We start from the raw sequence: 57,671 nt of genomic DNA, 5'->3' as shown, positions 1-57,671 counted from the left end.
GATGTTTATGTGGACAATTGAATTGCTACACATCAAATCTATTTACAGTTATTTAATGAATCGAGTGGTTTCTTTTTTCTCAAAATATGCTAATATATTGTTAGTAAAATAAATTAAAACCATTAATTGTTTCTACGCATGACAGATAAGCTAGTAAAAGGAGAAAAGGTTATGACAGCAAAAACAACGAGCAACTATTCTGATGATTGGGAAGTAGTAACGCATCTTTCATTCATTTATCGGTGGATTGTCAGTAATTTGAGTGACTTTGTCAGTGGCGAAAGTTTAAATTACAAAGTATCTTTTGACCAATTTTTAATTATGTACGAAATTTCAACCAACGAAAACTTAACGGGTAGTAAATTAGCTAAGACGATGAGCGTAAGTCGTTCAGCAATTTCACGCCAATGTCGGCTACTAAAAGAAAACGGCTATGTGGTTGAAGAACATCTACAATCAGATCAACGGGTTAAATTTTTGAGTTTAACCAAGCAAGGGCAAGATGTTTTAAACCGCTTAGTAAGCCGTTATGTGAAAAAATATCGTGAAATCGAAACACAAATGGGCCGTGATAAAGTGGACGGTTTGATTCAATTCATTGATCAATTTTATTTAGATATCATTGAACCAAGTGAATATCAGGATAACATGATGGGCCGTTCATTCCTCAATAAAGTAAAGAAAATGAACGCGGAAAGCGCTGAATAGATTTTATGAAATGGGAAGAACCGCTTGGGGCGGTTCTTTTTTTATGGCTGAAGTGGACGCCACAAGGCATAATCTAAAATAGCACTTAATAAATGCTATTTTGGATTAATAATCAGTTGTTGACCGCAACCAAAGCCACTCTGCGATAATCGGACTTGTTTCTTTTTATGAAATTGCTTACAATTGAGCCATGAACGGATTATGAAAAAATGGGAGTCGATATCATGGAAAAAATTCTGGCTATTAATGCAGGAAGTTCAACACTGAAGTGGCAATTATTCGAAATGCCGTCTGAACGCGTAATCGCTAAGGGGATGATTGATCGTTTAGGCTTATCTGATTCTGTATTCACAGTGAAGTATGGCAATCAGGAAAAGTTTAAACAAGTCCAAGATATTACGACCCACGAACAAGCAGCGACATTATTATTAACACGGCTCAAGGCGTTAAATATCGTAACCCATCTCGATGAGATCACGGGGGTTGGCCACCGGGTAGTTGCCGGTGGAGAGGTCTTCAAGGACTCTACCGTAATTAATCCCGTTGGTCTTGATGAGATTAATCGGTTAGCTGAATATGCACCATTGCATAATCCAACCCAAGCCTATTACATTAAAATTTTCACGACGTTATTGCCAGGCGTCCCGGAAGTGGCAGTTTTTGACACATCATTTTACAGTACGTTACCGGCGGAAAATTATCTATATAGTATTCCGCAAAAGTATTATGAAAAGTATGGGGCCCGTAAATACGGTGCGCATGGGACTAGTCATCGGTTTGTTGCTCAGCGCGCTTCTGAAATTTTAGATGAGCCACTTGAAACACAAAAAATGATTACGTTACATCTGGGCAGTGGTGCGTCAATCACCGCAATTCAAGATGGGCAGGCCATTGATACGTCGATGGGCTTCACACCACTGGCGGGGATTACGATGGGAACACGAAGCGGTGACATTGATGTCTCATTAGTAGCCTTTCTAGCTGAAAAATTAGGTAAAACAATGCCCGAGATGATTACCATTTTAAACCACAAATCTGGCTTATTAGGGATTTCTGAACTATCACCGGATATGCGTGATTTAGAAGAAACCGCTGAAGTGCGGCCGCAATCTCAATTGGCGCTTGATATCTTTGTCAATCGAGTTGTGAAGTATGTCGGTTCTTACGTGGCCTTAATGAATGGGGTAGACACGCTAGTCTTTACTGCCGGCAGTGGTGAGAATGGTAGTGAACTACGGGCTGCAATCTGTGAGCAACTCACTTGTTTTGGGGTTGCATTGGATGAAGATAAAAATAATGTCCGCAGCCAAGAACGAATTATCAGTAGTGATCAATCACGGGTTAAGGTCCTGATCGTTCCAACTAATGAGGAGCTGATGATTGCTAGAGATGTTATGCGGTTAAAATAAAACTGTTATGTACCATGCCACCCAAAGCATTATTAGAATATGAAGGTAATCTGCGGCATTATGTTGAAATGCGCCGCTTTCAGATGTAGCGGCTAACCCTAAACAGGTTTGCGGCCAAATGAAAAAATAAATTTAAGAAAGATTAATTGGGCCAAATGCGCGCCAGATTAATCTTTTTTTGTTTATCTTGATAAAGCGGTTACAAAAAATGGTTGAATTCTCAAAGAAGCTCCTTTATAATAAGCAACATGATGGTTAGTAAAACGTTTTACTAACTTAAAATGAAGGACGGAGGATTGCATATGAATGCTGTCAATATTTTAATCGGCTTAATGCCAATGATTGGTTGGGGCCTATTCCCAGTGATTGTTGGTAAAATTGGTGGAAAACCAGCGAGTCAAATTATTGGGACGACACTGGGGACGTTAATTCTGGCCATTATTGTGGCTGTTTTCCGCGGGACACCGATTCCAGAAACTAAAACATTTATCTTTTGCTTGATTTCAGGTGCTTGTTGGGCTTTAGCGCAGATTATCACTTTTCACGTTTTTGAAACGATGGGTGTTTCTAGAACAATGCCAATCACAACTGGTTTTCAACTGGTTGGGGCATCGTTGTGGGGCGTCTTCATCTTAGGTAACTGGGCAAGTACGCAATCGAAGTTGATTGGCTTCACAGCAATTATTCTAATTATCCTTGGGGTTTATTTAACAGCTTGGAGTGAAGATCGTTCAAGTGCTAGCAAGAATGGCGCAGTGCGGGGCATCTTGTTATTATTGGTTGGTGAACTAGGCTATCTAGGATATTCCGCCTTTCCACAAGCAGTACACGCGGATGGCTTTCAGGGCTTTTTACCACAAGCACTAGGAATGGCAATTGTGGGGCTGATTTTTGGATTAACGCAAACTAGCAAAACTTATCAACCATTCAAAGCGGCGACTTCTTATAAGAACATCTTTAGTGGGTTCTTCTTCGCATTTGCAGCATTGACGTATTTAATTTCAGCACAACCTTCTGTCAACGGCTTAGCAACCGGGTTTGTTTTATCACAAACGAGTGTCATTTTTGCCACAATCGGCGGTATTTACGTGTTGAAAGAAAAAAAGACCAAAAAAGAAATGGTTGCTGTATTAATTGGTTTAGTACTCGTATTAGTGGCTGGCTCTGTGACAGCCTTTATCAAATAAAAAGTGGGGCGGATTTATTATGCGAAAAACACAAGTTATTAATGCACAAATTTCAAATGTGATTTCAAACATGGGCCATTTTGATACAATGAGTATTGGCGATGCTGGGATGCCGGTTCCCGCCGGAACACCCAAAATCGATGTGGCCATTGAAAACGGTGTACCAAGCTTCATCCAAGTATTAAAAAATGTCTTAACAGAATTGGAAGTTCAAAAAGTTTACTTAGCCAACGAAATTAAAACAGCTAATCCAGCACAACTTGAAGAAATCAAAAAAGTGATTGGGAAGACCCCCATTGAATTCATCGATCATGCACAAATGAAACAAGACTTGGGGCACGCTAAAGCATTTGTTCGGACAGGTGAAATGACACCTTATTCCAACATTATTTTAGAAAGTGGCGTTGTATTTTAATCATTAGGGGGACTTTCAAATGAAAAAAGTAATTGTATTAGGTTCAACAAATGTCGACACAATTTTAAACGTTCAGCGTTTTCCACAGCCTGGCGAAACGTTAGCAATGGATGGCCGGGCAGTTGCCGGTGGCGGTAAAGGGGCAAACCAAGCGATTGCCGCTGTTCGCTCAGGTGCTCAAACGGCTTTCATTAGTAAGGTTGGTAAAGAGGGCGCAGCTGATTTTATGCTCGATACATTCAAAAAAGACGGGATGAATATTGATCACGTTCGTTGTTCTGAAACTGCCGGCACTGGCCAAGCTTACATTATGGTGGATGCTAGTGGACAAAATAGTATTTTAATCTACGGTGGGGCTAATCAAGATGTGACAGTTGATGATATTCATGAAGCTGAAGAAGCTATCAAAGATGCTGACCGAATTGTCGCGCAATTTGAAGTGCCGATTCCGGCAATTATCGAAGCCTTCAAGGTTGCGCGTGCAAACGGGGTGCAGACAATTTTGAACCCAGCGCCAGCGATTAAGAATATTCCAGCTGAATTATTAGCAGTGACGGACATGATTGTCCCTAATGAAACGGAAGCCGAAATCATCACAGGAATTAAAGTGACCGACGAAGCGTCAATGCAAGCGAATGCAAAAGCCATGTTTAGGATGGGGATTAAAGTCGTGATCATCACGGTTGGGGCCAAAGGTTCATTCTACGCTACCCCAACAACTACCGGTTTTGTTCCGGCATTTAAAGTGCAAGCCGTCGATACCACAGCCGCGGGAGACACATTTATCGGTGCGTTAAGTACGCAATTGGAATTGGATTATAGTAATATTGAAGCAGCGATGACTTATGCCAATAAGGCTTCTTCCATTGCAGTCCAAACTAAAGGGGCTCAAAATTCGATTCCTTATGAAAAAGATATTCAGCTATAATCATATGAACAGCGTCCATGGCTAGTTGGCTGTGGGCGTTTTTATTAATTTGGTTCAAGGGAGTGCCACAATGGTTCGAAAAGTAACGATTAAAGATGTTGCCGCGCTGGCGCAAACATCGGTCACAACCGTTTCGTTAATTCTTAATAATAAAGGTGACCGCTTTAGCGCAGCGACAATTGCGCGGGTCAAAGCTGCGCGGGAAAGACTCCAGTACGAGCCCGATTATTTCGCGCAAAACATGATTAATAAAGAAACGAAGACAATTGCGGTATTGGTACCGGATATCAATAACCCTTTTTTTAGTCAATTTATTCAAGGCGTCGAAGAAATTGCCTATCAATTCGACTTCATTCCACTAATTTATAGTGCAGGGGTGCATAATCAGAAAGTTGATCATTATTTAAAGGAATTGGTTCGTCGAAATGTTGATGGGTTTATTTTGGCTGTCCCTCATTTACAAAAAACAACGCTGGATAGTTATCTGCAAAAACGACAAATCCCGTTTATCTTGTTGGATCAGTCAGATAAGCAACATGTAGGCGATGAAATTACGGTTGCCGATACACAAGGCGGGGAATTGGCCGCCCGATATCTAATCGAACAAGGGCATCATAAAGTTGGCATTGTCTTACCCCAACAACGTGCTTGGAATATCGAACAGCGGTCCATCGGGTATCAAGCTGCAATGCTAAGGGCTCAGTTACCAGTGGCTGATGATTGGCAAATAACGACCCCCTTAACAAAATTAGGCGGTTACCAAGTTGCCCAACAAGTGATTGATAGTGGGGTCACTGCCGTCTTTGCAGTCAATGATGAGCTGGCTATCGGATTAATTCGGGGATTATGTGAATTGCGGGTGCGCGTGCCGGAAGATATTTCAGTGATTGGCTATGATAATATCGATTGGTGCGAATATATCACGCCCAAATTGACGACCATTAAGCAACCGATCTTCGAACTGGGGCAAGAAGCAACACGGCTATTATTGAACCGCATTGCCGATCCCACCATTGCACCGCAACAAAAAGTTCTTTCAATTGAATTAGTTGAACGAGAAAGCGTCCAAGTGATACATCACTAATAACAGATGATTGTAGTAGCCTTTGGTAAAGAGGACGGTTGTGGCGACTTTGATAGTTTTCATGGTCATTGTCTCTTGGCGGCGCTTTTTTTATTATAAGCAACGCAACCGGCTAATTAAGGCTCAAAAAAGAAGGTTCATTTTTTTCTGAAAAGATTAGACTGTAAATTACGGAACAAACAGTGTAAAATGAACAGAGTAAAAATAAAAAAAGTGAGGTTACTTACACATGGCTAAATTAGTTTTTATTCGTCACGGACAAAGTGAATGGAACTTATCAAACCAATTCACTGGTTGGGTTGATGTTAACTTAAGCGAAGAAGGCGTCCGCCAAGCTCAAAACGCTGGTGCTTTATTGAAAAAAGAAGGCATCCAATTTGACCAAGCTTACACATCAGTATTGACACGGGCTATCAAGACATTACACTATGCACTTGAAGGCTCAGACCAATTATGGGTTCCTGAAACAAAATCATGGCGCTTAAACGAACGTCACTATGGTGCATTACAAGGCCAAAACAAAGCTGAAGCAGCTGAAAAATGGGGCGACGAACAAGTTCACATCTGGCGTCGTTCATACGATACATTACCACCATTATTGGATGCTAATGATGAAGGTTCAGCTGCCAACGATCGTCGTTATGCCCACTTAGATCCTAAAGCAATTCCTGGTGGCGAAAACTTGAAGGTTACTTTGGAACGGGTTATTCCATTCTGGGAAGACGAAATCGCACCAAAATTAATCGACGGTAAAAACGTCATTATTGCAGCTCATGGTAACTCACTACGCGCCTTAACAAAATACATTGAAAACATCTCTGATGAAGACATCATGGACGTTGAAATGGCAACTGGCGAACCAGTTGTTTATGAATTAGATAAAGAATTGAACGTAGTAAGCAAGAAAAAATTAAACTAATATAGTGCGGATGGTTGCGGTTAGCAACTGAGCATGATTCAAAAGAGTGTGTTTAAAGCACGTTTTCACTTACTCAAATAGGCTATTCCCGCAAGGAATAGCCTATTTTTTTTGTATTAAAATGACACGTTAGGGTGCTGCTGGAAACATCACCGGAGTAAAAGCCAGTTAGGTAGCGATTATTCGGAATATCGATAAAATATACATATAATAATTAATTTCGTTCTAAAGCTTTTTGTTTGTTAATTCATACGGATGATTATTCAGGCCAGTTTGCGCTAATTTCATCAATGAGTGGTAATAGCTGACGCTTTTGGCTTTTCAAATAATTGACATAAATTGGCATTTTAGCTTGCGGATCATTAATGGGGACCGTGATGCGGTCTAATTGCTGGGGTGATAGCTGCTTAAAAAAAGCATCTTTTTGAGAGAGATTGGAAGTGAAAAACGGAAGGCTTGAATGTTTGATAATCTCAATGAAGGCGGCGCGGTCGTCTTGATACATAAATTGTGCATGGGGGATATCGGTTTTAATCATATCGCTCCAAGGACCAATTGCACGCATCACGACAAAACTCATACCGGCTAAATCTTGAAAGCTAACGGTTGGTTGGCTAGCAAATAGCGTGAATTGATCGAGATTAACCTGTAGCTGTTCATGACCGAGATATCGTGATTCGATGGTTGTATCAAGGATTTCTTGATCTGAAAAGATTAATGTAGCCTCGGCGGTAGTTAGCGCATTACTAATTTGCTCAATTGCAATAAATTCTTTTGCGATTTGCACGTCATCACGGTCAGGGACGAGGGTTAGCGGACCTGGAACAGTTGTGCCAATCATCGTAAAATGCTGACTTCTATCGAAGTTTTGAATTTTTGTTAACATCGTTTGACTCGCCGTCAGAAGTTGTTCAGCTTCGCGAGCAGCGAGCTCACCGGTTGGGGTCAATTTGATTCGATTGGCCTGACGTTCGAAAAGCTGGACGCCGAAATCTTCCTCCAACTTTTGCATACCGCGGGTGACAGATGGCTGGGTGATGTTCAAAGCAGCCGCGGTTTTCGTGAGCGTCCCTGTTTGGGCGAAAGTCGTCAATTGTTCTAATAAATAGTAATCTAACATGCACTTTACCTTCTTAGTATACGTTTCATGTATGGTAGCATGTTTTTTAAGTAATTTTCAAGTTAACCACTGCGCACTATACTAAAATCATCAATTAGAAAAAGAGGTTATCAACGATGGATATGGTGCAATTAAATAATGGCGTCCAAATGCCACAATTAGGTTTTGGTGTTTTTCAAATGACGGATTTAGCGGAATGTGAACAAGCAGTGGTTGATGCGATTGCATCGGGGTACCGGTTGATTGATACAGCGGCAGCTTACCATAATGAAGCGGCGGTTGGTCGGGCAATTAAACGCAGCGGGGTGGCACGCGAAGAGCTATTTATTACCTCGAAACTCTGGGTATCAGATGCCAGCTATGAGCGGGCTAAAAAAGGGATTGATCAATCACTCCAAAACTTAGGGGTTGATTATTTAGACCTTTACTTACTCCACCAACCTTTTGGCGATGTGATTGGGGCATGGCGGGCTTTAGAAGAAGCATACAAAGCTGGTAAGATTCGTGCAATCGGCGTTTCTAATTTTTATGCCGATCAACTTAAAAATTTAATCTTATCAACCGATGTCAAACCAGTGATTAATCAAATTGAAGTTAACCCTTGGTATCAAGAGCATTCAGAAGTCGCTTTTGCACAAGCTGAAGATGTGCAAGTTGAAGCTTGGGCACCATTTGCGGAAGGGAAACACAACATTTTTACTGATGAACGAATTGCTGCAATTGGCAGTCGTTATGGCAAATCAAACGGGCAAGTCATCTTACGATGGTTGCTTCAACGCGGTATTGTGGTGATTCCAAAATCCGTTCATCAGAACCGAATAGCTGAAAATATCGATGTCTTTGATTTTGAATTAACCACAGCTGAAATGGCAACGATGAATGATTTAGACAAAGGTGAAAGTCAATTCTTTGATCATCGTGATCCAGCAGCAATTGAACAAATTTTTGGGACGAGCTTAGCCGCTCTAAAGGAGAACAAATAATGACTAACGTATTAATTATCGGGGCCGGTGGTCAAATTCCAGCGATTTTAATTCCCCGTTTACAAGCAGAACCAACTTTAAAACTCACCCTTTTTGGGAGGGCCGCCGCTAATTTACCTTATGACAATGTGACAAAGGTCTCTGGCGATGCGGGTCAACTTGACGACTTAATTAATGTGATGCAAAACCAAGATGTTATTTATATGAATTTTGATAATTTAGCGATTACCAAACTCGTCATTAAAGCGATGCACGAAACGGGTGTTAAACGAATTATCCAAGCGGGGGTTTTAGGGGTCTACGGCGAAGTCGCAAAACCTTTTGCCACTTGGAATAGTCAAATGACGGGTGGTTCAGTGGCACAACATCGCGGCAATGAAGCCCTTGAAGCTAGTAATCTCGACTACACTTATATGCGAATGACTTGGTTGTATAACGCTAACCGCACTGATTATGTAGCCAGTCCCAAGGGCGAACCATTCTTAGGTGCCCAGATTAGTCGTTACGCTATCGCTCAATTTGTTGTTGATAATTTGACCGGTAAACGCAATGATGTCCGCGCAAGTATTGGGTTATGGGAACCCGGCTCAGAAAATAAAGCCAAACCAGATTTTTATTAGTCAGGAGGGTGCCAATTGAAAACATTAATCGTTTATTATTCACGTACTGGGAACACACAGGCAGTTGCGGAATTGATTCAGACCCAAGTCGGTGGTGATTTAGTGGCACTTGAAACGCAGGAAAAACGGCCCACGAATTATCGCGCTGAAGTTGATCAAAATGAACGCGAACAAAATCAAAGTATTTTACCAACATTGAAAACTGAGATTTTAGATTTTAATCAATACGATCGCATTTTTATTGGGGCGCCAACATGGAATATGGCGCTTCCTCAAGCAGTGCTGACGTTTCTAACAACGTATGATTTCACTGGCAAAACTATTGTACCGTTCAACACGCACGGTGGTTATGGCGCCGGTCAAATCGTTGCCCAGATTCAGTCCGCAGTCGGCGATGCGGTAGTCTTGCCAATTCTATCGGTTGCTGGTGGAAAAGAGAGCAGTGGTCAATTGCTCGCAATTGAAGGTCCAACTAAAGCAGCCGTCGCTAAAGAAGTGACGAATTGGTTACAAAAAATTGGTTAATTAGTTTAAGACTGTCTCGGTTTAATGGGGCGGTCTTTTATTATGGCCAAAAAGAGGTTATGTGAGAGATGCGAAAAGAAAATAAAGGCATTATTTTAGCGATTATCCTGATTAGTTATTTTATGATTTTATTGGATAATTCGATTATTTTTACAGGGACAGTTAAGATTGCAGCCGAACTTAATTTGAATCAGACTGCACTATCGTGGGTATCGAATGCTTATTCACTAACGTTTGGTGGATTATTATTATTAGGTGGGAGTATTGGTGACATTATTGGTCGTAAACGGATTTTTTCGATTGGACTTGTCATTTTTGCCATCGGTTCATTATTGGTTGGCTTGGCTGGCAGTATGATGGTAATTGTTTTAGCGCGTGCATTTCAGGGAATTGGTTCAGCCATTTTGGCGCCAACATCCTTAGCGTTATTGATGGATAATTTTTCTGGTAAAGAACGGACGCGGGCAATCGTTGCATATGGTGCAACGTCTGGGGTTGGTGCCAGCATTGGACTAGTGATTGGGGGACTTTTTGCCAGTTTAATGTCATGGCGCAACGGCTTTTTCATCAATGTACCAATCGCCATTATCATGTTGGCTCTAACAACAAAATTTATTCCGACTAATCAAACTAGACAGTTAAAAAAATTAGATATCGTAGGTTCAATTGTTTCGATTATTGGGATGACGGCACTTGTCTATAGTTTAGTGGGAGATCAAGGTCGCCTAGTGGCATTGATTGTAGCTGTTGTCGCGATTGTAGGGTTTATCTGGCACGAAGCACGGATTAAACAACCAATGATGCCGTTGCGCTTGTTTATGGATCGCGAGCGATTGGGTGGTTATATTGCCCGCTTCTTTTATTTGGGCGCGATGATGAGCATGTGGTTTTTAACACCACAAATCATGCAAACCCAACTGCACTTTACACCGCTTCAAGCGGGGTTAGGATTTTTCCCACTAACCATTATTAGTTTTATTGTGGCTGTCCAAGTCGCAAAATTAGCCGATCGGTTTGGTAATACACAACTGTTGATTGGCGGGATTACGCTCACAGCAATCGGGATGTTTGCAATTAGCTTTTTCTCAGCACAGGTTGGTTATACGGTTGGGATTGCCTTACCAATGATATTAATGGGAATCGGGCAAGGCTTAACGCTGAGTCCTTTGACAGTCGCTGGTGTAGCAAATACATTACCTGAAGATTCAGGTGCTGCCTCAGGGGTCGTCAACATGGTGCATCAAATTGGTGGTTCTATTGGGATGGCATTGGTGGTCGCTGTTTCGGCAACTGTTAAGACTGCACCTGCGAGTTATCACTTGGCAATGTTAACGGCGACGGCACTATTAATTGGGGCGCTGATTGCCGTTATTGGCTTGATCGGCCCCACTTTGAAAAAGATTGCTTAGCGCGATCAATGTCTTTGGTATCTTTAAAATAGTGGATTGTTTAGTTTAGCAAAAGTAATTGCATTTAAATATTAAAACAGGCCTCGCATACCGGTAATCAACCAGTATGCGAGGCCTGTTTGTATGGGTTACATAGCATCGCTTTGTGCCAGTTGGTATCCCAGCAACATCAATATCAGTTGTAAAACTGAAAAGGCGGTAACAAAAATCCAGAAATCCGTTTGATTCAAGATGCCGAGGACACTCGCGATTGTTGTATGCAATTGGTAGAAAATATCCCATGAATTGATCCGTAAGAAGCGACCGAGATAAATCGCAGTTGAAGAACAGACGCTTAAAATACTGAAAGTCAACATCTGATTAATTAAGCGCTGATGATTGGGAATTAACAAGGGATAAAGAATGAACAGACTCGTTAAGCCCAGTCCGACCCCGATAAATACGCCCCCTGCTAGAATTGCGTATTCTACAAACTGATAGGCAGTGTTCAGACCAACACCTATTGATGATAGATGACTGAAGTCGGTCATCATATAAAGGGCGTTAGGGAAAAAGAGTAGCCAAAGAATGGCAATTGAATACCGCCAACGGCTGTGCTTGAAGTAGCGACTCAATAGGCTGAGATCAAAGGGAATCAGGGCAAGAATTAAATTCCAAATTAGAAATGAGAAGCGACTTTGATAAAGTAAAATCAATACAAAGAAGACGCCAATAATAGCATGAATCGCTAGTATTTTTTTAGACAAATAAAAGCCTCCTTTTTCCTAAATACTAATAGTATAACGTGAAATGTGGCGATCAAAGGTTAAGCTTTGATTAAGAGCATAGTGGGATAAGCCACCAATATTGTTGAATGTAACTATTCAATACGACTAGCAAAAAATTGCGAATATGGATGATGTCCTTTTAGTGAAATAGTAAACAATTAGTCTTATTTTCAATGTGGTTAATACCTAAAACTTAGTAGCACTTTTCTTGATTGAGTGCTAAAAAGTGCTATAATATAGTTATAAGCAAGATGATTAGGTCGTTGATAAAACAAGGGGTTAATCATTTAATGTTTAATAAATGGAGGTGCAGTTGTATGGCAAATATGTACGGAAATGATCCTTTTTTTAATAATGATATGGATGATATCTTTAATCAAGTTTTCAGAAGAATGGGTAATTCAGAATCAGCGCGATATGTGATTAATGGACGAGAATTATCACCGGATGAGTTTGCTCAGTATCGGGCAACTGGTAAATTACCTAATCGCGAAAAAGAAATTGAAATTAAACAAAATGGTGAACATGCCCTCAAAAAAGGTGGCATTCTTGAAAAATTAGGTCGGAACTTAACACAGGAGGCACGGGATGGTTTATTAGACCCAGTGATTGGCCGGCATAATGAAATCCAAGAAACGGCTGAAATATTAAGTCGTCGGACTAAAAATAATCCAATTCTAGTCGGTGACGCTGGTGTTGGGAAGACGGCCGTTGTTGAAGGATTGGCACAAGAAATTGTGGCGGGGAAAGTGCCCGAAGCAATTAAGGATAAAGAAATCTATTCAATTGATTTATCGTCACTAGAAGCTGGTACCCAATACCGGGGGTCATTTGAAGAGAATATTAAAAACTTAATTAAAGAAGTAAAAGCTGCTGGTAACGTTATCCTCTTCTTTGATGAAATTCATCAAATTTTAGGAATTGGTTCAACTGGTGGTGAAGATGGTGGTAAAGGTTTAGCTGATATTATCAAACCTGCTTTATCACGTGGTGAGTTGACGGTCATCGGCGCAACAACGCAAGATGAATATCGGAACACGATTTTGAAAAACGCCGCATTGGCAAGACGGTTTAACGATGTGCTCGTTAATGAACCTAATGCAGCCGATACAGTTAAAATCTTACAAGGGATTAAAGAATTGTATGAAAAGCACCATCACATTGAACTACCAGATGATGTTTTGAAGGCTGCCGTTGACTATTCTATTCAATATATTCCACAAAGAACGTTGCCAGATAAGGCTATTGATCTATTAGATATGACGGCAGCTCATTTAGCAGCAAAACGGCCAGAAACTGATAGCTCTAAATTGGCCGACCAGCTCAAGCAGTTAGAGGCTGATAAGGCGGAAGCAGTCGAATCAGAAAATTATCAAGCTGCCGAAGATTTAAAAATTAAAATTGAGAAAATTAAAGCGCAATTGCAAGCTGATGATCAACATGCAACAGCAGCAGTGGCCACTGTTGATGATATTGCACAATCTGTTGAAAGATTGACTGGGATTCCGGTTGCGCAAATGGGAAGCAATGATATTCAACGCTTGAAGAATTTAGGCCAACGGTTAAAAGGCAAGGTAATTGGCCAAGATGAAGCGGTTGAAATGGTCGCACGGGCTATTCGTCGAAATCGGGCAGGCTTTTCTGAAGGGAACCAACCTATCGGGAGTTTCCTATTTGTTGGACCAACCGGGGTTGGGAAAACAGAATTAGCAAAACAATTAGCTTTAGATATGTTTGGTAATAAAGAAGCGATTATTCGCTTAGATATGAGTGAATATGCTGACCGCACAGCTGTTTCTAAATTGATTGGGACCACAGCGGGCTATGTTGGGTATGACGATAATGCCAATACCTTAACGGAACGCGTTCGCCGTAATCCATATTCAATTGTCTTGTTCGATGAAATTGAAAAAGCTGACCCACAAGTTTTAACATTGTTATTACAAGTGATGGACGATGGGCGCTTAACTGACGGTCAAGGAAACGTTATCGATTTTAAGAACACGGTGATTATCGCGACATCGAATGCTGGTTTTGGTAACGAAAAATTAACCATGGACGAGCAAGAAGATGCTAAACTATTAGATAAGTTAGCCCCTTATTTCAGACCAGAATTCTTAAATCGGTTTAACGGGATTGTTGAATTTACACACTTAACAAAAACAGACTTGGCCCAAATTGTTGATTTAATGTTGAGTAATGTTGAACAAACGTTAGCTAAAAAAGAAATTACCTTAGTTGTTTCAAAAGAAGCTAAGGATTGGCTAATGGAAGAAGGTTATGATGAAGCGATGGGTGCGCGTCCATTGAGACGGGTTATTGAACAACAAATTAGAGATAAAGTAACTGATTTTTATCTTGATCATACAGATGTTAAAGCTTTAAAGGCCGATTTAGTCGATGATCAGATTGTTATTCAAGCGGTCGGTTCTGAAAATTAAGCATAGCTTATTGGCGTTGGTATTTTTAAAGTGGCATGTGATTTGACTTGAATATCATCCTCAAGTTTTCTTTCTAGGTTGTAGGCGTTCAGTGATTAACTGAACACTTGCAATCTTTTTTTATTTTACGAACACTGACTGATCAGTAGTGTACTTAAGGTTGCGCTAGATTTTCAGTGAAGAACTGGGCCAATTCTGAAAATGGAATGAGTGCGATGCGGTCATATAAATCGACATGTCCAGCCGCTTTCACGATTAATAACTGTTTTGATTCATGAGCACTGGCGAAGGCGGTTTCACTGAAATGCCGTGACCAAGCCTTTTCACCAACGACAAAGAGCATGGCACGTTCTGTGATCGTTTCGAGATCGCGTAATGGATAGAAGTTCAGTAGTTTAGTAAGGGTGGTCTGAGTGGGGTGGAGCGTCGAGTTGGCTGCGCCACGTCTGGTTCGATAGAAATCGTAGAATTCGCGCTCAATATCAGTTGCGTTGGGCGCTAGTTTTTCTGGAACGAAAGGGACATAAGCAGTTTCTTGACCTGCAATTTCTAATGTCCGTGATTGTGAAGCGGCTTCGATTAATGCATTGGCGCCTAAAGTATCCCGTTGCTGGCGAACAATGGCCCCCATATCCGTTAAGTTAATCGTTGCAAGTGCTTTAATGCGGGCGTCTATTTTTAGTGCGTCGAGCGCAAACCCGCCTGCTGACCCAATTGCAATTAAGCCGATGCGATCATTAGCCACACAGTCGAGGGTCGTTAGATAGTCAGTTGCTGCTGAGAAATTCTCGGCATACAAGGTGGGGGCAATCGCGTTGCGGAGCGCGCCATTACTACCACCCCAAGCTGATTGGTCGAATGAAACGGTTACAAATCCTTGCTCGGCAAGTTTAGTGGCATACAGATTAGCTGCCTGTTCTTTAACGGCGCCGATGGGAGCCCCGATAATTAGTGCTGGAAAAATAGTTTCTGATTGACCTTTTGGAAGAAAGACGTTAGCGCTGATCTGCATTGCATAAATATTTTTGAAAGTGACGGCATGTTGTTGGACGGCTGAACTTTGAAACCAGTTATTAGCGTCGTGGTGGACATCACCAGTCGGTAGATTCGGATTACGACGGCGAGCATTAACTTTACCGGCTGAATATGACGGTTGTCTAGATTGCATGCTATTTCTCCTATAAAAAAGATTTCTTATCTTTATTATAAAATATAGAAATAGGAAATACTACTTTATACTATTAATTTGCGAACGATTTATTTAATGCTGAATAGGGATAGTTATGATGGTCGATAATATGTAGTAATCAGTATGTTAAGGAACAAAATTAGATAAACACGATCCCATTCAGTGCTACCAACGGAGGGGACGCTTTTAGTTGACCCACTTGGCGAGAAGTGTTAAATTGATGCTATTCAATAAAAACATTGAGTACTTGGAGGGGATGAGCGTGGATGAACGCATTACAGAATATCGAGATGCGGTTTATGAGCAAGTGGTTAAGGTCGGGAAATCGTTAGGCAATGTGACTCGGCTACAACTGCTGAACATTCTTGTACAAGGCCCCAAAACGGTGGAAGTCTTAGCCAGTACAGTTGGCTTGAGTGTCGCCACCGTTTCACGTAATCTGCAAATTTTAAAACAAACAAATCTCGTGGCGATCGAACGTGAGAAAAATTTTATCACTTATCGGTTGAACTCAGAACGCGTCAAACAATTAGTAACCCTCTTGGTTGATGTTTGTGAAGAAACCTTACCAGAGATGATAGCCTTACAAAAAACACTTGCCCAAGAAACGGGGGTGTCAGAAGCGCTGACGATTGATGCACTTCAAACAAAATTAGCGGCAGACGAGGTGTGCTTGGTTGATTTGCGCCCTGCAGATGAGTTTGCGAGCCAGCACTTACCGGGAGCCCGTAATGTACCGTATAATCAGTTGGACCAACGACTGGCTGAATTACCAAAAGATAAAGAAGTGGTAGTTTATTGTCGTGGCCGGTTATGCGCCTATGCGAATGTTGCCAGTCAGCAATTACGAGCTGCCGGGTTTAAAGTAGCAACTTTTAATCAATCCGTATGGGAATGGTTGCAGTCCGTGTCAAAAGGGGAATAAGGCGAGGCGCTTTTTTTGACGGTGTGGCTTAATGGTGGTATATTGATACCATTCAATGAAATCGTTGAATTATTTTCTTAGAAAGAAAGGTGATCGCAATGACAACACAAATTTTAACTGAAGCAAACTTTAAAGATGAAGTCCAAGAAGGCGTCACATTAGTCGATTTCTGGGCAACATGGTGTCCACCATGTCGCATGCAAGGCCCAATCGTCGAAGAATTAGCTGACGATTATGCTGGTAAAGCTAAAATTGCAAAGGTTGACGTTGACCACAATCAAAACTTAGCGTCGGAATTTGGCATCCAATCAATCCCAACCTTGTTAATCATGAAAGATGGCCAATTAGTTGACCAAATGGTTGGTTTACAACGCAAAGAAGTTTTAGCAAAGCAATTAGATTCAGCATTAGCATAAGGAAACATTAATGATCGGCAAGGTTCGTGGCACTGCAACTATCATTTAAAATAAATATAGAAGCATTTTAATGAGGTCATGAATTCGTGGTATTGCTGCTCGATATAATAAACCGTTTCTGACTTTAATGAGAAACGATGATGGCATTATCTAACGGTGTCCCTAATCAGGGGCTCCTGCGGGTAATGCTTTTTTTGTGGCAATCATTCAAAATAATAGGCACAAACATTGGCGATTTTTGACAACCGCAGTGTTTGAATAATGGCATAGAATGCTGTATGGCAGATGTTTATATAAGTTTGATTTAATCGCTGTAATACTTTTAATATTTCAGTCCATCATTAAAAAAGTCATTTTCCAATCAATGATCTGTACCGTTTACTATTTGAAAACTAGGTTTTTAACAATAATGATTAAACAGGAGATTACGAGGAATACATTTATTAAACAAATGAGATACGCAAGTAGCCTATTACTGTCCATAAAAAAGAATGGGATTATAATCCAAGAAAACGCATATAACCAAATCGAAACAGCAATCTTAATTTGGTTTAAAATGTTAGTCAATGTAGGTGAAAAGCCGAGTTTTAACGGCAACATATAAATAAAATATCCAAATAAATTAATTAAAAATACAGTCTCAAGGATTAAAGATTGGTTTGCTCCGTGCAAATAACTATCGGGTGTGCCAGTAAATGAAAAATGATTAGGAATGGTCCTTTTCAGTGAGTTACGCAAAATTAGTACAATTAAAAATTGGATAGTTACATTTGCAGCATTGAACTTAAAAACCTTACGATTCATCAGATTACACCTTTCAATCTTTCCGTCCAGTTGAGGTCTTATATTTAAAATTCTTTGTCAATATATTATACAACCGCTTACATTAAACTGTAACAAAAAAGACAAAGCCGGTAAACTTTGCCTTCACTCCGAGCGCAGACTACTGAAGTAGTCTGCGCTTTATTTTTCATCAGTAATTCTTTTTAGTATCCAGATCAATAAGCTTATTTAAGAAAAGATGCCATATTAAAAGGCTTATAGCTGGTTATTATTATAAATAGGAGGTCACAACTCAAGAGTTGCGACCTTCGAATTTCATATTAATTTTACCCCATAAATTAAAAGAATGCAAGTTTATTTTTCGCAATTTTTAGCATATATATATCTTTCCAAAAGCTGTTCTAAAAGGACTTGGAGCATCTTTGTAAAAATATTTCATTTTTACAAAGAAAATTTTGCTTTTATTATTGGATGATAAATTCAACAGGTCGCAACTCTTGAGTTGTGACTGAAAATTAAATTTTGGGATTCTTTAGGAGGAAGTTTTTAATGAAATTAACAAAGTTTACCACAGGTTTGTTGTTATCTGTAACAATTTTATCGACAACTACTAGCTTAATGCCAAGTCAGGTAGTGAAGGCTAGCGACTATGAGACTGATTCAAAGGTAATGTCCGCAAAAAATGAGGGCGAAAAAGTTGTTTTAAATTCGCAAGAAAAGAATAACGTTGCTGCTTCTACGAGAGCTTTAAATGATACAGCTGATACAAGCATTACGACCTTAATGCTAAAAGTTAGAAATACTGATAGTGAAAAGAAAACACAGTTCAGTTATACTCCGGCAGTAAATAGTGCTAGTCCTTACGATGGTGGAGAGTTAACGGGGTATGCCCGTGTACCATTGCAAGGGAACGTTTTAAATCACAGTATTTTACCTGTAAACGGGGGAGAACATATTAAAAATTGGGAAAATGGTAATTATGGAGCCCGCATCAATGTTTCCTTCCCCAAAGGAGTAGATGCACAAGCTATGTTTAGCACTATTGACTGGGATCAATCTAATCAAACACCAAAAGATGACTTTTATATCAAAGCAATAGGAATTCCCACGCCTATCCATTTAACATGGGGGCTGAAATGGGATAGAAATACAGTGAAATTTGATCCTAATAACCCTAATGAATTTTCTATTATGCTGAGAGGTATTAAAAAATCTGAAGTAAGTACTACCGAATGGAATAAGTATAATCCCCTCATCACAGCAAGTGCCCTTGAATTAGTTGGAGCCATTCCAGGTGGCGGAATTCTTGGAAATATGGATGGTTGGGCAGAAGGTATGCTTAAGTTTGACATGAGTAAATATACCGGCAATAAAGATGATATAACAAAGAATAAGCAACTCACTAAAGGACGATTATTCCCTGATAAAAGTAGGGAAGCACAGTTCACTATAAGTGTACTCGATCAAGAGGCTTTGACTGCTGGAACAGAGGGCAGTGGAGATATTGGTAAGGCAATAGTTAAGCCAGGCCATGAGCATGATAATCCACAAACATCAAATGCGGTAGACACGTGGGACAGCTACTTATCAGTTTGGGATAGAGAGAAAAAATACAACACTAATACTACCGAGGAAAATGAAGTATTAAATGAGAACGGCGCATTGCCTGGTGAATCAATTTTCAACCGCAATATAACGATGGAAAAAGGGGATAATTTTAATAATTTCGATAAAAACCGATTCGATCGTGTTATTAATTACTTTACAAAACAGGATGTTACTCAAGGGAAAAACGGTGATATTGATTCTGTAGAAGTAAGCCATAATCCAAGCAAAATAGAAGATAATAAAAAAACCGCGGTTACTTACAATGGTAGTGTTCATTACTACAATGGACAAGTTAGACAACTAATTCCAAATGTTATAAATGTAAACAACAATGTTGTTCCTGATACTAAAGGTACGATTACCCCAAACGAATATAAATTAGGTGAAAGAAATATCACAGGGACCTATACCGACGATGTTGCACAAGCACGGCTATTTATCAATGGAACACAAGTATCTAAAGGTGGAACTTTTACAAATGGTAAATTCACGTATTATGTTGGCGAAAAAACACTAAGTGCCACTGATAAAGTGACAATGAATGCTTACGATAAAGATGGTAATTTACTACAAGAAAATGTCCCTGTGGTGATTAATCAAACACCAGATACAAAAGGGACAATCACACCTAGTGACTATACTGTCGGGAATACTAATATTACGGGTTCATATACAGGCGATGTAGCTAGAGCACGTGTAACAGTTAACGGTGTAGCTCAAGCTTGGGGTGGTACATTTACAAATGGGCAATTTAATTACTATATCGGAGCCGGTAAAATTAAAGCTGGCGATACAGTGACAATCACTGCTTATGATAAAGACAGTAAAATTTTAGATACCAAGCCCGTAACTGTTAAAGCTCAAAATACAAAGGGGACTATTACACCAAGCACCTATAAGGTTGGCGATACAGACGTAACTGGTTCATATACCGGTGACGTAGCTAAGGCGCGCCTAGCTATTAATGGAAAGATGCAAGCATGGGGTGGTGATTTTACGAATGGTCAATTTGACTACTACATCGGTGCTGGCAAAATTAAATCCGGTGATAAAGTAACGATTACTGCATACGATAAAGACGGAAAAGTTCTTGATCAAGATAAAAAAGTTACCGTAGAAGGTGATGAATCAAAGGGCACAATTAAAGCAAATAAATATACTATTGGTGATACTCAAATTACCGGAACCTATACCGGAAAGGTAGCCAAAGCCCAAATTAGTATCAATGGTAAAGTACAAGCCTATGGCGGTGATTTTACAAATGGTCAATTTAAATACTATGTTGGCGCTGGCAAGATTAAAGCTGGTGATACAGTGACAATCACTGCTTATGATGCAGACGATAAGGTTTTAGATAAAGACGAACCCGTCACAATTGCCGAAGCAGCAGGGACGTTGACCCCTGACACTTATTATCTTGGTCAAACGACAGTTAAAGGATCATACACTGGTAATATTGTACGAGCAAGATTACTAATTAATGGTACTGCGCAAGCATGGGGCGGCACTTTTAGTGACGGAAGTTTCTCTTACTATATTGGTAGCGGAAAAATTAAAAAAGGTGATACAGTGCGTATTGCTGGTTATGATAGCAATGATAACGAAGTAACAACTGTTCCAGTAAATGTTACAGAATAAATGAATTTAAAAAGAATAGCCTACAGAGGAAGCTTTGTAGGTTTTCTTTTTAGAAAGAAGGATCATTATGAAAAAACTAGTAATGTTAATGAGTTTTAGTAGCATCCTTTTATTAGGTGCCTGTTCAACGAAAGAAAATAGTGCATCCAAGGCCAATAACGATACAGCACAAACAACTAAACAAAAGGAAACCACCAATCAGTTCAACAAACCAATTGTTGCTAACGGAATGGAAATCACTGTTAAAAAATTAAAAACGGTTGATTCTGCTAACGGGACTACTAAAAGTTCTAAAAATTTATATGGATTTGATATTTCAGGGAAAAATATTAGTTCAGGTACAAAAAAAGGGCTAGGCGCAATCGATTTTACCTTAAAAACAACTGATGGAAAGACCCATCAAATTGATGATCGCGTAAATAATTTTGGCAATGAGGTGTCAGAAGGAGAAACCGTTTCTGGTAAGGCTTATTTTTCAATTAATAAAGGCGAAAAAGTACAATCTTTACAGTATAAACCAATGAATAAAGTGTTAATTAGTTGGCAGTTAAATAATTAAAAGAAGGCGTAAAAGAAATGAAAATATTGACAATCGGATTGGGCTATATTGGATTACCGACTGCTGTTATGTTTGCGAATTATGGACAAGAGGTAATTGGTGTTGATGTAAAAAAAGAAGTTGTTGCGTCTTTGCAAAATGGTCGGGTTCACTTGGAAGAACCAGGATTGCAAACGGCTTTAAGTGAAGCAATTCGATTAGGTAATTTTAAGGCACAAACAAATGTTGAAAATGCAGATACTTTTATTGTGGCAGTCCCAACACCTAATAAAAAAGATCAGTATATGAGCTGTGATTTAACTTATGTTATTTCAGCAGTTAATTCGTTAATTCCATATTTGCAAAAAGGGAATACAGTGATTATTGAATCAACAATTGCCCCGCGGACGACTAATGACATTATTATGCCAATGATTGAAGAAGCCGGCTTTAAAGTGGGGCAGGATATATTCTTAGTTCATTGTCCTGAACGTGTTTTACCAGGGCAAATTTTAAATGAATTACGGACTAATAACCGAATTATCGGGGGGGTTACACCAGCCTGTGTAGAAGCTGGAAAGAAAGTTTACGGGATTTTTGTCGAAGGTGAACTTATCACTTCTTCCGCTACAGCGGCGGAATTATCCAAATTAATGGAAAATACCTATCGTGATGTTAATATTGCCCTCGCTAATGAATTAGTAAAAGTTGGATATGAATTAGATATTGATAGTCTTGAAGTGATTGAAATGGCTAATAAGCACCCACGTGTGAATATTCATCAACCAGGTCCGGGGGTTGGAGGGCACTGTTTAGCTGTTGACCCATACTTCATTATTGCAGAGGCCCCTGAACAAACACCACTTATTCAACAAGCGCGCGCAATTAATACTTCAATGCCTAACTTTGTAGTTGATAAGATTAACAATATTATGAGTAAAAATAATGGTAAGAAGGTAACTATTTTAGGCGTTGCTTACAAAGGAAATGTTGATGATATTCGAGAGAGTCCAGCTTTAAAAATTATCGATCAACTAAAACAAGAAAATAATTATGAAGTATCAGTATTTGATCCACATGTTAAACAAGATTGGATTGAAGATAATTTAGATCATGCCGTAGAAAATAGTGATTTATTAGTTGTATTAACTGATCACAACGAATTTAAGATAATTGATAGGGATGCTCTTAAAACAATGAAGCATAGATGGATTCTTGATACTAAGAATATCATTCAACCGGATACTGATATGACCTTACTTAATTTAGGCAATATAAGTAAAAGGACTATGATCAATGGATAACACAATTAATCCTAAAAATTTATTTCAAATAGTTTATAAAAAAAGATTTTTGTTAATGACAATTACTGGCTTATTTATTGGATTGATGGCGATATATTTATCGTTTTTAGCAACACCAATTTATCAAAGTAGTACACAGCTAGTAGTAAGTCAGCAGAAAATTAAAAATTTACAGACACAAGATGTTCAAGCTGATTTAAATTTGGTCAATACGTACAGCGCAATCATTAAAAGCCCTAGAATACTGAATAGAGTCCAGTCAATATTAGATACTCAGTCTAACTTGAAAGAATTGACTAATGAGGTGACAGTCACCACTACACAAGATTCACAAGTGATTGATATTCAAGTTGAAAATAAAAATCCAAAAAAAGCTACACAGATCGCTAATTCAATTGCCAAAGTATCTAAAACAGAAATTCCCCAAATTATGGGTGTTGATAACGTCACAATCTTATCGACAGCCACGTTTGATCAAAATAACATTCCGATTAGACCACGAAAAGCGTTGATGATGATTTTATCTTTTGTATTGGGGCTAGCCTTCAGTTTAGGGGTAATTTTTGTACAAACCGTCTTTGATAAAACAATCAACGACATCAACGATTTAAGGCAATTCGATATAAATATTTTGGGATCTGTTTCGGAGTTGAAATAGCAGGGGGCAAGCATGAAAGTAGATAGAAGTAAACGTCTGATTTCAAAATTGAAAATTAATTCACCAGTGACCGAACAATTTAAGTTAATCAGAAAGGGGATAGAGTTTGCCGGTATCGATAACGATTACCGAGTTATTTTAGTAACTTCTCCAGAAGCTAAAAGTGGTAAATCAACAATTTCAGCTAACATCGCAATAACTTATGCACAAAAAGGATTAGCGACACTCTTAATTGATGCCGATATGCGCAAACCAACTGTTCATCAAACGTTTTTAAAATCTAATTTAAAAGGTTTATCGACAGCACTTGTTGGGGAAACAACGTTATTAGATTCAATTCAAATTACAGATATTGAAAATCTATCTGTAATGTCAAGCGGACCAATTCCGCCTAACCCTAATAAATTACTTGGATCTAAAAAAATGGCGAAAGTATTAGATGATTTAAAAAAGCAATATCAAATTATTATTATCGACACGCCGCCTATAAGGTTTGTATCAGATGCACTTGAATTAGCGCCGTACACTGATGGGGTGATCATTGTAAATAAAAGTGGGGTAACTAAAAAAGAAGATATGTTCCAAGTGCTTGAGCAGCTTAGGATGAGTCGCTCTCCGGTTATTGGCGCCATTTTAAACAATGATAAAGAGAAAATAGAGCATCAATATTATTATTCTAAGAAAGAGAATTATTAGTATGGAACATCAAACCTTAGCAGATATTACGCTATATGACATGATTAAAAGGTTGCTAGATATTACTAGTTCAATGTTAGCATTACTCGTGTTATCACCATTATTTATAATTGTAATGATGATGATTAAGATGTCAGAACCGCAAGCACCTATTTTTTTTAGTCAAGTTCGTTTAGGAAAAAATAAAAAGCCATTTAAAATTTATAAATTCAGAACAATGCGTGTCGGCGCAGAAAAACAAATTAATAGTTTATTAGAGAAAAATGAAGTTGAGGGTGCAATGTTTAAAATGAAGAATGATCCTCGCGTTACTAAAGTTGGCGCTTTTTTACGAAAAACTAGCATTGATGAATTTCCCCAACTTTTTAATGTTTTAAAAGGAGATATGGCACTTGTTGGGCCACGTCCTCCGTTGCCTAGGGAAGTAGCAAAATACAATTCATATGAGTTACAAAGATTAACTATTACACCTGGCTGTACAGGTTTATGGCAGGTTAGTGGCCGCAATGAATTGGATTTTAAGGAAATGGTTGAATTAGATTTGCACTATATACAAATAAGATCACTGATGACTGATATAAAAATAATGATTAAGACCATTTTTGTCATTGTAGGAGAAAAAAATGGATACTAAAGACGTTAAAATATTAAAAACTCATTTAAGCTGCCTAACAATGTCTGAATCTTTAGAAATTATTGAAGATATTATAAAAGCAGGAAAGCCAACTCAGCATGTTGTTCTAAATGCAAACAAAGTAAATATTTTAAAAAATGATTTACAGCTTAGAACAATTATTAATAGCTGTCCCTTAGTTAATGCAGATGGTCAGTCTATTGTTTGGGCAGGACGTTTATTAGGTTACGACGTCCCTGAACGAGTTACAGGAATTGACTTATTTACTGCGTTAGTAAGTAAATCAGCTGAAAAGGGATATAAGGTTTTTTATTTTGGTGGTGAGGAACAAGTTGTTAAAGAAGTTATTAAATTGCATCAAGCTCAGTATCCAGCCCTAAAAGTTGTCGGCTATCGTAATGGCTTTTTTGATGACTCAGAATCAGAAAGAATTGCTGAGGAAATTCAAAAAAGTGGTGCTGACATATTATTTGTTGCTTTTCCAAGCCCTAAAAAAGAATATTGGATAAATCAATACCAAGAGATTATGAAAGTTCCTTTTGCAATGGGGGTTGGAGGTAGTTTTGATGTTATTGCTGGCAAGACTAAGCGTGCCCCTAAATGGCTTCAAAAAATTGGACTGGAATGGTTTTATAGATTTGTGCAAGAGCCTAAAAGGATGTTTCGCCGTTATATTATCGGCAATATCACTTTTTTAAAATTTGTTATTCATGAGAAAGTTGTCCATTGAAATGCAACTAAACAATCCAAAAAATACCACTATTAATAATTTCGAAATTAATATTTTTATATTTCTATCGATAATTTTTCCATTAATTGATACATTGAATGGATTCTTTATTACTATTGGTGCAAGTATTCCAATTGGGCAAGCTTACCGATTAATTTTTGTTTTATTTATGGTGCTTGGTATTTTAAGCCATAGTCTTCCAAAAACGAGATTCACTTTTTTTGTAGGAATTTTTATTGTTGGAAATATTTTTTTGCTTATTTTGCAAGCGATTATTTTGCAGAACCCATTGAGTTTAGTAATTAGTGATCTAAATAGTTTAGTAAAATATTTTTTGTGGATATTAATAGCTTATTTTTGTTATCAAAGAAAGCAAGAATTATCAGAAATTGACGCATCATTTTATTTTAGAATAATTAATAGCTTATTTATTCTATGTTTATTAGTTCCGTTTATGCTAGGAATAGGCACGTATACTTATAAAGCTTCGGCAGCAGGATTCAAGGGCTACTTTTATGCGCAGAATGATTTATCGTGTGTATTTATTGTATTGATAACACTTTCTTGTTCAGAATTTTTAAAAGAAATAAAAATCAAATGGACTTGGCGGTTGCTTGTTTCAACTCTTGTCTTTATAGGCGATTTAACATGTCTTCTATTAATTGGTATGAAAACGGGAATTGTGTATGCATTATTAATACTAATTTTTCTAATGATTTTACTTCTATTCAGTGATGATTACTATTCAGTTGAAAATCGTGGATTTACTATAGTTGGCTGTTTGTTATTTTCATTATTATTGATATTTAAAGGAATCGGGACAGCAATTACAATGTTGTCTCAGACCTGGATTAGAATAACTTACTTCTATCATTTGTATGATGGCGATTTAGTTCGACTAATAACAAGTTCTCGTAGTGAATATTTAAAAGCTAGCTTTGAAAAATTTATCTATGGTCCTCACAGTATTTTTACACTTTTTTTTGGACAAGGTCCGGCTTATCGAATTGAAAAATTTGGACGACTGGGATTAAGTGAAATGGACTTTTTTGATCTATTCTTCAACTATGGATTAATAGGTATTTTATTATTTTTAATGATTATCAATTATGTTTTAAAAGAGTCCTGTAAAAGGAACAAAAATCCACTTTATAGCTTTATTTTCATTTTAATATTAATCTATAGTTTTTTTGCTGGTCATGTATTATATTCAGCAATCTCAGCAACAATTTTCGGGTTAATAATAGGATGTGTTCTTTTAAATAACACCAATGAATAGAGAAGGGGGTGGCAACTTGCCTGGTTTTTTCGGGTATATATCACCAAATAACGAAGTATTAAATACTGAAATTGAGTTAGAGGATTTCATCTCAGATAGCTTATATTGTGTTAATGATCATTTAGCATTTTCATATGCTAATATGCATGGACACATTTTTCGAAATACAGTTAATAAATTTATGCGGGATAAGGTGTTTGAAGAAAATAACACTGCTGTGACTGTATTAGATGGTATTGTCTTAAATAGTTCAGAGCTTAAGCATCAAGTGCAGTTACCTCAAAATACTAGCATGACTGAAGTTATTAATATATTGAATAAACAAGATGAACTATTTTTTAAATATTTTAAAGGTAGTTTTTCGGGTGCTAGTTTAAATAAGCAATTAAACCGATTTCTTTTATATACTGATCAGATTGGGGATAAAGAAGTTTTTTATTACTATCATAATCAGAGTAAAACATTGTATTTCGGTACGGGCCTCGTTGAGTTAGCTAGGTTAATTCAGAAACATTTGGTAAAAGAATTAACACTCAATAAAAATGCGGCATATAGCTTATTAACACATGGCCATGTGTTATGTAATGAAACATTAGTAAATGAAATTAGTCGCTTAACGCCAGGTTACTACTTGATGTTTGATGGTGATGGGCTCCAAAAGTGTGCTTATTATCAGCTTTCAAATCAGCCAATCGAGATTGACGAAGAGGAAGCAATTAGAAAAATTGACGATTATTTCAGAAATGCTATCCAATTAGCATTTGAAAAAGATCGCGAGTATGGTTATAAGCACTTGGTTGCTTTAAGCGGCGGATTAGACGCCCGGATGACAACCTGGGTCGCGCATGAACTCGGTTATCCTGAAATGCTAAACTACACTTTTTCACAGACTAATTATTTAGATGAAAAAATTTCAAAGCAAATCACTCAAGATTTAAATCACGAGTGGTTGTTTAAAGCATTAGATAATGGGGTTTATTTATACCGTTATTTTGATGAAGCCATCGCGCTTAGTGGTGGGACGAGTCGTAGTGCCTCTTTGACCCATACTTTAAGCATGTTAGCCCAAATAAATTTCAAGCAGTACGGATTAGTTCATACTGGGCAATTAGGGGATGTTGTTTTAGGAACTTATTATAAAGAAGGGCGTAAAAACAACTTTTATTCAGGCGCTGGGGCTGAGTCATATCGATTAATTGATAAGGTTCATTATTCTAAAGAGAATGCGGTTAACATTTCGGATGAAGAGTTGTTTAAATTCTATAATCGTGGCTTTACTGGGATTAATGCCGGGCTAGTTCCGATGCAAAAATATACTGAAACAATATCCCCTTTTTTGGATATTGATTTCTTGAATTTTTGTCTATCATTACCAATCAGATATCGGCGTGGTCATCATATTTATATCAAATGGGTTAATAAGTGTTATCCAGAGGCTGCAGATTATGTCTATGAGAAAGTTAACGGCAAAATTAATAAGAAGATTATTACGATTAAAGGAGTCCCAATTCCGTGGACTAGTGTCCCCAAAGCAGGGCTAAAATTTTTGAAAAAGAAATTAAAATTCAATTTAAAATCGAAGTGGCATATGAATCCACTAGATTACTGGTATAGTAACAATCCTAAATTAGCAGGGTTTTATGATGATATTTTTGAACAAAATATTGCTCTTATACAGGATAAGGAACTAAAAGCAGATTGTCGGCGACAATTTAAAGAAGGGACGACTAGTGAAAAAGACCAAGTCATTACTTTACTTGCGTCGATATCAAAGCTAAAAAGTATATCGTAACCAAAGTATTTAATACAGAAAGTAGCGAAATAATTGACTAAAGAAAACAGTATTTTAAACAAGTTTCTATCTATTTCAATAGGCAGTTTCATTGCGATGGGCATTGGCTTTATAAGTACACCAATTACAACCCGGCTAATTTCGCCTACTCAATTTGGTAAGATGACACTATTTTTACTCGTTATTGATATCGTGACGACCATTGTAATGATTGGTTCAGATCAAAGTTTTATGCGGTTTTTTTATGAGGAAGATGTGCAGGCTCGAGCAATTTTGTTACGTAAATGTTTGGCATTGCCCATCATAATTTTTGTGGGATTGTCTATCGTAACATTAGCTAATTATCAGATGATATCGCAATTACTATTTTCTGAAGTAAGTTTGGATTTAGTTGTTTTGCTTTTAATTTATACGCTATTAAGGATAGTCAGCACATTCTCTTCTTTGACAATTAGAATGCAGCAAAAAGGAAAATTATTTTCCCTCGTACAGGTCCTAAATAAGTTATTAGAATTGATTGGTATTCTTTTTTTTACAAAACTGTTAGGCAATGACTTTCGTAGCATTATTTATGCTCAAATTAACTTTATGGTCATTGTAACTATTATTTCAATCATTATAGAGTACCGTTTTTGGTTTCCGAAAGGGGAAAAAGTTGAAACCTTAAAGACAACAACTATTGAGCGCATAAAGTATGGTTGGCCGCTAATGATAACTGCTTTAATGACGTTGTTTTTTCAATCAACGGATCGAATTATTATTAAACAATATTCTACTTATAGTGAGTTGGGGTTATATGCTGCGGCTTTCAAAGTGATTGCCATTTTAAATATGTTACAAATCAATTTTACAACTTTTTGGACACCTTTAAGTTATGAAACATTTCAAACCGATACTAATAATACTCAGTTTTTTGAAAAGATGTTTGAGGTAGTCGCTTTCTTTGCCCTATTAATCGGCGTTATGGTTCTAATGTTTAAAGATATTATCATCTTTTTATTAGGCTCTGAATACCATAACAGTGTCCAGATAATGCCATTTCTAGTTTTAATCCCAGTGATGTTTACGCCATCTGAAATAACAGTCAGCGGATTGAATTTCTATAAAAAAACATACTTGCAAGTAGTAATCGCTGGTTTTGTCTGTTTAATTAATTTAATAGGAAATATATTATTAGTACCCAAAATTGGGGCAACTGGGGCTGCAATGTCAACGGGCATTTCTTATATTATTTGGTTTATTTTAAGGACCTATTTTTCAAGCCGCTTTTTTAAGGCCAATTATGCTGTAAGAAATTTTTTGATTTGTTCAATACTGTTGACAAGTTATGCTGGCTATTTAACCTTTAATAAAAATTTTTGGGTGTCAGAGAGCTTCGGTTTACTACTAGTGATCGTTATATTAATCATATATCGAGAGACAGTAGGTAACTTTTTAAAACGAGTAAATTTCCTAAAATAAGGATTTATAAATGGATTAGAAAGAAGTTTTTTTAATGAATAAAATTAAGGTTATGTCAATCTTTGGTACCAGACCAGAGGCAATCAAAATGGCACCGCTCGCGATAGAATTAAAAAATAGTAAAGCATTTGAATCAATCATTGTTGTTACCGCACAACATCGTGAAATGTTAGATCAGGTTTTAACAGCATTTAAGATTGTACCCGATTATGATTTAAACATAATGAAAAAAAATCAAGGGTTAAGTGCGATAACTAATGAAGTTATGCACCTACTGGATGATGTTATTAAACAGGAAGTCCCCGATATTATTTTAGTTCATGGCGATACAACGACCACTTTAGCGGCTAGTTTAAGTGCTTTTTATCATCAAGTAACGATTGGGCATGTTGAGGCGGGCTTAAGGACTTGGCAAAAGTATGATCCTTATCCCGAAGAGATGAATCGGCAGTTAACCGATATTTTAACGGATCTATATTTTGTCCCAACTGAACAAAGTAAAAAGAATTTATTTCTAGAAAAACATGATTCAGCGCATATTTTTGTGACGGGAAATACGGCTATTGATGCATTAAAACAGACCGTTACTACTAATTATCATCATGAAATACTCGATAAGTTAGACAGTCGTAAAAAGATGATATTGGTAACGATGCATCGACGGGAGAATCAAGGCGCCCCAATGAAACGTGTATTTAATGAGTTGCGCGCCATTGCAGATCGTCGAACAGATATCGAGTTTGTGTTTCCTGTACATTTAAATCCAGTCATTCAAACATTGTCAAACGAAATTCTGGGGAATCATCCTAGAATCCATTTGATCGAACCGTTAAACGTGATTGACTTTCATAATATAGCTGCCCAAAGTTACTTTATAATGACCGATTCTGGTGGCGTTCAAGAAGAAGCCCCTTCCCTGGGCAAGCCAGTGTTAGTTTTAAGAGAGACAACAGAAAGACCTGAAGGTGTCGAGGCGGGGACTCTAAAATTAGTTGGGACGCATCCAGATACTATTCGAGCAGCAGTTTATGAGTTGTTAGATGATGAACAGCTTTATCGGGAAATGGCAACTGCTAAAAATCCGTACGGTGACGGGAACGCTTCGCAACGAATTGCAAACGCAATTATTGACTATTTTGATACAAAAAATTCGATCAATGAAGTATAAATAGTCGCCAATAATACGTAGAAAGTGTAGGAAATGCAATGAATATTTTAATGGTCGGTCCGGATTCGAATGCTAAAGGCGGGATGGCAACCGTTATTAAGAACTTTAAAGAATACTATTCTGGTCCTAATAAGATATTTTATTTGAATTCCTGGACAGAAAATAATGCCAAAGTAACGGGGTTAAAAGCAATATTCACCATTCGAAAAATGATTCGTCAAAATAAAATAGAGATTGTTCATTTCCATGTGGCACAAAACGGTAGCTTCTTCCGGAAAGTATTACTTGCTAAACTAGTGCCCCAAAAAGTAAAAATTATTTTTCATATGCATGCCTCACAGTTTGATGTATTTTACGACCATGCGGCTAAACCACTAAAAATTTGGATTAAAAAAAGGCTAGATTATGTAGACTACATTGTTGCATTAAGTGATGAATGGGAAACATTTTATACTGCAATAACCAAAACTAAAATTAAAGTTATAGAAAACGCCGTTAACGTTCCCGAAAGTGTTAACTATAATGTTAATTCTAACCAGATTATTACACTTGGTAGATTGGGTCAACGTAAAGGAACCTACGATATATTGAAAATTGCAGGGGTCATGCAAGATAAGTTTCCAGAGATAAAATTTATTTTATACGGGGATGGTGAGATTACTGAAGTAAGCCATAAAATCAAACAGCTCGGATTAGTTAACGTTAAAATAGGTGGTTGGTTAAACGGTAATGATCGCAAAGTAGCTATCAAAAACAGTTTAATCCATGTATTGCCGTCTTACCATGAAGGGCTACCAATGGCGGTCCTGGAAACGATGGCGTATGGGGTTCCGAATATCACTACGAATATTGGCGGGATGCCACAAGTTATAAAAAATCACGCTAATGGTATTTTGCTATCACCAGGTGATACTAGCGCGCTAGAACATGAACTAACTAACCTATTGAAGAAACGTTATATTTTAAAAACTTATTCAAAATCAGCGGCGGATACAATAAAAAAAGAGTATTCATTAAGTACTTATTTTAAAAAGTGGAATAATTTGTATATTCAAGGAGTAACTTTAAATGAATGAAAAACGAAGCTCGTTAGTCGAATGGAGTAATGCAGCGCGCCAACTGTTAAATGAACTGGAAAATATTGTTCAAAAAGTTGGCTTAACTTGGGGAACGTTTGTAATCTTACATCAGTTATATGGTAAAGAGTACTTAACTCCCGAACAATTTTCTCAATTTGATCAAATTTCTAGGCCAGCCATTTCAAGAAAATTGAATATGTTACAATCGCAAAATTTTATACAGAAATTAAGAAATAACGAAAAAGATCAAAGGAAGGTCAGAATTTATATAACAGAAATGGGAAAATTGAACTATTTATCAGCTATAGAAAGTTTATCTAAATTAGATAAAACAATCGATAAAACAAATATTGCTCAATTAAACTCAATAGTAGTAAAATGCAGAAACTTAAGGGTGTGATCTCGGCATAAAACAGATTAATAGAAATAACTAAATTTTGAATGTCTCCCAATATTAGTCCAAAATGAAGGGTTCCAAAAAAGTTAGTCATTTAATATTATATAGTGAGGGTTTGATTCCTAATTTCAACTGGGGATAAGCCCTCACTTTTTCGTGCTATTCGAATATTATTAAACCGTGAGAATATCTACTAAAGCGTTATACAGAGTCTTCAACAGAATTAAACTCATGATGTCATACGAATTCACGTTTTACTAAACTAAAGAAGCTTTCCATAGAGGCATACTTTGAGTCAAGCTATTTTGACACGAGCGCTTTTGATAATCTGGTAACTTGATTACTGTGTAGGGTAGCGTTAGTATTACTTGGCAATTTAATAAGTAATTGATCGATACAGGCACTTACTTAATACATGCTTGTTAAAATTCGAATATCGTATGCTGCTAATACCTCTTTACTGTACTAATTGATTATTGCTGCCAAATAGACTTTAATTTCTAGTAAATTAATCTGAGTAACATCAGTGGTTGAAAACGGCTGTTGAACTATAAAATTGGTCTTGTGGTCACCCGATTCTACAAAGTCTCGACGAACAATATTAATTTTAATAATACCTTGTTCATTCTTGAATGAAACGCTTGCTTTTTTTATGATTTCTTGTCAATAAATTCTTTCTTATTTTGGAGGCAGACATTTGCTTTTTTCTTTTTTGTTGTCCGATTTTCTTGTGAATTTAAAGTATCATATTCACCGTTATCAAAATTTTTTCTGTCATTGATAAATGGAACCAGATACTATTCTAAATTTTGCAACAGTTGTATGAAAGCTTAAATTATTTAATACCTTATATTCAATTATATATAGGCTTTGACCTGTTAGGAGGGATTCTATAGCATAAAGCTTTACTCGATAGCTTCAACTTTTAATAACACTTCGGTCAATATCATACTTTTTTCAAGTTTTCGGAAGCCGGTCGTATTAGTTAGACATTCGGGTACAATGGTTTTTTTAATTTAAAAGAATATTTAGACATAAAAAAGAACTCCAATTCGGTTAGATTTTGTCTAACTTTCATGGAGACCTTCATTTTATTCCAATATGGGGGACTTCAGTTCTTTATTTTACTCTATGGATAAGTAATATCACTTTTTAAAGGTTTAAATGAATAGATACCTAATTAAAGTTTCCTTTCATTTCGGCCGACATTCATGAGCTAAATTTTTAATCAATATTACAACTGCTTTTAGTTAGGAAAGCCAAATTCTCGAATAGTTTCAGTGGTATTCATTTACCTTGTATCAACAATTGCATAAATATTAATTGCACTTACAATAAGTAATTAGAAATAAATTGATAATATTCATCATTAATTTTTGTCCCAAAATTATAAATTCCTGCTCCAGTAGTGTGTACTGCAATAACTTCATTATTAGAGTTATAGACTGGGGACCCAGATTGCCCACCCATAGTATCCATATCATAATATACTCGAGTTTTAGTTTCTCTTAATATTGAACCTTTAGCTGCCCACATTGTTCCCCATTGCTTATCTCCTGGAAAGCCGGACGTCGTAAGTGTCTCCCCAATAGTAGCTGAGTTAGTCAATTTTAAAGGTAGCGAGGGAACGACTTCGCCAATACCCTTGTTATTCAGCGGCTTAATTGTTAATACAGCTATATCACTATCAACGCTAGGTTTTTCAACGTATGATTGTGGGATATGCACAGATTCAATTTTAAATTTGCCATAAGGTATTTTTGAACCATTTCTACCGGGAACCACATAAATACTATCTTTATCTGGATTAACTCTTATATTTTTAACAACATGGGCTGCAGTTAACACAGTATTTTTTCCTATAACAGCTCCACTTCCAGCTGCTCCATCGGCAGCAATAAAAACTGTACTATTATAAGGAGCTAAAGTTGTATCGGTTATTCTCACACGCTCATCTTTACCAATTATTGAACGTACTTGAGAATTATTTGAATCTGATATAGAAGCATTAACGCTCGTAGTACTTAACATGAGGGAAGCTGACAGTAAAAATGGTACGCTTAAAGTAAACAAAAGTTTTTTCACTTGTATCACTCCTTTATTATTATAATTATATTTTAACAATGTACACAACTTAATCCAATAAATATGCTGTTAACCTATAACTTAAATTTGTTCGATATTATAACGCTAATAAATCTTGTTCAAAGTAAAACTTAATAGTATTTCATCAGGTCGAATAAATAAAAAAATTAAAGTTTGAATATACCTATTGAATGACTTTTTTCATTGATTAGTTAGCAAGTTGGATTGTGGGGAATGACTGTCTGAGGTAAATAAGTAATTTAAATAGAAATGTTAGCACATAAATATTATGAGAAGTGCGGGCTATAATGTGATTTGTTAAGTGACGACAATATCAAAATTTTTAGGTAATCGTATGAACTTATTCTAATATTAAAACCACAAAATCACCGGCATAAAAGTGTAAAAATAAATTCAGCATTGGCTGACTCAGACTTTATTTTATTACCAATTAAAAAATTCAGATTAAATTTTTATTTTTTTATAGAGATATTTTTATACAATCTATCTTGATTATTACTAATAGAGGAGTAATAGCGCCTAACATAAAGATAAATCTGCACCGCAAGCATTATTATATTGAAAAAAGTTTCTTCAAGTAAGTTCACTTGATAGATGTAGCCGTTAATAACATTTTCAACAAACCATACTTTTTTTAATTTTTCTGAAACTAATTGTATAGCATTCGGATACAACGGCTTTCTTTAATTCAAAAGATTATTTAGATCTAAAAAGGGGAGCCAAGTAAGTTAGGTTTTATATAACTCACTTGGCTCCCCTTTATTTTCTTCCAAAGCATGAGGTTCACTCCACATCGCAATGACAGACTTCTTTTATTGCTTTAGTGTCAATACTCTATTTATAGGAGAAACTAGAGAAAATAAGTAAAGATTGACATTTTTACCAAACACGATAGATAAACTATATAAAAGTCGAACAGACTCGTTAACCATTTCTAGAACGTAGAGGCAGTTAAATTAAATTCTAAAAAATAAAGATGTCTTCTATATTGGGTATATACTTCCTATAAGTAAAATTTAATTTATCTCTGACAATATTTTAGGAAACGAATTTACTTGAGCATGCTCCTTTGTGTGGTTTACCAAATTTTTCAAAAAATGTATTACCTCTAATTCAGATTCGGGCACCTTGTTATCCCTATTAAATAAAGCATAAAAATAAGAGTATTTATCTAGCGAATCGCAGCTCCTTAATACAGTATCTGTTCTTGGTCCCAAGAACAAAAATGGCAAAATAGTAATATTATCACTGTTTGCAATTGTAGTCTTAAGTGTTTGTAAATCTTCGACTACTATTACGTTTTGTTCTGCCTTCCTTAAATTATTCTTCTTTAGAAACTTATGAACCATTCTTGCTTGTGCTGATTTTTGGTTCAAAGTTATAAAGTTCATATTGTCTAATTTATTTATACTTTTACAGTTCAGGAATTTTTTATTACTACTTGCACCACATAGGTAGTTACGGTCTTTTAAAAGTAAGTAGCTATGACGTCTAAAATTATATGGACTATTAGCTTCAATAATAGCAATATCAAAAGTCTGCTTAGAGTTAAAAGGATCTTCATCAGTTAAAATTCTAAAATTAACGGGTGCACTCGAATTAATGAGCCCAGGTACAACGTAAGCATAGATTGGATTTGAAGATAATATTGTATAGTTATTTTGTTTTTTTAAAAAATTGTCTTCTATTTCATTTATATTTTGTTTAATTTTACGCGCAGAAAGTAAGAATAATTTGCCAGATGGGGTCAAAGTAATTTCTCTTTTTCCGGGATATCTTTCAATTAGCCTTATTCCAAGTTCGCTTTCTAAACGTTGTAATGATTTTGTTAGCGATGACTGCGATAAAAATAAATTATCGGCAGCTGAGCTAATTGATCCTGATTTTTCAATGGTTATGAAATTTAATATATCTTGTAACAGCATTACAAAGCTCTCCTTTTTATTTTGGAGTGATAGAAACTACGATTGTGTATCAAGGTAACTCATTTAATATATTCCCTAAAGGAATATTTAATCTTCCCAAAGACTATTTTATACTTTTTTTCACCTGCAGTATGCTATATAAGTGGAATCTGAGAGGAGGAGAAATATGACTGATAAGACAGAGGTCTCAATTGTACGTGGAGGAACTAGCAAAGGCGTATATATATTAAAAAAAGATTTGCCTGAGGAAATAGAAGAAAGAGATCAAAGAATTTTGAAGATATTTGGAAGTCCTGATATTAGACAAATAGATGGGTTAGGTGGTGCAGATATATTAACTAGTAAAGTGGCTATCATATCAAAGTCTACAGACAATAATGCAGATATTGACTACTTGTTTGGCCAAGTAAGTATTGATACTGCATATATCGACTATAAAGGAAACTGTGGAAATATTTCTGCTGGAGTAGGCGTATATGCAATCCATAAAGGATTGGTTGCTGCTATGGAACCGATAACCACAATTAGAGTAAGAATGGTTAATACAGATAAAATTTTAACTATACGGGTTCCAGTTTCGGAAAGGGAACCTCAGGCATTGGGCAACTATAAGATAGATGGTGTTCCAGGAACTGGTGCAAAAATCAGCTTAGATTGGTCAGATTTTGGTGGAGAACGAACTGGTAATATATTACCTACCAAAAATCCTTTAGACACAATAGAGATTGAAGGAAAAGTATATCATATTAGTATCATAGACGCTGGTAATTTGGTTCTATTCTTAGAAGGCACAGAATTAGGTTTAACTGGTACTGAGTCCTTGAGTGAACTTTCGGAAAACAAAGAATTACTTCTTAAACTTGAAAAACTGCGAGGAGTGGTTTGCTATAAATTAGGACTATCTTCAAGCCCAAATTTAGCCAAAAAACAATCACCATTAACACCTTTAGTATCTCTAATTAATCAATCATGTAGTTACGAGGCAATAAATGGTGGCAAAATTTTAAAACAAGACACAGATGTCGTATCTAGAGTAGTTGTTATGGGGGCATTCCACAAAGCACATCCTGTTTCTGGTACTATCGCTCTCGGAACTGCTTCTCGTATAGATGGAACTGTGGTAAATAATAATTGTAAAAATACTACTAGAGAAGTTATCTCTATCGGGCATCCGAGTGGAATAATCGAAGCTAAAATACGTGTTACAAAAAAAGAAAAAAAGTTTAAATTAGATGAAGCAGAAGTATATCGAACTGCTAGAGTAATTATGGATGGTTTCGTCTATACAAATTAAGTAAAAATTAGAAAGGAAGTAATTATGAAAGTATTTGTCCCGCAAGACTCAAACAATTATCTACCTAACAAATACACTAAACATGCTTTAGAATCTGATCTTTATCAGGATTATCCTGTCGTGTCTTTTCCCATTAATATTGCAGAAATACCTGAAAATACAGAGTCATTAGCGCTTAGTTTCATTGATTATGATTCTATACCAGTATGTGGTTTTGCATGGATTCATTGGTGTGCCTGTAACATTCCAGTCAATGAAAATATTCCAGAAGATATTAGTAGGTTCGGTAATATAATCCAAGGGAAAAATAGTTTTTGTACTGGTTATGAAGATATAGATGATATAAATATAATTGAAAGATACGTTGGACCAATGCCACCCGATACGACACATAAATATACTTTGACTGTATATGCTCTAGATACAAAACTAAACATGCCCCACGGTTACTTTTTAAATGATTTTTATAAAAAAATTGGTAAACATGTGTTAGCTGAGGGACAGTGTGAGGTCTCAGTGAAGAAATGAAAAAGTTTAAAAGCTTACAAATTATTATAGCGTTAATCTTGTTTAGCTCTATGGAAGTTGCATTAAAAATTGCTGGTACTACTTTTAACCCCATCCAGCTTAATTTTTGGAGATTTTTTATTGGTGGTATTTGTTTGGCACCTTTTGCTTTTAAAGAGCGTTCAAAAATCAGGCTTAAGCGTGTTCTTTCCCTTGCCCTCACTACAGGATTTATTTGTGTAGTGTTAAGCATGGGATTCTATCAAATAGCTATTGAAAATGCCAAGGCTTATATAATCGCAATTCTTCTAAGTATCAACCCTATTTTTAGTATTATGATTCAATATCTTTTATTTAAAGTGAAAATCCCTAAAAGTGGAGTTATTACGTCTTTTATTACGATTATTGGGACTTTAATTATTATACTACCAGTTAATAGCAACTCAATTAAGGGTATTTTGTATGGCATCGTCTCGTCAGTTTTATTTGGTTTATATAGTGTACTGGCTAATAAGTATGCATTGTCAGTTAACATTTCGGGAATAGCATTTACTAGTTTTACATTTGTTTGCGGTGCGTTAGAATTGGCTTTTTTAATATTGATTAGTCATTTTTCAGTAATCAATCGCTTATTACTTGATCAACCAGTTTTTTATAAAATTCCTTTTTTATACAATATTAATTTAAAGTCATTACCAATTTTAATTTATACTGGGGTTTTTGTAACAGGTATTGCCTTAAGCCTATTTATGAAAGTGTTACAAGATTTCGGAGTTGAATCTGCGGCACTAATATTTTATTTAAAACCTGTCGTATCACCTTTAATCGCCTTTCTAATATTGAACGAAACTATTACTAGAAATAGTCTATACGGTATATTAGTTATACTACTGGGCACTTTAATTACTCTCTACAATGAACATAGAATTTCAAAATTGTATTTGCACTGAAAATTGGATCTTTGAAACAATATATCGTTAACAAGGAGGGCCACTAAATGATGATTGTTCTATATGGTTTAGTTATTGGGATATTTACTTCCTTGCTTGGAGGCGGAGGAGCAGCATTATATTTAGGTGTCTTAACAACAAAATTAGGTCTTCCAATAAATATTGCCGTGCCAACTTCTTTATTAATAGCCATTCCACCGCTTTTTTTTGGGTTTTTAATTCAGAAAAAAAATAAGAATGTTCAAATTGAATTGGGAAATAGAATGATTATAGCTGCGATACCTGGGATAATTATTGGTACTATTTTTAGCAAGTATATATCAATCGCTGTATATAACTTAGTAGTGGGTGTCTTAATCTTAATTATGGGTTTAATCATTTTAATTAAATTTCTAAAGGATTTAAGATCTACAGAAAATCGTCATATTTCATTAGAAAACTTAAACCATAAAAGTTTTTTTGTTATCCTCTTATCTGGGCTACTTAGCGGGATAATGGTCGGCACTGGAGGCATGAGTGGTGGTGCAACAGTTGTTGCTGGATTAACAGTTGTCGGAACACCTGCACTAGAAGCTACAGGTACGTCTACTTATATACTTTGTATTATGTCAATAATTGGTTTATTAGCTCATTTATTTACAAGCACTATTAATTGGCATGTTGGGGTAGCACTAATTATTGGAGCCATCATAGGAAACTTGATTACGCCAATTACATTAAAGAAGCTAAATTTTGAAAAAGTAAATTATGTATTAACACCTATCTTAGCAGTGACCATCATTTATTTTGGTATAAGTATGATTATTTCAAAATAGTCTAAAAATCCTTTATATTTTTAACTATGTCAAAAATAAATCCTAAATATAATAATATTCGTCACATGAAGGATAGATTTGACGTTATCAGAGTTATAAAAAAATATACTATCCCTTTTTGCAACAGCTATTAACTTGGGAGAACTGTTGATCAATACATGTTTAGTTGTGCATGCCGTTAGGGTTGATAGAGTAATAAGTAATTCTGTTGATACACTAAAATCAAGTGATACCACCAATATTTCAACAACAAATTTTAACAAAAAAACTTCAGTAACAGATGACTACGAAAATCTTGATGAAGTAATTAGAAATGAACAATCAAACTTTTTCAGATTGTTATCCACTTAAGTTATTTTCTTCTGGAAGAATAAGCCAAGGTGAATTTCCTGGTTTTTGTAGTTCTTGGATCGGGTTTATTAACCCTGAAATTCATGCTAATGATGGTATGAAAATAACGGATGATGAGGTACTGGCTGCAAATGAATTCAGATTTAACTAGCTCGACTGATATAGAGCAAACACTGGATATTAACTATGCTAATTCTAATAGCGTAACAACGTTAGCATCGCATACTGCTGGAGTAAATATGACAACTAAAACAGAAATGAGATTCCGAACCGCTACTGATTTACGTAGTTTTGCTCATGTCGCGCTACTACATGGTTATGATAGTAACTACTGTCATAGATAAATATTCCAACTGTAGTCAAAACGATGTCTCTAAATATTAAACCTATAGCAGTCACTAAATAATATAATATTGTTAGGGTAATTTAAAGATGTTGCCGTAAAGTGGGTCATTAATATTAGATAAAATTTTAATATCAATGACTCGCATTTTGGTCACCAAAATACCCAATGATTAAGGGATCCACTTTAATCACTGGGTTTTAAGTTAGCCACTAAATCTTTTTACAGAATATAGTTCAAGTATCTTATTAAAGAACAAGCTTTAATAAGATACTTGAACTATAAGGATTTTATACGTTTACTATTGCAGACTAAAGGTCACAACTTAAGAGTTGCGGTCTTTCTATTTCTTAGCTATTTTACCCCATTGATTAATGGAATGCAAGTTTAATTTATATAATTTTCTCTACCGCAAATATTACTGAAAAACTGTTTTATAAGGGTCGATAGCCTGTTTTAAAGAAATTATTCTTATCTCCGAAAAGAAAATATTGTGTGTGCTACACAACGATAAATTTAACGGACCACAACTCTTGAGTTGTGACCCTTATTTAGAAATAGGTGAATGTAAATATGATATCATTCGTACATTTAAACGGATATAAAAAACGTTATCTAAGATTACAAAATTAATAATGAGATTGACATCATGTTTAGTACTCTTTAATTAAAATAATATCAATAGGGTAAGGTACTTTAAATTATCTGTTTCAATTCGCAAATATTTAAGCTACTTGTAGTCTAAACAAGCTACTTTAAGGGGGATATTCTCTTGAAATCTAAAAAAAGTTTGATTAATATTGCCTCTTTCTTGGTAGGTCTATTACTGTTGCTTTTTTTGTTATGTTCATACACAAATTCTGTTGTAGCTGCTGATAGTAGTAGCTCGTCAGCAGAACAGTGGTTGCTGACACACAATCCTGGAAAATTAAGGATTTCAAATGATGGGAAGACATATATTGTTCATAAGGGCAATGAAGATGTTAACCTTCCAAAAGTGGAAACTGATAACGTAGTTACACAGATGTTGGATAGTAAGCATTTTTATCAAGAAAATTCAATTTTAGTTAAACGCTACGCTGATAGCAATAGTGTTGGTCCTGAATATCCGACGGAGAAAGATATTGGAGCGAATAGGTTGGATTCTAATCGGCAGTACTTAACCTCAGTTGCTGAAAGAACCTTTGGTGTGCCTGAGAGTGAGGGGGGTATTTTTAATCATAAAGACAATGACTACCAAAATATGACACATATGGTACTTTCTTTAAATGATGGTGCTTTATTCAATAAAGGACATTTTGATTTAACATATAAGCCCGTAAACGCCATCACGCCTTGGTATAATGGTATTTTTAATATATCAGGTTATTTTCCCTTTAGGGCAAGAGTTGTTAATCCTTTGGATCCTTTTGGATCTGTTGGAACTAACTATTATTCTGGTGCCTATGGATGCTATGTTAGGTTTAAATTCCCTACACCGACGGATATTGAATCAATGGCAAAATCTTTTGATTTTTCAGATTCAGGTTCAGGAGCAGCCAGTGACTTGGTACTTTCAGCATTAGGAATTATTGACTTACCCTTTACTGATATTAATTATCCGATTACTCCATATCCTAATTTTACTGGAATTAATCTAAAGGAAGACCCGCAAGGAATTTATGTTGGGGTTCGGGGGGTTAATCTAAACAAGCATCCTAATGGGAGTCTAGGATATCGGTATAAGCAAGATCCTCTAGTTGTACTTAGTGTTATGAAACTATTAGGGGCATTTGGTGATATTGATGGTAAAGCGTCTGGTCATTTTGACATTGACTTATCTCAATATTCTGGTAACTACTCTACTAAAGAACTTGAAAACATGGGATATAATAAACAAACAAATCCAGACGTATTTATCGGTGCAGATGATAGTCCAAAAAAAATATTAACGCGCCAAACATTACCGCCATCACCTACTCATAAATATTCACTTGATTATAATATTTATACAAGTAATAGTTTGCTGTCCCCTACTTTAGGGAAAGGTGATGGAAAATTAGATAATATTGATGACGCAGTAGTCAATAGGAATAAAATGGATTTAGGGCATGTAAAAAGTAGTAATGTAGATACTTGGTCTGCGTACATGTCACCTTGGGATAATAAAAACACCTTTAATACAAAGCTAGTCAGTTCAGATCCAGATAATGAATTTGACGAGACTGGTTCGCAAACAAAAGTGCTTCCAGGGACTAATTTTAGAGAGCGCAAAATTAATTTTGATGTTGCTAAAGATGGAAAGTTTATTGATAATCCTAGTCGTTTTGACCGAGTAATAGATTTTTTTACAAAAGAAAATGTTACTCACAAGCCAACTTCTGGAGAAAATCGTAAAAGTGATATTCAATATGTTGACGTCACACGCAGTGGTAATCCGGATCAATATAACAAATGGGTTACCCTGACTTATAATGGACAAGCCCATTATAAGGATGGTTCAACAGCTGGGTTACAATCCGTTCAATCCAATACATTACAAATTTATCAAAAAGTGACGCCGCCTACGTTAAAACTTGATCAGCTTCCCAAAACTTATCCGCTTAATCAAGCGGTTAAAATAACTGGTAGTGTGTCTTCCAGCGAACACTATACTGCAGATAAAAATATGACAGATATCTATTACCAGTTAGATGGTGGAAACTGGCAAAAAGGGACTACCGAACAAGTAAATTCGTACAAGTCTGGGAAATTCAATATGGAATTAGGCAATGATTTAGCTTTAGGGTCCCATACAGTCAATGTCAAAGGGACTGATGCGTTTCATTTAGATACTAATATCGAAACGTACAAGTTTGATATTACCAGTGCTTCGCCCCAAATAACTAAACAGGTCGTTGACCTAAACCAAGTCCCTGATCCTAAAGACTCAGATTATAAAAATAGTGTGACAGGATTACCCGGTAACCAGTTTAGATACCATATTCACCTAGATACTTCTTCAGGCTCAACCAATCACATTATTTTTAAAGATAATGATTTAACTGATGTTGTCAATTTTGATGAAGATTCAGAAAACTATGCAGTTATTCACCACAACGATGGTTCTTCCGATGAACGGGTAAAACTAACGGCTAATGATTTCACTACTCCCAATACAATAGATTTCTCGAAGAAGTTTAAATCAGACCAAATTGGTGAGGGGGCTTATATTGACCTTTACTTTACTGTTAATACTTTTAGTTTAGTTACACCCGTTGGGACGGTAATTCCTAACACGGCCCATATTATTAGTACTGCTGATGGTGATAATGATGGTCAGGGTTGGACGTCTAATACGGCTAATATTGATCTTTATGCTGATCCGATCATGATTAAACAGGTTAAATTAGCTTCGGATAAAGACTCGGCTTATACCGATAAACTCGAAGCTAGTCCTGATTCTGATTTGGACTATCGGGTTCAAATTAAGCCGAACAAAGATGTTAAGGACCCTGAGTTAAATGAAATTAAACTTTCAGATCCATTTGATAACAAACTGAATCAAGGGTTAACGCTCAAGAAAGTAACCGCCAACTATTATGATGCTGATAATAAAATAATCAACGATCAGACGGAAGTGCTAACACCTGATAGTCAACAAGTCGTGGCACTCAGCCATCCAGTAGTGCCCGGGGGGCACGTTGATATTGTTTATCAAGTTCATTTAGATCAAGCCGCACCGGCTAGGACCACTTTTAAGAACATTGCTTATATGGAAAGTTCTAGTTATGGGAAGAACCCAGATCACCAACTCCCCAACTGGCAAACCAACAATGCGCAAGTCACGGCGGCTAACCCAGACGGCACGGTTAACTTTAAATATGTTGATCTGGATACCGGCAAAGAAATTGCTGGTCACGATCCAGTTCAAGTGACTGGTAAAGTTGGTCATAAAGTTTCTGAATACACCAAAGACCAACTCGCACCGGCTTATATTGACGGTTATACCGTGATAAAGGAACAAGTTGATGATCAAGCCATCCAACAAACAACTAAAGCGGATCCCGTAATTGCACAAAAACCACAAACGTACACTTACTATTATGAAAAAGCGGCTCTCTCGATGGAAGCCCCTAAGAATTGGAACTTTGGTAAGTATAATACGAGTCAAACTGAGGCGACCTATTATCTACCAGCGCGTCGGGATGCTAGTGGGAAGATTAAACCTTATACAATCGACGTTCATGACGCCTATGGCGTTAAGGACTGGACCTTAAAAGTTCAACAAAAGCATCAGTTCACGGGTATTAATCCAACTACTAAAAAGGCGACTGTTTTAAGTGGCGCTCAATTAAATTTCACGCACCTTAACGCGCAAAAAACAAGCGATGATGGCCAAGATACCCATCCACAAGGCGATCAACTGGATTTATTAAGCGGTGATCAGTTTAAGTTGCCCGTTGGTAATGAAACCCCAACCGCCTTGATGAGCTACCATAACGCTGGGACATACGTTACCGCCCATGATCAGAATCCAACTGGAACGCAGTATGACAACCCAGGTGTGAAGAGTTTTGCTTATCAATTTGGCGACAAGACTAACGCTGGTTATAGTATCGGCCTCCATGTTCCGGCAAGTACCAAACGGGAAGCCACTGATTATACAACGACCTTAACGTGGTCCTTATCTGTGGCCCCCTAAAAATTAATTGAGGTGTTTATTTTGAAATGCAAACTTAAATGGTTAGGTGGTTGGAGTCTACTACTATTAGGGCTATTGGTGGCCGTTGGCCACCCAGCGCAAGCTGCTTCGGTCGCTCAAAATGCGGATTTTAGTATTCAACCGGTTTTTGACCAAAATCAAACTAACCGTAACTTAAATTATTTCAATTTAAGGTTTAAACCAGGTACGACCCATGAAATCACGCTTCAAGTTCAAAACTATACTGAGCGGACAATTACCATCCATAGTCAATTTCGGAATGCGATTACCGGTTTCGGTGGGGCAGATGCTTTTACTCCCAGTGACAACAACCTCGATCCAAGTTTAAAGATCCCGCTAACCAAACTCGTTCAGCTTCAAGGTAGCGCGACGCTTAAGCTCAAACCGGAAGAAACCCGATTTGTTAGAGCGACAGTTAAAATGCCAGCTAATCAATACCGCGGTATGATTTACGGCGACTGGTACTTTATCGAGAACATGAAGGGGAATAAGAACGACCGTTCTTCCGTGGCTAGTAACTACGCTTATTCCATGGGGCTAATTTTACAAGGTAGTCCCTATCATGTTTATCCTGAAATAAAATACGCTAAAACCGAACCAATTCTATACCATAGTCATCCGGCACTAGGGGTCAAATTACGGAATACCCAGCCGATGGTCCTTAACAATGTTTCGATCAATGCTTCGGTTGAAAAAAAGGGGTTATTTGCGTCTAAGTATACCTATCAAGCCACTAATCGGGTGATTAATCCGAATAGTTCAGTCACCTTACCGGTTTCATGGGCTTACGATCAATTAAAACCCGGCATTTATACGGTGCACGCTAAAATTATTGGGCAAAATTATTGGAATCATTTACCGATGACTTGGACGATTAATCAAAAATTCACCGTTAAAGCTAGTCAAGCGAATACCATTAATCAAAAAGCACTTAAAAAACCCGTTAACCAATGGCTTTGGATTGCCAGCGCCACCGGCGTACTATGGTTACTCGCATTAGTGGCTTGGCTACGGCTATTACGGTTAAAAGGCTGATGAAAATGTACCGACCTATTTATAAGCAGGTTCAAGGTTATCTTCTTTTAATCTTCATTTTAAGCTTAAGTATCTTCGTCACACCGGTGCACGCTAAAAAAGCGGTCCATAAACCGCCACACGCTTTTGAAAAGGTGACGTTTATGGTGGCCCCGCAGTTACCCCCCGATAATATTGGTGGGCAACACTTAGGCTATTTCAACTTGCCAGTTAAACCACATCAACAACTTGATCTAGCGGTTAAGGTCATCAATCCAACTAATCAAGCGATTCATATTAAAAGTAAGGCTTATAATGCCACCACTAATGATAATGGGTCTCTTGATTATCAAGGGACGCATCCAGATGATCCGCAACTACTAAAGCAACCAGGCACGACGTTTATTGCATTACCTAAAAAAATTACCTTACCGGCCCAAGCAACCCAGCTGGTTCATTTTAAAGTTGCAGTTCCTAAAAGGGGCTTTATTGGCCAAAAGGCCATCGGACTCAACTTAATTGCTGACCAACCAGCCGGGAAGGCCGCTGTTAAAAATCGGTATGTGTATATTATTGGTTTGGTCTTAAATGGCCAAAAACTGAAACCGCCCCACCAAAAAGGGCTATCGGCCGATAACATTCAAGTCCGCCTGGTGTCCCCTAAAAAAGAACCGGCAATCAGTGTTCAGCTGGCCAATCATGATCCAGCGTATATTTTAAACGGGCGCTTAGCGATGGCGCTAGTCAATCAAAAATACCATTTCTTTAATTATCGTGTCATCCGAAAGCACGTTAAAATCGCGCCGAATAGTCGTTTCGATAATAATTTATTGCTCGGTGGTAAACGACTAGTTCCTGGGATTTACCAGCTAAAAGTTAAAATTGATAGTCATAACAATCACCATACCTTCAATAAGACCGTTAAAATTACGAAAACCCAGGCGCGGTTTATTAACCGCCACAATTATCGATATTTAGTCTTGCAATATTGTTTAATGGCGGGCCTTAGTGGGTTGTTACTGTTAATCACTTGTTTAATCTACTTTAAGAAAACGAGGTTAAAAGATGCAAAAATTAATTAATCGCTTTGGCTATAAAAAAGTCAACTATGTCATGATTGCGCTGGTCCTTGTGCTAACAATCATTTTTATTACAAGCATTGTGTTTGCGGTTAAGTACTACATTGAATTAACCAGCATCACCAACATTACGATGTAACTTCTAACTAACCCGTTGGGTTAGTAACGTATTTCTCATGGACGTTTATGCCCCTTATTAAGGTTAGTCACTTAATGAGGTATAAAAAACTGCGATTGAATCGCAAAAATTAACAAAGGGAGGAATTTCATGATGAAATTCACAAAATTGACAAGCGCTGCTTTAGTAGGCGCAACAACTTTATCAGCTTTCATGGTACCGGCCGCTTCATTTGCCGCAACCCCCAATAACGATGCTGACGCCAACGGTGGTACTGCTTTGCCACAAACAGCCGATACTGAAGCCGGGATTTCTTTCGGTAACCCTGGTCCTAATCCGAACACCGGTTACTTGAGACTTCAAAAAGTGCCTTCAATCTTAGACTTTGGGAACCATGTTCAATTTAACAAAGCTTACCCTAACTTTACTGCTGATGGTAAAAATACTGGTAATAGTAGTAACGACCGTTTTGCCAGCTACAAGGAAAAAGACACGAACTTAACCCCAACGCTTTCAAATGACGCTAAGGGCTTAGAAAATGTTCAAGGGATGACGTGGACCACAGTGGTTGATAAGCAAGTTAGCCGGACTAACGCTGATGATAAGAAAGGTATCACCGCTAAAGCCGGTCTTTGGTCACTATTCGTCAAAGCTGACGGTGGTTTGAACCGCATTGATACCGCTGGGAATATCATGCCCGATGGAGCGATTACTGACGCTAATTTGACTTTCAAGAATACTGCCAAGGCTCAAACTCAAGCGGTTTACGATTTAACCGGTGAAGCCCAAGATAAAGATTGGAAGACTGACGCAACCGCTAAACCAGTTAGCGCAGTTACCGAAAATATCAACGTACCGTTAACCGCCGATACAAAGGATAATGGTGCTTTAGTAGCCCAAGCAAAAGATGGTGAAGGGTCAGGGGCCGATGTTTTTGCTTGGAACCCCGCTGATATTAACTTATCATTACCAGCAAGCGCGACCGTTCAATCACCAGCTACTTACCAAGCTAAACTAACGTGGACCTTGTCTGCGGATGCCGCAACACCAAGTAATTAGTAAACCACTTTAAACTGAGAAGCTGATGTTTATCAGCTTCTTTTTTAATAGAGAGGAAAGACATGCCTTTATGGAATTATGCCAAGAATTAATAATTTTAAGTCGAAACATTAGCCAAATTGATCGTTATTTATTTAAGCAGTGCCCCATCTCGAGTGCCGGATACTTAATAATAACGGCTTTATCTGCCAATAAGACAGCTACTTCGAGCCAACTTTCGGAAACTCTAAAAATTTCAAAACCAACCGTTAGACATTATGTTAAAGTTCTTTCTTCAAAAGGCTACATTAGTAATTTAGGCTACAACCTTGACAATCACCCATCGCTTAACTTAGTCTTAACAGCGTCGGGAACCCAATTACTTAAGGAAGTTAATACTAGCATTCAGCGCAACAATCATCAGCTTTTTAAGGAAACTTCGGATCGTCAAATAAATCAACTTATCAAAGACTTGCGGACCCTTAACTTTAGTCTAGCAGTCATTGAAAGCAACCTAGCCAACAACTGAAAAAGGACGGTGTACCATGGCGAAAAACAATATTGAATTACTAATCAAGTGGTATGGCGAAGTGCAGCAAATAATTAATTCGCTAGACTTAATTACCGCTGATTACGGGCTTAGTTTTACGACATTTAGAATACTCGATCAGCTTTACCAAAATGCGTCGTTAACCCCCGGTGACTTATCGAATTCCGAAAGAACTTCCCACCCGGCAGTTTCGCGGAAATTAAATCTATTACAAGCCAAGGGCTATCTCCGTAAGCGCAGAGACGATCCTCATGATCAACGGCTTGTTAAACTTGAAATTACAACTAAAGGTAAGGAAACCTATTTGGCAATTAAAGAATCCCTAGATGCTAAGTCAACTGAAATCTTTTCCGGTATTAAAAAGGTAGAACACCGTGCTTAAAAAAACTCAATAGCCGCCTATTTTACCGTAGGCGGCTTTATAAATTGGTTATTTTTCACTTTGAGGAGGAAATATTTTGGTTTCAGTAATGTGGTTTCGAAGCGATTTAAGAATAAATGATAATACTGCTTTGTGGAATGCCTTATCGCATACCGAGGATGTGGTACTAGTCTTTAACATTAATCTTGCGCAAATTATTGAGCAATCAAGTATGAATCAGCAAGCTTTTTTCTCAAGTGTACTAGCCTTTAAAAATAACCTTAAAAAACAAGGCATCGTGTTAAATATCTTATACGGAACACCACGAGTGGCTTTTTCGAAATTAAAAGCAAAATTGCCGCAGTGGACTGATGTCTATTTTAATATGGCTGAATCCGGATTTGGCTTTGCGCGCGATCAAGAAGTCGCTAAATTTTTTACAGATGAATTAGGTGTCAAAAGCCATCAGTACCTAGACTATACACTCCATAGTGTCAATGATGTGACTAAACCGGATGGTCAGCCTTATAAGATGTTTACACCATACTATCAGCAGTGGCGTCAGCTGCCCAAGCCTAGCGTGAATAAATTGTTTTCTTTGCCGATTAATCAATATACAAGTAAAGCCTATTTTGAGGATCAAAAACGGTTAATTAGTTTATCCGGTAATCCCGGCGAAGATAGGTTAAAAATGCTAGGCAGTAACAGGGCCCAAGTCCAACTAACAAAATTCATAAAAAATGGACTCGAAGACTACGATAATAACCGTGATTTTCCAAATTTGAATGGGACGAGCCAACTCTCAAAATTTATTAGAACCGGTGAAATATCGATTAGAACCATCTATCATGCCGTGGCCCAGTTGCCGGAAAGTCAAGGCCAACAAACATTTATTAAAGAATTGTGTTGGCGGGACTTTTATCAAATGATATATGCGAAATACCCAAATCAAAAAGAACAAGCGATTATTGATAGTTACCGCCATATAGATTGGCGTAACAATGAACAGGATTTTGAATTGTGGAAGGCCGGTCAAACGGGATATCCAATTATCGATGCAGCAATGCGGCAATTAAATACGACCGGTTGGATGCATAATCGCTTACGCATGCTAGTGGCTTCTTTTCTAACGAAAGACTTATTAATTGATTGGCGTTGGGGAGAAAAGTATTTTCAACAGTGCTTAATTGATTATGATCCAGCTAGTAATATCGGTGGTTGGCAGTGGGCGGCTTCAACGGGCACTGATAGTGCGCCTTATTTTAGAATTTTTAATCCAACTACTCAAGCTAAAAGATATGACCCACAAGGGGCTTTTATCAAAAAATATTTACCAGAACTTACTAAAATTACAAATAATAAAATTTTCGATCCGAGTCGATTAACCCAAATTGAACAAAAAGACTTTGGTGTTGTTCTGGGAAAGGATTACCCAATGCCAATAGTTGATCATCAAATGGCTCGCAATCGCGCTATAATGGCTTACGAAATAAGTAAGGATCGATGATGACTTAGGGGCTTATTCAAGTGAGTCAAGTAATGAATCACAAACAAGTTATCATAATAGCCAGTATTAGCGTACTAAAAATAATATATGAAATGTCGGTTTGGATTCATGGTGGTTATTTGGCTATTAATTAAAATAGTTTGACAGCTAGCGAAATCATTATATAATGATTTTAAATCGATAATATAACTCGATATTAGTCCCCGGATTAATATTATTATGAGCGTCAATCAACTTCTACTAGGGCACGCCGGATAGCGTGAAGAAGTTGATTGGCGTTTTGTTTTTCATTTAGGAGGTAATGACATGCAAGTAGAAGTAAAAAGACTAGACGAATTGACAGTTCAAGAGTTTTATAAAATTGTAGAAGAAAGGATCAAAGTTTTTGTTGTAGAGCAAAATTGTCCCTATCAAGAAATTGATGCTCAAGACAAGCATGCATATCATTTGATAATAAAAGATAGTGAAAATAATTTAGTTGGCTATACGAGGATTATTGATAAAAATAGCGAGCAGGCAACCTTTGGGCGTGTCTTGGTCCCTAAGCAATTCAGGAAAAATCAATATGGTAGAGCATTAGTTAAAGCAACTATCGAAAAAACACAAGAACTTTTTCCAGATAAGCAAATTAGTATTCAAGCGCAAGCTTATTTAAAAAATTTCTATAGCGCTTTTGGTTTTGAACCAATTTCTGAAGTTTATCTTGAAGATAATATTCCACATTTGGATATGATTCTTTAAAATATTTTTGAAACATGACTGAAAAAGTTCGCATAGAAGTTGATACTGAGGATTATTTTAAGCGGAACCCGCAATTTTATCTGTGAGTATTTAATTATGGAATCAAATGCAAGTAATTTCACTTTTAAAAATTATCTGGTAGTCCACTTTAATTTGCGCCTTTTTTTATGTTTTTGTGCTTTTACCCAACCAGTAGCTTTCTTCAAAGCAACTGGGGTTAATTGCAACGATGCGCTAGCAAATTCACAGCCGATCTCCTCATTGTTTTTTTGCATGCAGCCACCGCCAAACAGACAATTTTGAGTTAACGAAGGGGACGTGCTGGCAACTAATTACTGCAAGTACTTTTATACAAAATTAAAGCGGGTGTAATACCGATTCTCGGTGTTACACCCGCTTTTTGAATAGTGGAGATTTTTTTGTTGATTAATTTAAAAGTATAAACCTTACTAGTTGTTATCAATTTACCATCAACAGTTAGCTTGACTTGATCTTGATAGTAGCAAGCGGCTAGAAAAAGTTAATTCCTATTGTTAAAGACTAAGATCGTCGTTTAGGGCTGCTGGCTTTGAGGAACTAATATCGATGAGGTTACAAATTATCCTCTGAAAAAATCTTTTTTTACAATCATTAATGGGAGGTCATAACTTATGAGTTGCGAACTTTATCTATGACATTAGTTTATACCATTGTTTAATTATTTGCAAGTATATTTTATATAACATTAGTTGGCAACTATCTATTGGAAAAAGCCTTTAAAATCAATGGCTGAGCGATGTATTTAGAATTTTTTTGTTTTATAAATAAATTTATTAGTTTTCTGAAATCATAAAAAATCCTTCTTTGTCAAAAGGCTCACAACTCATGAGTTGTGAGCCTTAAAAATACCGTGGAGGCAATTGTAGTTGAAAAAAATATTTAAACTATTTTTAAGTATTGTCCTTACTTTTAGTCTAATAGTTCTATGTGTTCTGTTAAAAAATAATAAAGCTTTAGCCGCTGACTTCAATGATGGCATTAGTAATTGGTATGACGGGACTCGTACAAGAGTTAATACATTTCCAATAGAACAAGGCACCCTAGTTTATACCTTTGGCCCTGGTGATACTGATATAAAGATTCCTCCTGAAATAAATCTATATTATCAGGCTCATTTTAATTATTATGTATCTGCTTTTTGGGGTGGATCAGCAGGCATGCAATCTTCATATGATTTCGGAATAAATCAAAATAAGAATAATACAAAACCAACAGTTCAAAATAGTTCCTTTCATGCTCCAGAAACTGGACAATATAAAAATTCTGTTTTAAAAAATGTTAAATACTACTACGGCTTTTTAGATGGGCATTTAGGAAACCAGCAGTATCTTGCTCTTAAAGTAGTTGGTGAATATAAAGGCTTCCAATTAGAAGAAGTCTTACGACCGTCAGAAAATTCAACTACAGTTCGTGTAGATTTATATCTAAAGAATATGAATAATGCTAATCAAACTGGTCAAATCATTTTTGGTAAACATAGTTCACTTAATGATGGTGAGAATAGTCCGTTTTATTCTTCTGGTGGGAAATTAGGGGCATATACAGCCGATGGCACTTACAAAATGTCTTATAACACTGACGTGCCAGATGGACCACTGAATTACACCGTATCCTTATTTAATCATCCAACGGAGGGGGCCATAGATCCTGCAAACGATTGGCGATTGAACGCAGGTTATATATACAGCGGCTATACACCGGCTGATTTTTCAGGTACTGGATTAGAAAATAAAACTAACAAAGGGCAAGAAATTCTTTCGACAGGACCCAATATTTTTTCTGCTAAATGGGGTTGGGAAACTTTTAAGCCTGGTGAAGTTCACCATTATAGAATTGATTTAGCTGCTATGGGAGCGCCGACCGTTATTCCTCAAGCAAATAAAAAATTTACTAATTTAACTAGTAAGGATAACAAAAATAGAGTAGGGGATAATCTAGAGTTTAGTCTTACCGCGACAAATTTAGGTTATAAGAGTAAATGGAATAATGTCGTAATCGATGACGTTGTTCCAAAGGAATTAGATATAGATATAAATAGTCTGAAACTATCTATAGATGGCAAAGAAAGTTCACTCCCAAGTAGTGACTACAATACAAGTACCCGAAAATTAACCGTTAAAACTAATGAATCGATTCCCGATAATAGTAGTGTGACAGTCAAATTTAAAGCTAAGGTTAATGGCACAGCTTCTGGAAAAACAGTTATTAATGAAATGAGCGCCTCAGGATTAGGATCAAACAATAATAATTTGAGTGAAAACTCTTCGGTTAAAATACCTGTAGAAAAAACAAATTATATTGATAATTTTAGTAAACAAGTTGCTAATGTTTTATCTGATGGGTCTATTACAGCATATAAAGATACCGTAGATGCTCACGTAGGTGACACTATTGCGTACCATATAGACTATAAAGTTAGTTTAGGTAGCTTTAATTCGGGGATTATTTCAGATAATATACCTAACACCTTGGATGTTGACCCTAGTTCAATTAAAACGACAGGTGGGACTACATCAATTAGGCAAGGAGTTATAAACACAACTATTGGACCGCTTTCTTCAGGTAAGGAAGTCCAAATTGATTTTAAAGCTAAGATTAATGGCAAAGCAAATGCCGGAGATATTATAAAAAATACTGGGCAAATATCTGGGAATACAAGTGATGGTTTTCGCAAAGAAGATAGTAATGAAGCAGATATCAATATTAAAAATATCCCTTATAAATCAAATTTTACAAAACAGGTTAAAAATGAAACAACTAATAAGCTAAATACATTTGAAAATACAGTTGATGGTCATATCGGTGATACGATTGACTATCGACTAATATATACCGTTGATAGCGCTAGCCCACAAGGTTTAAAGAGTGGGACTCTTCAAGATATTCTACCTAAAGAGGTTGACTTAATACCTGGATCAGTAAAAATAACTGGTGACAATCAATCGGGAAATACATCTAATGACTTAAATAATTTAACAATTCAAGCTTTGAAACAAGGGCAATCTGCTCAAATAGACTTTAAAGTTAAAATTAATAATCAAGCTAAACCACTGGTTAATTCGAAAACACCAATTAAGAATACTGCAGGATTATCTGGAAAAACAGATTCTGGGACAGATGCAACAAGCAATAGTAATGAAGCTGATATTAATGTTAAGAATATCGAGAACGGTACGATTATTTTTAAATATCTTGATCGTCAAACCAATCAAGAAATTGGTAATCAAGAAGTTACCGTCACCGGGCCTATTGGGAAATCAGTTTCTGACTTAACTACTGCCAATGTAAGTGATGAATTAGACCCTAATCAAATTCGCCCCGCCTTTATTAAAGATTATGTGGCCGTTGATTACACCGATGAAACTAATTTAAATCAGGCAACTTTTTATAAAATTAAGGATATTAATCCTGTAATCACAGATAAACCACAAGTTATTACAATTCGATATGAACGTTCTGGTTTAAACTTTTCAGCGCCAAAGGATTTTGATTTTGGGCAATACCTTGCCCACGACAGTGACGCGACTTATTATTTAAAAGCTATTAAAGACACTAAGGGAACTAAAATTCCATACGGGATTTCAATTTCTGATTATTATGGCGTTAAAGATTGGACTCTTGGCGTTAAACAAGCTCAACAATTTGAAGGAACCATTTTGAATGCACAAAACAAATCACAAACAGTTCGTTTAAATAATGCTGAATTACATTTTGATAATGCGAAATTTGATCAGCTAACATCGGATAATCAAAATACCGCAACTGATCAAGTTGATAGTTTAAGACAGTTTACATTAGTTCCAAGTAACCAGATACAAACCATAGTGTCCTATCATAAAAAAGGCGACTATGCTGCAGGCTCGGTAGCCGACAACACCCACAACCACCAATATGATAATCCAGGTTTCGCTACTTATAGTTATCATTTTGGTGACCAACAAGCGGCTGATTATAGTATTAGTTTGCATGTACCAGCGACAACTAAACGCCAAAAAACAAAATATACGACAACAATCACTTGGAATCTAACGATTGCGCCTTAATTAAAGAAAGTATGTAAAGAGGGAAAAATTTTGGTAAGTAAGATAAGAGGTTTAGTATTAGGCGTATTTTTAATAATCGCCGGTTTTATAATCAGTTCAAAGGCAACTTTTGCGGCGACTCAAACACAAAATGCGGATTTTGAGATCCAGCGTTTACCGGCAGATACGCAAGTTAATAATGATGTGAAGTATTTTGATTTGAAAATTGACCCTGGCAAAACAGCAACCATTAAAATGCGGATCCAAAACTTCACAGATCATAAAATTACCGTTAAATCGGATATTGGCAATAGTTTTACCCAAGTTGGTGGTGGGATAGATTTCACTACCAGTATAAAAAATTTGGATTCTAGCTTAAAAGTACCACTCACAAAAATTACAAATATTGCGCCCACCGATCGGGTATTGCGATTAGGTCCTAATGAAACTCGCGATATTTCAGCGACTGTGAAGATGCCCACCGAGCATACTCGTGGCCAAATTTATGGGGATTGGCATTTCATTGAATATTTAAACAGCAAGGGTAGTGGTTCAGCAATATCAAGTAATTATGCCTATGCTGTCGGTATTGTTTTACGTGGTACTAACTACAAAGTTTATCCCGAATTAAAATATGATCAAACCAAAGCGATTCTCTACAAAAAACATTCAGGTATGGGAATTGATTTACGAAACACACAACCTATGATGATTCAAAATGTCACGGCCCAAGCTGTCGTCTCTAAAGCGGGGGTATTTGCCTCAAAACATGTTTTTAATGTAACCGATAGTAAAATCGCCCCTAATTCAAAATTCACATTGCCGATTACTTGGTCTTACGATCAATTAAAACCCGGTAAATACACAGTGAATGTTCAAGTTAAAGGTGAAAGTGACTGGAATCATTTACCAATGTCTTGGCATTTTAAAAAGACATTTACGGTTAAAAAAGCCACTGTGGCTAAGATTAACGAAAATGCTTTAAAACAACCTAAAAATAAGTGGTTATATGTCAGTGTTGCGAGTGGTGTTCTATTAGTAATTGCGTCAGTGGAATTACTTAAATTATTATCTAGTGGTGTTTAATGATGTTTAAGCAAAGGATCTTAAATAACCAATTAAATAGATATAATCAAGTGTTAATCATACTAACAATTACTTTATTACTTGAATTCATGATGAACATTGGCACTGCTAATGCTAAACCTCAACGGATTAAAGTTAAACAAGATAGTACTGAACCCGTCACAATTCAGGTCTTACCACAAATACCAGCAGATAACATCGGTGGGCAGCATTTAGGTTATTTTGATCTTCCTGTGGTGTCAAAAAAATCGCGGATTGAAACAATTAGTCTATATAATCCCACTAATCAAATCATAAAAGTTCAATTTAAAATTATCAATGCAACCACCGT

At 36.7% G+C, this 57,671-nt stretch carries 51 protein-coding genes (1 of these 51 cut by a window edge); 44 read left to right on the top strand and 7 right to left on the bottom strand.

The window, feature by feature from the left end:
* Nucleotides 1–171 precede the first annotated feature (171 nt).
* The 7 genes from J7Q78_RS04075 to J7Q78_RS04045 all read left to right on the top strand — a co-directional run bounded on the left by J7Q78_RS04075 (nucleotide 172) and on the right by J7Q78_RS04045 (nucleotide 6,650).
* Nucleotides 172–708 carry a MarR family winged helix-turn-helix transcriptional regulator gene (locus tag J7Q78_RS04075; protein WP_154242794.1) on the top strand — a complete coding sequence of 179 codons (537 nt, stop codon included), beginning with the start codon at nucleotides 172–174 and terminating at the stop codon, nucleotides 706–708.
* A gap of 224 nt (nucleotides 709–932) precedes the next feature.
* A complete protein-coding gene (locus tag J7Q78_RS04070) occupies nucleotides 933–2,117 on the top strand; it encodes an acetate/propionate family kinase (protein ID WP_154242795.1) in 1,185 nt (394 codons plus the stop codon).
* Between the two features lie 302 nt (nucleotides 2,118–2,419).
* Nucleotides 2,420–3,304: a ribose/proton symporter RbsU gene (rbsU, locus tag J7Q78_RS04065; protein ID WP_154242796.1), complete on the top strand. Its 885-nt coding sequence runs from the start codon at nucleotides 2,420–2,422 to the stop codon at nucleotides 3,302–3,304.
* A 19-nt stretch (nucleotides 3,305–3,323) separates the two neighbouring features.
* Nucleotides 3,324–3,719, top strand: a complete 396-nt coding sequence (gene rbsD, locus J7Q78_RS04060) for a D-ribose pyranase (protein ID WP_154242797.1) — start codon at nucleotides 3,324–3,326, stop codon at nucleotides 3,717–3,719.
* Nucleotides 3,720–3,738: 19 nt separating this feature from the next.
* Nucleotides 3,739–4,647, top strand: a complete 909-nt coding sequence (rbsK, locus tag J7Q78_RS04055; protein WP_154242798.1) for a ribokinase — start codon at nucleotides 3,739–3,741, stop codon at nucleotides 4,645–4,647.
* Nucleotides 4,648–4,717: 70 nt separating this feature from the next.
* Nucleotides 4,718–5,731: a ribose utilization transcriptional repressor RbsR gene (rbsR, locus tag J7Q78_RS04050; RefSeq protein WP_208422430.1), complete on the top strand. Its 1,014-nt coding sequence runs from the start codon at nucleotides 4,718–4,720 to the stop codon at nucleotides 5,729–5,731.
* A 229-nt stretch (nucleotides 5,732–5,960) separates the two neighbouring features.
* Complete coding sequence (locus tag J7Q78_RS04045) at nucleotides 5,961–6,650, top strand: 2,3-diphosphoglycerate-dependent phosphoglycerate mutase (protein WP_154242800.1); 690 nt, start codon at nucleotides 5,961–5,963, stop codon at nucleotides 6,648–6,650.
* 259 nt (nucleotides 6,651–6,909) lie between these two features.
* Here J7Q78_RS04045 and J7Q78_RS04040 read toward each other — a convergent pair whose 3' ends face one another.
* Nucleotides 6,910–7,770, bottom strand: a complete 861-nt coding sequence (locus tag J7Q78_RS04040; RefSeq protein WP_154242801.1) for a LysR family transcriptional regulator — start codon at nucleotides 7,768–7,770, stop codon at nucleotides 6,910–6,912.
* A gap of 116 nt (nucleotides 7,771–7,886) precedes the next feature.
* On the opposite strand from J7Q78_RS04040, the gene J7Q78_RS04035 reads away from it, so the two are divergent.
* From J7Q78_RS04035 to J7Q78_RS04020, 4 genes are all read left to right on the top strand, one after another.
* Nucleotides 7,887–8,753 carry an aldo/keto reductase gene (locus tag J7Q78_RS04035; RefSeq protein ID WP_208422429.1) on the top strand — a complete coding sequence of 289 codons (867 nt, stop codon included), beginning with the start codon at nucleotides 7,887–7,889 and terminating at the stop codon, nucleotides 8,751–8,753.
* Nucleotides 8,753–9,373 carry an NAD(P)H-binding protein gene (locus J7Q78_RS04030; RefSeq protein ID WP_235688045.1) on the top strand — a complete coding sequence of 207 codons (621 nt, stop codon included), beginning with the start codon at nucleotides 8,753–8,755 and terminating at the stop codon, nucleotides 9,371–9,373. Before J7Q78_RS04035 ends, J7Q78_RS04030 begins: the two co-directional genes overlap by 1 nt.
* A gap of 15 nt (nucleotides 9,374–9,388) precedes the next feature.
* The gene (locus J7Q78_RS04025) at nucleotides 9,389–9,898 is read left to right on the top strand and encodes a flavodoxin (RefSeq protein ID WP_208422428.1); all 510 of its coding nucleotides are present in this window, start codon (nucleotides 9,389–9,391) and stop codon (nucleotides 9,896–9,898) included.
* Between the two features lie 68 nt (nucleotides 9,899–9,966).
* Nucleotides 9,967–11,307 (top strand): MFS transporter, encoded by a 1,341-nt coding sequence (locus tag J7Q78_RS04020; RefSeq protein WP_208422427.1) that lies wholly within the window; start codon nucleotides 9,967–9,969, stop codon nucleotides 11,305–11,307.
* 128 nt (nucleotides 11,308–11,435) lie between these two features.
* Here the strand turns inward: J7Q78_RS04020 and J7Q78_RS04015 are convergent, their stop codons facing one another.
* A complete protein-coding gene (locus tag J7Q78_RS04015; RefSeq protein WP_208422426.1) occupies nucleotides 11,436–12,053 on the bottom strand; it encodes a DUF1361 domain-containing protein in 618 nt (205 codons plus the stop codon).
* A 338-nt stretch (nucleotides 12,054–12,391) separates the two neighbouring features.
* Here J7Q78_RS04015 and J7Q78_RS04010 point away from each other — a divergent pair, with 338 nt between their 5' ends.
* The gene (locus J7Q78_RS04010) at nucleotides 12,392–14,515 is read left to right on the top strand and encodes an AAA family ATPase (protein WP_208422425.1); all 2,124 of its coding nucleotides are present in this window, start codon (nucleotides 12,392–12,394) and stop codon (nucleotides 14,513–14,515) included.
* A 154-nt stretch (nucleotides 14,516–14,669) separates the two neighbouring features.
* Here the strand turns inward: J7Q78_RS04010 and J7Q78_RS04005 are convergent, their stop codons facing one another.
* A complete protein-coding gene (locus tag J7Q78_RS04005; RefSeq protein WP_208422424.1) occupies nucleotides 14,670–15,683 on the bottom strand; it encodes an alpha/beta hydrolase in 1,014 nt (337 codons plus the stop codon).
* 283 nt (nucleotides 15,684–15,966) lie between these two features.
* Between J7Q78_RS04005 and J7Q78_RS04000 the strand changes: the two genes are divergently transcribed.
* From J7Q78_RS04000 to J7Q78_RS03930, 15 genes are all read left to right on the top strand, one after another.
* The gene (locus J7Q78_RS04000; protein ID WP_208422423.1) at nucleotides 15,967–16,629 is read left to right on the top strand and encodes an ArsR/SmtB family transcription factor; all 663 of its coding nucleotides are present in this window, start codon (nucleotides 15,967–15,969) and stop codon (nucleotides 16,627–16,629) included.
* A 98-nt stretch (nucleotides 16,630–16,727) separates the two neighbouring features.
* Nucleotides 16,728–17,045 (top strand): thioredoxin, encoded by a 318-nt coding sequence (gene trxA, locus J7Q78_RS03995; RefSeq protein ID WP_208422422.1) that lies wholly within the window; start codon nucleotides 16,728–16,730, stop codon nucleotides 17,043–17,045.
* 1,332 nt (nucleotides 17,046–18,377) lie between these two features.
* The gene (locus J7Q78_RS03990) at nucleotides 18,378–21,074 is read left to right on the top strand and encodes an immunoglobulin-like domain-containing protein (RefSeq protein WP_208422421.1); all 2,697 of its coding nucleotides are present in this window, start codon (nucleotides 18,378–18,380) and stop codon (nucleotides 21,072–21,074) included.
* 67 nt (nucleotides 21,075–21,141) lie between these two features.
* A complete protein-coding gene (locus J7Q78_RS03985; protein ID WP_208422420.1) occupies nucleotides 21,142–21,633 on the top strand; it encodes a DUF4352 domain-containing protein in 492 nt (163 codons plus the stop codon).
* Nucleotides 21,634–21,650: 17 nt separating this feature from the next.
* Complete coding sequence (locus J7Q78_RS03980) at nucleotides 21,651–22,916, top strand: nucleotide sugar dehydrogenase (RefSeq protein ID WP_208422419.1); 1,266 nt, start codon at nucleotides 21,651–21,653, stop codon at nucleotides 22,914–22,916.
* Nucleotides 22,909–23,574, top strand: a complete 666-nt coding sequence (locus tag J7Q78_RS03975; RefSeq protein ID WP_208422418.1) for a YveK family protein — start codon at nucleotides 22,909–22,911, stop codon at nucleotides 23,572–23,574. Before J7Q78_RS03980 ends, J7Q78_RS03975 begins: the two co-directional genes overlap by 8 nt.
* A 12-nt stretch (nucleotides 23,575–23,586) precedes the next feature.
* Complete coding sequence (locus tag J7Q78_RS03970) at nucleotides 23,587–24,270, top strand: CpsD/CapB family tyrosine-protein kinase (protein ID WP_208422417.1); 684 nt, start codon at nucleotides 23,587–23,589, stop codon at nucleotides 24,268–24,270.
* A 1-nt stretch (nucleotide 24,271) separates the two neighbouring features.
* Nucleotides 24,272–24,904, top strand: coding sequence for a sugar transferase (locus tag J7Q78_RS03965; RefSeq protein WP_208422416.1), 633 nt, complete (start codon nucleotides 24,272–24,274; stop codon nucleotides 24,902–24,904).
* On the top strand, nucleotides 24,894–25,634 hold the full coding sequence (locus J7Q78_RS03960; protein ID WP_208422415.1) for a WecB/TagA/CpsF family glycosyltransferase: 741 nt from the start codon (nucleotides 24,894–24,896) through the stop codon (nucleotides 25,632–25,634). Before J7Q78_RS03965 ends, J7Q78_RS03960 begins: the two co-directional genes overlap by 11 nt.
* Nucleotide 25,635: 1 nt before the next feature.
* The gene (locus J7Q78_RS03955; protein ID WP_208422414.1) at nucleotides 25,636–26,913 is read left to right on the top strand and encodes an O-antigen ligase family protein; all 1,278 of its coding nucleotides are present in this window, start codon (nucleotides 25,636–25,638) and stop codon (nucleotides 26,911–26,913) included.
* 16 nt (nucleotides 26,914–26,929) lie between these two features.
* Nucleotides 26,930–28,705, top strand: coding sequence for an asparagine synthetase B family protein (locus tag J7Q78_RS03950; RefSeq protein WP_208422413.1), 1,776 nt, complete (start codon nucleotides 26,930–26,932; stop codon nucleotides 28,703–28,705).
* Nucleotides 28,706–28,738: 33 nt separating this feature from the next.
* A complete protein-coding gene (locus J7Q78_RS03945) occupies nucleotides 28,739–30,166 on the top strand; it encodes a lipopolysaccharide biosynthesis protein (protein ID WP_208422412.1) in 1,428 nt (475 codons plus the stop codon).
* 34 nt (nucleotides 30,167–30,200) lie between these two features.
* Nucleotides 30,201–31,334: a non-hydrolyzing UDP-N-acetylglucosamine 2-epimerase gene (wecB, locus tag J7Q78_RS03940; protein ID WP_208422411.1), complete on the top strand. Its 1,134-nt coding sequence runs from the start codon at nucleotides 30,201–30,203 to the stop codon at nucleotides 31,332–31,334.
* A 38-nt stretch (nucleotides 31,335–31,372) separates the two neighbouring features.
* Entirely contained in the window at nucleotides 31,373–32,410 is a 1,038-nt protein-coding gene (locus J7Q78_RS03935; RefSeq protein WP_208422410.1) for a glycosyltransferase family 4 protein, read from the top strand.
* Nucleotides 32,403–32,813: a transcriptional regulator, SarA/Rot family gene (locus J7Q78_RS03930; protein ID WP_208422409.1), complete on the top strand. Its 411-nt coding sequence runs from the start codon at nucleotides 32,403–32,405 to the stop codon at nucleotides 32,811–32,813. The genes J7Q78_RS03935 and J7Q78_RS03930 overlap by 8 nt, the downstream gene beginning before the upstream one ends.
* A gap of 97 nt (nucleotides 32,814–32,910) precedes the next feature.
* Here the strand turns inward: J7Q78_RS03930 and J7Q78_RS10125 are convergent, their stop codons facing one another.
* The 3 genes from J7Q78_RS10125 to J7Q78_RS03920 all read right to left on the bottom strand — a co-directional run bounded on the left by J7Q78_RS10125 (nucleotide 32,911) and on the right by J7Q78_RS03920 (nucleotide 36,841).
* The gene (locus tag J7Q78_RS10125) at nucleotides 32,911–33,000 is read right to left on the bottom strand and encodes an IS3 family transposase (RefSeq protein WP_407929556.1); all 90 of its coding nucleotides are present in this window, start codon (nucleotides 32,998–33,000) and stop codon (nucleotides 32,911–32,913) included.
* 1,139 nt (nucleotides 33,001–34,139) lie between these two features.
* Nucleotides 34,140–34,895 carry a trypsin-like serine peptidase gene (locus J7Q78_RS03925; protein ID WP_235688044.1) on the bottom strand — a complete coding sequence of 252 codons (756 nt, stop codon included), beginning with the start codon at nucleotides 34,893–34,895 and terminating at the stop codon, nucleotides 34,140–34,142.
* Between the two features lie 1,037 nt (nucleotides 34,896–35,932).
* A complete protein-coding gene (locus J7Q78_RS03920; RefSeq protein WP_208422408.1) occupies nucleotides 35,933–36,841 on the bottom strand; it encodes a LysR family transcriptional regulator in 909 nt (302 codons plus the stop codon).
* A gap of 166 nt (nucleotides 36,842–37,007) precedes the next feature.
* Between J7Q78_RS03920 and J7Q78_RS03915 the strand changes: the two genes are divergently transcribed.
* From J7Q78_RS03915 to J7Q78_RS03850, 14 genes are all read left to right on the top strand, one after another.
* A complete protein-coding gene (locus tag J7Q78_RS03915) occupies nucleotides 37,008–38,135 on the top strand; it encodes a PrpF domain-containing protein (protein ID WP_208422407.1) in 1,128 nt (375 codons plus the stop codon).
* Nucleotides 38,136–38,159: 24 nt separating this feature from the next.
* Nucleotides 38,160–38,663: a YbhB/YbcL family Raf kinase inhibitor-like protein gene (locus J7Q78_RS03910; RefSeq protein ID WP_208422406.1), complete on the top strand. Its 504-nt coding sequence runs from the start codon at nucleotides 38,160–38,162 to the stop codon at nucleotides 38,661–38,663.
* Nucleotides 38,660–39,592, top strand: a complete 933-nt coding sequence (locus J7Q78_RS03905; protein WP_208422405.1) for a DMT family transporter — start codon at nucleotides 38,660–38,662, stop codon at nucleotides 39,590–39,592. The genes J7Q78_RS03910 and J7Q78_RS03905 overlap by 4 nt, the downstream gene beginning before the upstream one ends.
* A gap of 47 nt (nucleotides 39,593–39,639) precedes the next feature.
* Nucleotides 39,640–40,407: a sulfite exporter TauE/SafE family protein gene (locus J7Q78_RS03900; protein WP_208422404.1), complete on the top strand. Its 768-nt coding sequence runs from the start codon at nucleotides 39,640–39,642 to the stop codon at nucleotides 40,405–40,407.
* A 313-nt stretch (nucleotides 40,408–40,720) separates the two neighbouring features.
* Nucleotides 40,721–40,909, top strand: coding sequence for a hypothetical protein (locus J7Q78_RS03895; RefSeq protein ID WP_208422403.1), 189 nt, complete (start codon nucleotides 40,721–40,723; stop codon nucleotides 40,907–40,909).
* 964 nt (nucleotides 40,910–41,873) lie between these two features.
* Nucleotides 41,874–45,764, top strand: coding sequence for a WxL domain-containing protein (locus tag J7Q78_RS03890; protein ID WP_208422402.1), 3,891 nt, complete (start codon nucleotides 41,874–41,876; stop codon nucleotides 45,762–45,764).
* 21 nt (nucleotides 45,765–45,785) lie between these two features.
* Complete coding sequence (locus J7Q78_RS03885) at nucleotides 45,786–46,820, top strand: DUF916 and DUF3324 domain-containing protein (protein ID WP_208422401.1); 1,035 nt, start codon at nucleotides 45,786–45,788, stop codon at nucleotides 46,818–46,820.
* A complete protein-coding gene (locus J7Q78_RS03880; RefSeq protein WP_208422400.1) occupies nucleotides 46,820–47,881 on the top strand; it encodes a DUF916 domain-containing protein in 1,062 nt (353 codons plus the stop codon). The genes J7Q78_RS03885 and J7Q78_RS03880 overlap by 1 nt, the downstream gene beginning before the upstream one ends.
* Nucleotides 47,865–48,017, top strand: coding sequence for a hypothetical protein (locus J7Q78_RS03875; RefSeq protein WP_154243400.1), 153 nt, complete (start codon nucleotides 47,865–47,867; stop codon nucleotides 48,015–48,017). Before J7Q78_RS03880 ends, J7Q78_RS03875 begins: the two co-directional genes overlap by 17 nt.
* 132 nt (nucleotides 48,018–48,149) lie before the next feature.
* Complete coding sequence (locus J7Q78_RS03870; RefSeq protein ID WP_208422928.1) at nucleotides 48,150–49,055, top strand: WxL domain-containing protein; 906 nt, start codon at nucleotides 48,150–48,152, stop codon at nucleotides 49,053–49,055.
* Nucleotides 49,056–49,080: 25 nt separating this feature from the next.
* Nucleotides 49,081–49,563, top strand: a complete 483-nt coding sequence (locus J7Q78_RS10120) for a MarR family winged helix-turn-helix transcriptional regulator (RefSeq protein WP_407929553.1) — start codon at nucleotides 49,081–49,083, stop codon at nucleotides 49,561–49,563.
* Between the two features lie 16 nt (nucleotides 49,564–49,579).
* Nucleotides 49,580–49,966 (top strand): MarR family winged helix-turn-helix transcriptional regulator, encoded by a 387-nt coding sequence (locus J7Q78_RS03860; protein WP_208422926.1) that lies wholly within the window; start codon nucleotides 49,580–49,582, stop codon nucleotides 49,964–49,966.
* 76 nt (nucleotides 49,967–50,042) lie between these two features.
* The gene (locus tag J7Q78_RS03855) at nucleotides 50,043–51,452 is read left to right on the top strand and encodes a cryptochrome/photolyase family protein (protein WP_208422925.1); all 1,410 of its coding nucleotides are present in this window, start codon (nucleotides 50,043–50,045) and stop codon (nucleotides 51,450–51,452) included.
* A gap of 306 nt (nucleotides 51,453–51,758) precedes the next feature.
* On the top strand, nucleotides 51,759–52,193 hold the full coding sequence (locus J7Q78_RS03850; protein ID WP_208422924.1) for a GNAT family N-acetyltransferase: 435 nt from the start codon (nucleotides 51,759–51,761) through the stop codon (nucleotides 52,191–52,193).
* A 131-nt stretch (nucleotides 52,194–52,324) separates the two neighbouring features.
* On the opposite strand, the gene J7Q78_RS03845 is transcribed toward J7Q78_RS03850, so the two are convergent.
* Nucleotides 52,325–52,468: a hypothetical protein gene (locus tag J7Q78_RS03845; RefSeq protein WP_208422923.1), complete on the bottom strand. Its 144-nt coding sequence runs from the start codon at nucleotides 52,466–52,468 to the stop codon at nucleotides 52,325–52,327.
* A 630-nt stretch (nucleotides 52,469–53,098) separates the two neighbouring features.
* Between J7Q78_RS03845 and J7Q78_RS03840 the strand changes: the two genes are divergently transcribed.
* The 3 genes in view from J7Q78_RS03840 to J7Q78_RS03830 are tightly spaced (at most 30 nt apart) and all read left to right on the top strand, a layout consistent with a single transcriptional unit that may run on beyond the window.
* Entirely contained in the window at nucleotides 53,099–56,275 is a 3,177-nt protein-coding gene (locus tag J7Q78_RS03840) for an isopeptide-forming domain-containing fimbrial protein (protein ID WP_208422922.1), read from the top strand.
* 30 nt (nucleotides 56,276–56,305) lie between these two features.
* Nucleotides 56,306–57,340 (top strand): DUF916 and DUF3324 domain-containing protein, encoded by a 1,035-nt coding sequence (locus J7Q78_RS03835; protein ID WP_208422921.1) that lies wholly within the window; start codon nucleotides 56,306–56,308, stop codon nucleotides 57,338–57,340.
* Between the two features lie 2 nt (nucleotides 57,341–57,342).
* Nucleotides 57,343–57,671: the beginning of a WxL protein host-binding domain-containing protein gene (locus J7Q78_RS03830; protein ID WP_208422920.1), read on the top strand. 763 nt of this gene lie beyond the right edge of the window; only the first 329 of its 1,092 coding nucleotides appear in the window; it begins with the start codon at nucleotides 57,343–57,345; the stop codon falls past the right edge of the window.

The sequence above is a fragment of the Latilactobacillus fragifolii genome (assembly GCF_905332535.1).
Lineage (GTDB): Bacteria > Bacillota > Bacilli > Lactobacillales > Lactobacillaceae > Latilactobacillus > Latilactobacillus fragifolii.
The sequence above is the reverse complement of the archived record's forward strand: the minus strand, read 5'-3'. Positions and strand labels throughout refer to the sequence as shown.

Coding starts and splice junctions, on each gene's coding strand:
- J7Q78_RS03985 (WP_208422420.1), top strand. CDS start 21,142: ATGAAAAAACTAGTAATGTTAATGAGTTTTAGTAGCATCCTTTTATTA.
- J7Q78_RS03880 (WP_208422400.1), top strand. CDS start 46,820: ATGAAAATGTACCGACCTATTTATAAGCAGGTTCAAGGTTATCTTCTT.
- J7Q78_RS03965 (WP_208422416.1), top strand. CDS start 24,272: ATGGAACATCAAACCTTAGCAGATATTACGCTATATGACATGATTAAA.
- J7Q78_RS03915 (WP_208422407.1), top strand. CDS start 37,008: ATGACTGATAAGACAGAGGTCTCAATTGTACGTGGAGGAACTAGCAAA.
- J7Q78_RS04020 (WP_208422427.1), top strand. CDS start 9,967: ATGCGAAAAGAAAATAAAGGCATTATTTTAGCGATTATCCTGATTAGT.
- J7Q78_RS04030 (WP_235688045.1), top strand. CDS start 8,753: ATGACTAACGTATTAATTATCGGGGCCGGTGGTCAAATTCCAGCGATT.
- J7Q78_RS03955 (WP_208422414.1), top strand. CDS start 25,636: ATGCAACTAAACAATCCAAAAAATACCACTATTAATAATTTCGAAATT.
- J7Q78_RS03845 (WP_208422923.1), bottom strand. CDS start 52,468: ATGCAAAAAAACAATGAGGAGATCGGCTGTGAATTTGCTAGCGCATCG.
- J7Q78_RS04010 (WP_208422425.1), top strand. CDS start 12,392: ATGGCAAATATGTACGGAAATGATCCTTTTTTTAATAATGATATGGAT.
- J7Q78_RS03990 (WP_208422421.1), top strand. CDS start 18,378: ATGAAATTAACAAAGTTTACCACAGGTTTGTTGTTATCTGTAACAATT.
- J7Q78_RS03850 (WP_208422924.1), top strand. CDS start 51,759: ATGCAAGTAGAAGTAAAAAGACTAGACGAATTGACAGTTCAAGAGTTT.
- J7Q78_RS03970 (WP_208422417.1), top strand. CDS start 23,587: ATGAAAGTAGATAGAAGTAAACGTCTGATTTCAAAATTGAAAATTAAT.
- J7Q78_RS03900 (WP_208422404.1), top strand. CDS start 39,640: ATGATGATTGTTCTATATGGTTTAGTTATTGGGATATTTACTTCCTTG.
- J7Q78_RS03935 (WP_208422410.1), top strand. CDS start 31,373: ATGAATATTTTAATGGTCGGTCCGGATTCGAATGCTAAAGGCGGGATG.
- J7Q78_RS03905 (WP_208422405.1), top strand. CDS start 38,660: ATGAAAAAGTTTAAAAGCTTACAAATTATTATAGCGTTAATCTTGTTT.
- J7Q78_RS03870 (WP_208422928.1), top strand. CDS start 48,150: ATGAAATTCACAAAATTGACAAGCGCTGCTTTAGTAGGCGCAACAACT.
- J7Q78_RS04005 (WP_208422424.1), bottom strand. CDS start 15,683: ATGCAATCTAGACAACCGTCATATTCAGCCGGTAAAGTTAATGCTCGC.
- rbsK (WP_154242798.1), top strand. CDS start 3,739: ATGAAAAAAGTAATTGTATTAGGTTCAACAAATGTCGACACAATTTTA.
- J7Q78_RS03920 (WP_208422408.1), bottom strand. CDS start 36,841: ATGCTGTTACAAGATATATTAAATTTCATAACCATTGAAAAATCAGGA.
- J7Q78_RS03860 (WP_208422926.1), top strand. CDS start 49,580: ATGGCGAAAAACAATATTGAATTACTAATCAAGTGGTATGGCGAAGTG.
- trxA (WP_208422422.1), top strand. CDS start 16,728: ATGACAACACAAATTTTAACTGAAGCAAACTTTAAAGATGAAGTCCAA.
- J7Q78_RS03975 (WP_208422418.1), top strand. CDS start 22,909: ATGGATAACACAATTAATCCTAAAAATTTATTTCAAATAGTTTATAAA.
- J7Q78_RS04035 (WP_208422429.1), top strand. CDS start 7,887: ATGGATATGGTGCAATTAAATAATGGCGTCCAAATGCCACAATTAGGT.
- J7Q78_RS03910 (WP_208422406.1), top strand. CDS start 38,160: ATGAAAGTATTTGTCCCGCAAGACTCAAACAATTATCTACCTAACAAA.
- rbsD (WP_154242797.1), top strand. CDS start 3,324: ATGCGAAAAACACAAGTTATTAATGCACAAATTTCAAATGTGATTTCA.
- J7Q78_RS04040 (WP_154242801.1), bottom strand. CDS start 7,770: ATGTTAGATTACTATTTATTAGAACAATTGACGACTTTCGCCCAAACA.
- J7Q78_RS03895 (WP_208422403.1), top strand. CDS start 40,721: ATGAACAATCAAACTTTTTCAGATTGTTATCCACTTAAGTTATTTTCT.
- J7Q78_RS04075 (WP_154242794.1), top strand. CDS start 172: ATGACAGCAAAAACAACGAGCAACTATTCTGATGATTGGGAAGTAGTA.
- J7Q78_RS03960 (WP_208422415.1), top strand. CDS start 24,894: ATGGATACTAAAGACGTTAAAATATTAAAAACTCATTTAAGCTGCCTA.
- J7Q78_RS10120 (WP_407929553.1), top strand. CDS start 49,081: ATGTTTATCAGCTTCTTTTTTAATAGAGAGGAAAGACATGCCTTTATG.
- J7Q78_RS04070 (WP_154242795.1), top strand. CDS start 933: ATGGAAAAAATTCTGGCTATTAATGCAGGAAGTTCAACACTGAAGTGG.
- J7Q78_RS04045 (WP_154242800.1), top strand. CDS start 5,961: ATGGCTAAATTAGTTTTTATTCGTCACGGACAAAGTGAATGGAACTTA.
- wecB (WP_208422411.1), top strand. CDS start 30,201: ATGAATAAAATTAAGGTTATGTCAATCTTTGGTACCAGACCAGAGGCA.
- J7Q78_RS03980 (WP_208422419.1), top strand. CDS start 21,651: ATGAAAATATTGACAATCGGATTGGGCTATATTGGATTACCGACTGCT.
- J7Q78_RS03875 (WP_154243400.1), top strand. CDS start 47,865: ATGCAAAAATTAATTAATCGCTTTGGCTATAAAAAAGTCAACTATGTC.
- rbsR (WP_208422430.1), top strand. CDS start 4,718: ATGGTTCGAAAAGTAACGATTAAAGATGTTGCCGCGCTGGCGCAAACA.
- J7Q78_RS03930 (WP_208422409.1), top strand. CDS start 32,403: ATGAATGAAAAACGAAGCTCGTTAGTCGAATGGAGTAATGCAGCGCGC.
- rbsU (WP_154242796.1), top strand. CDS start 2,420: ATGAATGCTGTCAATATTTTAATCGGCTTAATGCCAATGATTGGTTGG.